The following is a 54,600-nucleotide window of genomic DNA, read 5'->3' as shown; positions in this document are numbered from 1 at the left end:
GGTTCGCTTCGGCGGGGGCCAGTTCGATCAGGTCGCCGTCGCGGCAGAAGGCGAACAGGGTCTCCAGGTCGTGGTAGCCGTCCGGGCGACGAGCTCGGACGTGGAGGGCGAGATTGAGCTTGGCGGGGGCTGGTTCGCGGATCACGGGCGCGCCATAGCGAGCGCGTCCCCTTCGAGGGAGGGGCAGTTAAGGCAGACCCGTCACAGCCTTCTCGCTCAGCCGCGCCTTGTCCTTCGCATCCGCCACCACCGCCGCGGCCCGCCACGCGTAGCGCGCCTCGTAGCGCCGGCCGAGCGCCCAATAGGCGTCACCCAAATGCTCGGCGATCTCGGCGTTGCCCGGCTCGCCTTCGGCCGCGCGTTCCAGCAGCGGCAGCGCGCGGCGCGTGTCGCCCGTGAGATGATATGCCCAGCCGAGCGAATCGGTGATGGACGTGTTTTCCGGCGCGAGCTGGTGCGCGCGCTCGAGGAGGCGCGTGGACGCCTCCCTCGCCTCACCGCGCGTGATGCGGGCATAGCCGAGATAGTTCAGCGCGAGCGGCTCGTCGGGGGCGAGTTGGACCGCCCGCGCGAGCGCATCGCGCGCGGCCGGCCAGTCGCCCGCCAGCTCCAGAGCACCGCCGAGCTGCATCCAAGCGTCCCACTCGCCCCTGCCCTCGCCCTCCGCGATGCGGCGGTAGAAGGGAACCGCCTCCGCCGGGCGGTCGGACGCGGAGAGGAGGTCGCCGTAGAGCTGCCAGTCGTTGCGGCCGCTATCTCCGCGCTCGGCGAGCCGGCGCGCGTCGGCGAGCGCTTCCGCGCGGCGGTTCGCGCCCGTGAGGACGGTGATGCGGGCGGAAGCGGCGGCGGAGCCGAACGGGCTGTCATTCCCGATCTCGCCCAGCACGGCGAGCGCGCGGTCGGTCGCGCCCGCCTTGGCGAGCGCGTTGGCCAGGAGCAGGCGGGCGCGGTCGTTGCTGGGGTCCGCGACGAGCGCGGCGCGGGTGAGCGTGATGCTGAGCAGGTTGGGCTCGTCGCCGCCCACCAAGTCGGACGCGACGCGCGCGAACAGGCGCGACACGCCGAAGCCGGGCGACGGCTTCACCGGCGCGCGCGCGAGCGCGTCGGCGATGCCGGACTGGTCGGCGGGAAACAGCCGGCGCGCGAGCTCCGGCTTGCCTGCGCCGCCCAGTAGCTGCGCCGCGGCGATGCGGACGTCCATCGCCGCGCTCGCGCCGCCGAGCGACTGAAGCTGTTGAAGCCCTTCGTCCGCCCGACCCGCCGCGATGAGCAGGAGCACGCGCGCTTCGGTGGCCAAGCGGCGCGCGACGGGATCGGTCGCGCTCTCGAGAACCGGCATCGGATCCTGCCCACGCGATTGCGCTACCCAGGCGCGAACCACGGGCGCGAGGATGACGAGCCGGCCGGCGCCGAGCTTCGCCGCAGCGGCTTCGACCGCGGCCGTGTCGCCCGCGCGCGCGGCTCGGGCCGCGGTGAGAAGCGTTGCATCCTCCGGGGCGACGCCGGCCTTGTCGAGGATGGCGAGCGCGCGGGCGGCGAGCTGAAGATCGCCGGCGGCGAGCGCCTCGCGATAGGCGCGGATCGCGACGGCAGGGTCGGACGCTTGCGTGAGTGCGCGGGCGTAGTCGGCGGCGGCGCGGTCGACCTCGCCGCGACTGTCGGCGACGCGGGCGCGGAGATAGGCAGCGAGTCCGCTGGTGTCTGCGAGGGCCGGCGTGGGGACGAGCGCCAGACCAAGCGTGAGCGCACCGCGGCGAAGCCGCGTCGTCGACCGTCGGCGAGCCGACGCCGGCCGCGCTGGCGCGCTACATATTCGGGTAATTAGGCCCACCCCCGCCCTCCGGCACGACCCAGTTGATGTTCTGCGTCGGGTCCTTGATGTCGCACGTTTTACAGTGGACGCAGTTCTGCGCGTTGATGACGTACTTCGGGTCGCCCTCCTCTTCGCCGACGACCTCGTACACCCCTGCCGGGCAGTAGAGCCGCGACGGCTCGTCGTAGAGCGGCAGGTTGTACTCGATCGGGCGCGACGGATCCTTGAGCTGGAGGTGGACGGGCTGGTCCTCCTCGTGGTTGGTGTTCGACAGGAACACCGAGGACAGCCGGTCGAAGGTGAGCACGCCGTCGGGCTTGGGGTACACCTTCGGCTTGACCTGGTCCTTGCGCCACAAGGTCGTGTGGTCGGGCTTGAGCTTCATGGTGAACGGCATGCGGACGCCGAAATGCTCGAACCACATATTGACGCCTGACAGGCCGGACCCGGCGAAGTCGCCGAACTTCTTGACCAGCGGCGCGACGTTGCGGGCGACGGACAGCTCCTTGTACAGCCAGGACGCGCGGAACGCCTGCGGGTAGGCGTAAAGCGTGTCGCCCTCGCGGCCCGCCCGGATCGCCTCGAACGCCGCCTCGGCGGCCATCATCGCCGACTTCTGCGCGCCGTGAACGCCCTTAATGCGCGGCACGTTAAGGAAGCCCGCCGAGCAGCCGATCAGCGCGCCGCCGGGGAAGACGAGCTCGGGGATGGCCTGAAGCCCGCCCTCGTTGATGACGCGCGCGCCGTACGCCACGCGCTTGCCGCCCTCCAGCAGCTCGGCGACCGCCGGGTGCGTCTTCCAGGTCTGCATCTCGTGGAAGGGCGAGACGTACGGGTTGGAGTAGTTGAGCCAGGTGACGAAGCCGATCGACACCTGCCCGTTCGCCTGGTGGTAGATCCAGCCGCCGCCGTTGGTGTGCTCGTCGAGCGGGAAGCCCTGGGTGTGGATGACGCGGCCGGGCACATGCTTCTCGGGCGCGATGTCCCACAGCTCCTTGACGCCCAGGCCGTAGGTCTGGGGCTGGCTGTCGCGATCGAGATCGAACTGCCGGATGACCTGCTTGGTCAGGTGCCCGCGCGCGCCCTCGGAGAAGAAGGTGTACTTGGCGTGGAGCTCAAGGCCGGGCTGGTAGTCGGGCTTGCGCGTGCCGTCGCGTGCGACACCCATGTCGCCGGTCGCCACGCCCTTCACGCGCCCGTCCTCGTGATAGAGGATCTCGGCGGCGGCGAAGCCGGGGAAGATCTCGACGCCCAGCTCCTCGGCCTTGCCCGCCAGCCAGCGGCAGAGGTTGGCGAGCGAGGTCGTGTAGGTGCCCTTGTTGTGGAGGAACGGAGGCGTCCACAGGTGCGGCAAGTTGACCTTACCCTTCTTGGTCAGCACCCAATGGTAGTTCTCGGTCACCGGCGTTTGCGCGAGCGGGCAGTCGGTGTCGCGCCAGTCCGGGAACAGCTCGTCCATCCCCTGCGGATCGATCACCGCGCCCGACAGGATGTGCGCGCCGACCTCCGAACCCTTCTCGAGCACGCAGACGGACAGCTCCTGGCCGTTCTCGTTGCTGAGCTGCTTCAGCCGGATCGCGGCGGTCAGGCCGGCGGGACCGGCACCGACGATCACGACGTCATAGGGCATCGACTCGCGTTCGCTCATTCCACTCTCCTGGCCACGGCCCCGTAACGATCGGGCGCGGGCGCGTTTCGTTCCGTCTTGTTTCGGCGATGGGGCAGGTTGACGTGAACGTCAACCTTCGCTCAAGCCCGCATATAGTGAGCGAGGTCGCCCAATACGACCGGCAAGTGCTGGAATCCGCGCTGGAATGGTGGCGCGACGCGGGCGTCGACCTGCTCGTCGAGGATACTCCCCGCGACTGGTTCGCGAAGCCCGCCGCGTCTCCTCCCGCGCCCACCGCCGAGCCTGAGAGCACCGACCTGCCGCCGGGCGAGTGGGACGCGTTCCTGGCCTGGCGCGGGGGCGAGCACGCGCCTGAAGCGCGCTGGATCGGGCCCGCGGTACTGGCGAGCGGGCCGGCACCCGCGGCCGTCATGGTGCTGTCCGACGTGCCCGACCGTGAGGATTGCGCGGCGGGCAAGCTGCTGTCGGGCGAAGCGGGGCGGCTGTTCGACCGCATGCTCGCCGCGATCGGCCTGTCGCGCGAGTCGGTGCACCTGGCGTCGGTCTGCGCCAAGCGCCCCACGGGCGGGCGGGTCGGCCGCGACGACCAGGCGCGGCTGGGCGAGCTGGCGCGCCACCACGCCGGGCTCGTCGCGCCCAAGCGGCTGCTGCTGATGGGCGATACGGCGAGCCGTGCGGTGCTCGGGATGAGCGTGCTGGAGGCCAGGGGACGATTGCACCCCATCGACCATAAGGGTGGCCGGTCGGAGGCGGTCGCGAGCTTCCACCCGCGGTTCCTGTTGGAGAACCCGGGCCGGAAGCGCGAGGCCTGGGCGGACCTGCAGTTGCTGATCCGGGGAACGGGGAAATGAAGAACAAGCTCCTCTTCACGTGCGCCCTCGCGCTCATGGCCGAGCCGGCGCTGGCGAACGAGGCCGCCGAGCCCCCCGCCGCGGCGGCCGCGCCGCGCACGCAGATCCCGGCGCAACTCGACGCCGAGCAGCGCGACGGGTACCGCGCGGCGTTCGCGGCGATCCGCGACGGGCGCTGGCTCGACGCGCAGCTCGCGCTCGACGCGCTGAAGCCGGGACCGCTCCACGCAGTGGCGCGCGCGGAGCTGTTCACCGCCAAGAACTCGCCCCGCGCCGAGTTGGAGCCTCTGGTCGCGCTGCTGAACGAGGCGCCGGAGCTGCCCCAGGCGGAGGCGCTGGCGCGGCTCGCGCGGACGCGGGGCGCCGAGGAACTGCCGCCGCTGCCGACCGCGCAACGGCTGATCTGGAACGACGGCGCGCCGCGTCGGGTGCGCGCCAAGGCGGTCAAGAGCGACCAGATCGCGGCCGACCTGGCCGACAGGATGCAGCCGCTCGTCAAGGCGGACTTGGGCGTAGAGGCGCAGGCGCTGCTGGAGGCGACGCCCGGCCTGTCGCCCGAAGCACTGACCGAATGGCAGGCGCGCGTCGCCTGGATCTACTTCCTGCGCCACGACGACGTGAACGCGCGCGCCATGGCCGCCAAGGCCGAGAACGGCTGGGGCGAGTGGGCGGTGCAGGCGCGCTGGACGAGCGCGCTGTCGGCGTGGCGCACGGGCGATTGCGCCGCGGCGGCGCAGGGTTTCGAGAACGTCGCGGCGCGCGCCGGCGACGTCGATCTGCGGGCGGCCGGCCTCTACTGGGCCGCGCGCGCGGACATGGCGTGCCGCCGGCCCGACCGCGTCGAAGCACGCTTGAAGAACGCCGCGCAGTTCTCCGAAAGCTTCTACGGCCAGCTCGCCCGCCAGACGCTGGGCATGAAGGCGGCGGTCGCGCCAAAGACGGGGCTCGTCGCAGGCGACTGGGCGGCGCTCGACAGGCGGCCCAACGTCCGCGTCGCGGCCGCGCTGGTCGAGATCGGCGAGGCCGGGCTGGCCGACGACGTGCTGCGTCACCAGGCGCGGATCGGCTCGACGACGGAGTTCCCCGGCCTGCTCCGCCTGGCCGAGACGCTGGACCTTCCCGACACGACGCTCTGGCTCGCGCACAACTGCCCGGCCGGGTTCCGCCCCGCCGCCGAGATGCGCTATCCCGTACCGACCTGGAAGCCGGACAGCGGCTGGCGCGTCGACAAGGCGCTCGTGTTCGCGCACACGCTGGAGGAGTCGCGCTTCCGGCCGACGGTGGTCAGTCCCGCGGGCGCCTACGGCCTCATGCAGATCATGCCGGCGGCCGCGATCGACTTCGCGCGCGAGCGCGGGCTGCCGGGCATGGACCGGAGCGTGCTGTCCAAGCCGTCGACCAACATGGACATCGGCCAGCGCCACCTGGAGCGGCTGCGCGACATGACGCAGACCACGGGCGGGCTGCTGCCCAAGGTGATCGCCGCCTACAATGCCGGCGCGACGCCCGTGGGCGAGTGGAACCATCTGATCCGCGACGGCGGAGACCCGCTGCTCTACATCGAGTCGATCCCGTATTGGGAGACGCGCGGTTACGTCACGACCGTGCTGCGCAATTATTGGATGTACGAGGGCGTGGCGGGCAAGGCCGGTTCCACCAGCCGCAAGGCGCTGGCGCAGGGCATGTGGCCGCGCTTCCCCGGCATGACGGGTGCGACGGCGGTGCGGATCAACGCGCAGCCGACCGCCACTGCGACGGCCGGCGTCGGCCCGACGAATGCCAGTCGATGAGACGCGGCCGTTCAGGCCCGTCCGCATCGCCGTCCTGACCGTGTCGGATACGCGAGGCCCCGCCGACGACCGCTCGGGCGATACGCTCGTCGAGCGACTGACGGCGGCGGGGCACGAACTCGCCGACCGCGCGATCGAACGCGACGACGCCGACGCGATCGTCGCGAAGCTGGACGGCTGGATCGACGACCCGACGGTCGATTGCGTCATCACGACGGGCGGTACGGGCGTGACCGGGCGCGACGTGACGCCCGAGGCGATCAGCCAAGTCGCCGACAAGATGATCCCCGGCTTCGGCGAGCTGTTCCGCTGGCTGAGCTACCGGACGATCGGCACCTCCACCATCCAATCACGCGCCTGCGCCTGTGTGGCGCGGGGCACCTACATCTTCGCGCTACCGGGCTCGACCGGGGCGGTTAGGGACGCGTGGGACGGCATCCTTCAAGACCAGCTCGACAGCAGGCACCGGCCCTGCAACTTCGTCGAGCTCATGCCGCGATTGATGGAGCGGTAGTCGAGCCGGAGCCGCCTGCGATCGGGGCCGACACTCGCTTGACCGCATTTAACTATCGCTAACAACCCAAGTGAACGCGAGACGTCATCGCTGCGGTTATGTGATCCGCGTCGCGACCGGATGATGCAACCCTCGTTCATCCGGTCTTTGACAACCCGGCCCGTTCTCCCAAGCGGCTCGGGACGCACGGCGGCGGCCGTCCTTCCTGCACCGGACCGCCGCCGTGCTCTTTTCTGGCCGGGGAACGTTCCGGAAACGGAACCGGGGCTCGGTCGTGACGGTTGAGAGGTCCCGAGGGGCATTCGCCATTTCGGGCCGATGACGACGCCGCGCGCCGGGTTAGCGGTGACGCGTGCGCGCTATGGAGAGAGCACGAGTTTCGATGAACAAGAACGACGTCGCGTACTTTTATCGGCGGGCGGAAGCGGAACTGGAGATGGCGCAGACGGCCCAGCACCCGGCCGCGGTGAAGGCGCACTACCTACTCGCGGCGCATTATCTCGACAGCCTGCACGAGGCGGGGGAGCGCCGGCCGGAGGAGCTGGCGGCCTAGGCCGCGGGCTGCATCGCCGCGAGCTCGTGGCCGGCCGGGTCGCGGAAGTGGAAGCGGCGACCGCCCGGGAACGAGAAGATCGGCAGCGTGATCGTGCCGCCCGCCGCCTCGACGCGGGCCAGCGCGGCGTCGAGGTCGTCCACCTGGATGACCGGCAGCAGCGCGGCGGTCGTTTCGGCCGGATCGCCTTGGAGTCCAATATCCGTGTCGCCGGTCATGGTCGCCGAGTAGCTCGGGCCGAAGTCGGTGAACGTCCAAGCGAACGCGTCCGCATAGAAGCTGCGCGCTTTCGGTAGATCCTGCACTGGCAGTTCAAGGTAGTTCAGGCGTGCCATATCGTCCTCCTCACTCGTTCTTGCTATGTTCTGGCTCGCCCGCTAGCCTGCCGTCAATGGCTAAGACTCGGGCCGTGCGCGGGGCCACGCTGAATGCGGAGAGCCGCCGCTGCAACCTTCCGCACACGCAAGCGGACGGGGATTGGCTCGACGCGCGCGAGGCGCTGGACGGCGCTCCACCCCCTCTCCGGACGATGGTGACCGTCGAGCATCCCAAGACGATCATCAGCCGCAACCGGTCGCCCGACGTGCCGTTCGACCGATCGGTCAACCCGTATCGCGGGTGCGAGCACGGCTGCATCTACTGCTTCGCGCGGCCGAGCCACGCGTTCCATGATCTCTCGCCGGGGCTGGATTTCGAGAGCCGGCTGTTCGCTAAGCCCGCCGCCGCCGCTCTGCTGCGCGCCGAGCTCGCCAAGCCCGGTTATCAGGTCGCGCCGATCGCGCTGGGGACGAACACCGACCCGTACCAGCCGATCGAGCGCGAGTGGCGGATCACGCGATCGGTCGTCGAGGTTCTGGCGGAGTGCCGCCACCCGCTGACGATCACGACCAAGTCAGACCGCGTGGTGCGCGACCTCGACCTGCTCGGGCCGATGGCGCGCGACGGCTTGGCGGCGGTCGCCGTGTCGGTGACGTCGCTCGATCCCAAGGTGGCGATGACCGTCGAGCCGCGTGCTCCGCACCCCGAGCGGCGGCTGCTCGCGGTACGCAAGCTCGCCGAGGCAGGCTTGCCGGTGTACGTGTCGATCTCGCCGGTGATCCCGGCGATCACCGACGGCGAGATGGAGGCGCTAGTCGCGCGCGCGGCGGAGGCGGGCGCGACCGCGGTGGGCTACATCCCCGTGCGGTTGCCTTGGGAGGTCGCGCCGCTGTTCCGCGCCTGGCTGGACGAGCACTTCCCCGAGCGGGCCGGCAAGGTGATGTCGATGGTCCAGTCGATCCGGGGCGGGCGCGACAACGATCCGAACTTCTTCACGCGCATGCAGGGTTCGGGGCCCTGGGCTGATCTGTTCCGGGCACGGTTCCGGCTGGCGGCGCGCAAGCACGGGCTGGACGGGGCGCGGATCGGGTTGCGCTCCGACCTGTTCCGGCCGCCGCGGGGCTCGCAAGGCGAGCTGTTCGACTGAGGCAACCGGGGTGGGCGTCCGGCCGTTGTCTGGGCTGAAAGGAACGACGCATGACCGACAAGCGAGACCTGCCCGACCCCGCCGCCCAGCCCCTCAGCCCCAACGACGCCGACCGCGAGGGCGCGGGTTCGGGCGCGGCGACCGGCGCCGAGCCGAGCGAAGACGCGGGCGCCGGCTACGGCAACCACGCCGCGCCGGACCTGGAGGGCGAGCCGGGGGATATGAGCAAGGACGGGCGCTGACGCTCAGCGCTATCCGCCTTACCGTCATGCCGGACTTGATCCGGCATCCATGCGCGTCGGCTTGTCCGAGAGCACCATTACGAACGAGCGTGCCGCGCGTGGACCCCGGGTCAAGCCCGGGGTGACGAGTTGAGGAACCGAGGACGAGCGGCCCTAAGCCGCCGCCAACCGATAGTCTTTGTACCGCTCCCTGAGCGCCGTCTTTAGCAGCTTGCCCGTCGCGGTATGCGGCAACTCGTCCACGAACACGATCTCGTCCGGCAGCCACCACTTGGCGACGTGCTGCGCCAGATGCGCCGTAATCTCGTGCGCGGTGACCTCCGCGCCGGGCTTACGCACGACCAGCAGCAGCGGGCGTTCTTCCCAGCGGGGGTGATACACCCCGATCGCGGCAGCCTCCGCCACGCCGGGACAGCCGACCGCGGCGTTCTCCAGCTCGACGGAGCTGATCCACTCGCCGCCCGACTTGATCACGTCCTTGGCGCGGTCGGTGATCTGCATGGTGCCGTCCGGGTGGAGCACGGCGACGTCGCCCGTGTCGAACCAGTTGTCCGCGTCCACCGCGTCCGCGTCCGCCTTGAAGTAGCGGCTGACCACCCAGGGGCCCCGGATCTGAAGGCGGCCGCTGGACTGCCCGTCGCGCGGTTGCACCCGGTCCTCGTCGTCGACGACCCGCAGTTCGACGCCGAACGGCACGCGGCCTTGACGCGTGACCTCGTCGACCTGCTCCTCGAACGTCATCTCGTCCCAGTTCACCGGCGGCGCACCCATGGTGCCGATCGGCGACGTTTCCGTCATGCCCCAGGCATGGTTGACGCGCATGCCCATCCGCATGATCCGCTCGATCATCGCGCGCGGGGCCGCGGAGCCGCCGATGGTGACGAGCTTCAGGTGCTCCGGCTGGTCGCCGGTCGCGTCCATGTACTGGAACATGCCGAGCCAGACGGTGGGCACGCCCGCCGAATGCGTCACGCGCTCGCGGTTCATCAGCTCGCAGATCACCTTGGGCTCGTTCACCGCCGACATGACGACCTTACAGCCCGCGAGCGGCGCGGCGAAGGGCAGGCCCCAGGCGGCGGCGTGGAACATGGGCACGATCGGCATCACGACCGAGCGGCAGCTGAGGTCGAAGACCGAGGGCTGCACCTCCGCCATGGCGTGGATCAGGCTGGAGCGGTGCGTGTAGAGTACGCCCTTCGGATTGCCCGTCGTGCCGCTGGTATAGCAGAGCATGCACGGGTCGCGCTCCGGCCCTTCGACCCAGGCGTAGTTCCCGTCCTCGGCGTCGATCAGCGCGCGTAAGGAGTCCTCACCCTCGCCGTCCATGACGACGTAGCGCTCGATCGTCGTCCAGCGGTCGCGCAGGCGGTCGACGATGGGCTGGAACATGCGGTCGTAGAAGAGGACGCGATCCTCGGCGTGGTTGGCGATATATTCAAGCTGGTCGTCGAACAGGCGCGGGTTGATCGTGTGGATCACGCCGCCCATGCCGATGACGCCGTACCAGGCGACGAGGTGGTGCGCGTGGTTCATCGCCAGCGTCGCGACGCGGTCGCCGGGCTTGACGCCGAGCCGCTCGAGCGCCTGCGCTAACTTGCGCGCATCCCTGGCGACACCGGCCCAGTCCGTCCGCGTCTCCGAGCCGTCGGCCCAGCGCGACACGATCTCGCGCGTCCCGTGCTCGCGCTCGGCATGGTCGATGAGCCGCGGTACCCGCAGCTCGAAATCCTGCATTCCACCTAGCAGCAACTGGCCTCTCCCGGCTTAGCCGACGAGCGCCAGCCGCGTTTCGCTGTTCCGGAGCTCGACCGAGGCGACACCGTGCAACGTCTCGATGCGGCCCGCAAGCTCCGCGTCGAGCAGGAAGTCGCGGCCGAGCAGCAGCCGCGCCTCCGCACCGTCGGGGTAGCGCACCGTGACGCGCACTTCGCCGCGGGCGTTGCGGTTATGCCGGAGCAGCTCGGCGAGCCCGACGAAGGCGGCGGGATGGGTGACCACCGCCTCCATGCAGAAGCGCGCGGAGGTGGCGAGTGTGTCGAACGGCTGGACGCGCTTCACCGAAACGCGGGGAGACTCCTCGCCGGGGCGGCGGTCGAGCTCGACGGTTAGGAGCGCGCAACCGCCCTCCTTGGCGGCGGCCTCTAGGTCCTTCGAGACCTGCTCGTCGAAGCAGGTAGCCATGAACTGGCCCGTGCTGTCGGAGAGCTGCGCCATAAGGTAGCGCTTGCCGCGGGCGGAGGTGCGGTAGCGCGCCTCCTCGACGAGCACGGCCATGGTCGCCCCGGCGCGAGTGCCGTCGTCGGGAACATGAAGTTCAGATAGGGCGGCGTAGCTGCGCGCGCCGTGCATCTTCGCCAGGTGCGCGTGACGGTCAACGGGGTGGGCGGAGAAGTAGAAGCCGAACGCCTCCTTCTCCTGCTCCATACGCTCTGCAAGCGACCAGCGGGCGTCGGCGGGCAGCCTGATCGCCTCGCTGGCACCGCCGCCGTCGCCGAACAGGCCGCCCTGCCCGCTCGTCTTCGCGTGGTGCGTCGAGGCCGCCACGGCGAGGATCGTGTCGGCACAGGCGTGGACGGCGGCGCGGTTCGGCTCCAGGCCGTCAAAGGCCCCCGCGGCGGCAAGCGTTTCCAGCTGGCGCTTGTTGAGGAGGCGCGGGTCGACGCGGGTGGCTAGGTCGTCGATGTTGGCGAAGGTGCCGCGTAAACTACGCTCCTCGACCAGCTTCTCCATGGCGCCTTCGCCGACGGATTTGAGGGCGGCCAGAGCGTAACGTACTGCGACGCCGTCGTTTTCCGACGTGGGCTGGACGTCGAACTCGGCCCCGGAAAGGTTGATGTCGGGGCCGCAGATAGTGACTCCGAGGCGGCGGGCGTCCTCGACGAAAATACTCAGCTTGTCCGTGAGCGCCATGTCGTAACACATTGACGCGGCGTAGAATTCGTGCGGGTGATGCGCTTTGAGCCACGCAGTCTGGTAGGCGAGCAGCGCGTAGGCGGCGGCGTGACTTTTGTTGAAACCATAGCCCGCGAACTTGTCGATCAAGTCGAACAGCGCGTTCGCCTTGGCGGCGGGGATCTTGTTGGTCTTGGCGCAGCCCTCGACGAAGGTGGCGCGCTGGGCGTCCATCTCCGCCTTGATCTTCTTGCCCATGGCGCGGCGGAGCAGGTCGGCGCCGCCCAGCGAGTAGCCCGCCAGCACCTGCGCGGCCTGCATCACCTGTTCTTGGTAGACGAAGATGCCGTAGGTTTCGGCCAGGATCGGTTCGAGCAGCGGATGCGGGTACTCGATCGGCTCCGTGCCCAGCTTACGGCGGCCGAAGCTCGGGATGTTGTCCATCGGACCCGGACGGTAGAGCGAGACGAGCGCGATGATGTCGCCGAAGTTGGTCGGGCGGACGGCGGAGAGCGTGCGGCGCATCCCTTCCGATTCAAGCTGGAATACGCCCACTGTCTCGCCGCGCTGGAGGAGTTTATAGACCTCTGGATCGTCCCAGGTCAGCGCTTCGAGATCGACGCTGATCCCTCGCTTCTCAAGCAGTTGCAGCGCTTTCTTGAGGACCGACAGCGTCTTCAGGCCGAGGAAGTCGAACTTCACCAGACCCGCGCCCTCGACATACTTCATGTCGAACTGCGTCACGGGCATGTCGGAGCGCGGGTCGCGGTAGAGCGGGACGAGCTGGTTCAGCGGGCGGTCGCCGATCACCACGCCGGCGGCGTGCGTCGAGCTGTGGCGCGGCAGGCCTTCCAGCTTGCGCGCGAGGTCGAGCAGGTGGCGGACCTGATTGTCGTTGGCGTACTCGCGCGCGAGCTCGGGCACGCCGTTCAGCGCGCGGTCGAGCGTCCAAGGGTCGGTCGGGTGGTTGGGGACGAGCTTCGCGAGCCGGTCGACCTGGCCGTAGCTCATCTGGAGCACGCGGCCAGTATCCTTGAGCACGGCGCGCGCCTTGAGCTTACCGAAGGTGATGATCTGCGCGACCTGCTCGCGGCCGTACTTCTCCTGGACGTAGCGGATCACCTCGCCGCGCCGCGTTTCGCAGAAATCGATGTCGAAATCGGGCATCGATACGCGCTCGGGGTTGAGGAAGCGCTCGAAGAGCAGGCCGAGCGCGAGCGGGTCGAGGTCGGTGATGGTGAGCGCCCAGGCGACGACCGAGCCCGCGCCCGAGCCGCGGCCGGGGCCGACGGGAATATCGTGGTCCTTGGCCCATTTGATGAAGTCGGCGACGATCAGGAAATAGCCGGGGAAGCCCATCTGGATGATGACGTCGAGTTCGAACTCGAGCCGGGCTCGGTAGGGGGTGCGCCAGCCATCTCCCTCTCCCCTCCGGGGAGAGAGTGGCCGAGCCGAAGGCGAGGTTGGGAGAGGGGAAGTATCGGAGTCCGAAGCGCCTGAACTGCCCCTCTCCCCGACCCTCTCCCCGGAGGGGAGAGGGAGTTTGCCGAGTTGTTCGATCCGGTCGAGCCGCGCTTCCAGCCCTGCCCGCGCGTCGCGGCGGAGCATTTCGGACTCGCCGTCGCGGTCGCCCGCCAGGCTCGGCAGGATCGGCTTGCGGCTGGGTGCCATCACCGCGCAGCGCTGGGCGACGACGAGCGTGTTGGCGATCGCTTCGGGCAAATCGGCGAACAGCTCGGCCATCTCGGCCGCGGGCTTCATCCAGGCGTGGCGGCAGGTGCGGCGGCGGTCGTCGGCCTCGACATAGCTCGACTGCGCGATGCAGAGCATGGCGTCGTGCGCGTCGCTGAAGTCGCTGGTGGCGAAGCAGCTGGGGTTGGTGGCGACGAGCGGCAGGTTCCGCTCATAGGCGAGCGCGATCAACGCCTCCTCCGCCGCCAGCTCGACGGGATCGTCGCGGCGGGAAAGCTCGATGTAGAGCCGGTCGGGGAACAGCGCCTCCAGCCGGTCGCAGTAGAGGCGCGCGCGGTCGGGCTGCCCTTCGGCGAACAGCCGCGCGAGGCCGCCCTCCCCGTCGGCAGTCAGCGCGATCAGGCCGTCGGTGCGGCCCTCCAGCGCGTCGACCTCGACATGCGCCTCCCGCTCGATCGGGCGGTCGAGGTGCGCCATCGACACGAGCGCGCAGAGGTTGTCGTAGCCCTGCGCATCCTGCGCGTAGAGCGCGAGCCAGTCGAGCGGGCGCTCGACACCGTCGGGCATGTCGGGGCGGCATACGCCCAGCATCGCGCCGACGATCGGCTGCACCCCGCCCTTCTTCGCGGCCTCCGAGAAGGCCATGGCGGCGTAAAGGCCGTTCCGGTCGGTGAGCGCGACCGCGGGGAATTTCAGCTCGCGCGCGCGGGTGACGATCGCCTTCGGATCGATCGCGCCGTCCAGCATCGTGTAGGACGAGAAGATGCGGAGCGGCACGAATCCGGAATGCATGGAGGGATCATGCCCGGCGGCGTCCGATTCTGGCAATCGTGGGGCTGTGGATAAGTGTAGGCTATTCGGATGTGATCCTTATTCCTCCCCCGCCCACGGCGGGGGAGGGGGACCGCGCCCGTAAGGCGTGGTGGTGGGGGTACATCACGATGCCGCATCCCGTAGCTCCCCCTCCACCAGCTTCGCTGGTCCCCCTCCCCCGCTGTGAGCGGGGGAGGAACTAGGGGCGGATCGCTCCGTTGCCGTCGTATGTAAATGGGAGTGTCGTGCGATGACGGATGTGCGCAGCGAGGACGTGACCGCGGGCGGGACGCCCAGGGCGGGCGCGGGTTGGGCGTGGATCCTGGCCTATGGCGTGATCTCGACGGTGCTGGGGCTTTTCGCCTTCTTCACGCCCTTCTCGGCGACGTTCGCGGCGGTGCTGACGGTGGGCGTGATGCTGGTGGTGACGGGCGTGTTCTCGCTGGTCGCGGGCGTTTTCACCAAGGGGCACCATCACCGGCTCTACTCGATCGTGCTCGGCGTGCTGTCGATCGTCGCGGGGCTGCTGACGATCTTCCGGCCCGTATCGGGCGCGGTCTCGCTGACGCTGCTGATCGCAGCGTGGCTGGTCGTGCGCGGCGTGATGGAGATCGTCTGGGGGGTGCGCCACCGACACCACCGCGCGGCGATGATCCTGCTGGGCGTGCTCAACATCATCATCGCCGTGTTTATCCTGGCGACGTTCCCGCTCTCGGCGGCGACGTTGCCGGGCTATGTGCTGGGGCTGACGCTGCTGTTCGGGGGCGTGACGGCTATCGCGTCGGCGCTGGCGCACAAGAAGGGCGCGCCGGCGTTTTCACTTTCCTGATCCTCCCCGCTTCGTAGGGAGGATCAGAGGAGCGCTTCTATATTCTTGCGGATGTCGTCGGGCCGGGTCTGCGGCGCGTAGCGCTTCACCGCCCTGCCCTCGCGGTCGACGAGGAACTTGGTGAAGTTCCACTTGATCGCTTTGCTGCCGAGCAGGCCGGGCGCCTCGGCCTTCAGGCGTTCGAACAGCGGGTCGGCCTTGGGGCCGTTGACGTCGACCTTGGCGAAGACGGGGAAGGTCACGTCGTACACCATCGCGCAGAAGTTGGCGATCTCGGCGGCGTCGCCCGGTTCCTGCCCGCCGAACTGGTTGCAAGGGAAGGCCAGCACCTCGAAGCCGCGCGGGCCGTAGTCGCGGTGAAGCTGCTCGAGCCCGTCATATTGCGGCGTGAAGCCGCATTTCGACGCGGTGTTGACGATCAGCAGCACCTTGCCGCGCCAGGTGTCGAGCGTCGCCATGCCGCCGTCCGCGGCCTTGACGTCCAGGTCGGTGATGCGGGTCATAGCTGCTCCAGCCTCCCCTCGTGCAAGCGGACGACGCGGTCCATGCGGGCCGCCAGCCGCTCATTGTGCGTGGCGACGAGCGCGGCCGAGCCCTCTTCACGCACGAGGCGGAGGAACTCGGCGAGCACCACGTCGGCGGTGTGCTCGTCCAGGTTGCCGGTCGGCTCGTCGGCGAGCACCAGCGTCGGCCGGTTGGCGAGCGCGCGGGCGACGGCGACGCGCTGCTGCTCACCGCCCGACAGCTGGCTTGGCCGATGCGTGAGGCGGTGTCCGAGACCGAGCGCGGTGAGCAAGGACGCGGCGCGCGCCTCCGCGTCCGCGCGCGACGTGCCGTGGACGAGCTGAGGCAGCACGACGTTCTCCGTCGCGTTGAAGTCGGGGAGCAGGTGGTGGAACTGGTAAACGAAGCCGAGCCGGTCGCGGCGCACCACCGTGCGCTGGGCGGCGTCGAGCTTCGCGACCTCATCGCCGGCGATGCGGATGGAGCCCTGGAAGCCGCCCTCGAGCAGGCCGACGGCCTGGAGGAGCGTCGACTTGCCGGAGCCGGACGGACCGAGAAGGGCGACGATCTCGCCGGGCGCGACGGCCAGGTCGACGCCGCGCAAGACCTCGATCGTGGTGTCGCCCTGGGTGAAGCTGCGGGCGAGCGCGGTGGTTTGGAGGACAGGCGTCATTTCTACATCTCCTCCCCCGCTCACAGCGGGGGAGAGGGACCGCCGGCCCTCTTGGGCCGGTGGTGGTGGGGGTACATCGCGATGCCGCATCCCGTTGTTCCCCCTCCACCAGCTGCGCTGGTCCCCCTCCCCCGCCGTGGGCGGGGGAGGAGATTGGATCTCGTCACTCATACCGCAGCACCTGCACCGGATCCGTGCTCGCCGCCTTGTAGGCCGGATAAAGCGTCGCGAGGAAGCTGAACACCAGCGCCATCAGCACGATCGCCGCAACCTCGACGGGGTCGGTCTTGGACGGCAGCTCGGTCAGATAGCGGATCGACGGGTCCCACAGGTTCTGGCCCGTCACGAGCTGGACGAAGTTCACCACCGCCTGGCGGTAGAAAAGAAAGATGAACCCGAGCACGAGTCCCGCGACGATGCCGAGCGCGCCGATGGTGGTGCCCACGGTCACGAAGATGCGCACCAGGCCCGAGCGCGTCGCGCCCATGGTGCGCAGGATGGCGATGTCGCGCGTCTTGGCGCGCACCAGCATGATGAGCGACGAGAGAATGTTGAACACCGCGACGAGGATGATGATCGACAGCACCACGAACATCGCCACGCGCTCGACCGCCAGCGCCTCGAACAGCTGCGCGTTCAACGTGCGCCAGTCGGCCACCACGGCGCGGCCGCTCACCGCACGGGCGAGCGGGGCGAGGATCTCGCCCACGCGGTCGGCGTCGACCGTCTGCACTTCGATCATGCCGACCGAGTCGCCCGTCAGCAGGAGCGTCTGCGCGTCCTCCATGGGCATGACGACGTACGCCTTGTCGAAGTCGTAGACGCCGATCTCGAAGATCGCGCCCACCGGGTAGCTGACGATGCGGGGCACGGTGCCGAACGGCGTGCTTTGCCCCTGCGGGTTGAACAGCGAGATCTCGGAGCCGACCTGCGCGCCGAGCGACTCGGCGAGGCGCGAGCCGATGGCGACGCGGCCGCCGCCCGGCGTGACGCCCGCGAGCGTGCCGGACACGATGCTGTTCCCGACCGTGCGGCGGATGTCCTCGACGCGCTGTCCGCGGACCAGCACGGCCGCGGCGCGGCCGTTATACGTCGCGGCGAGCGGCTGCTCGATCAGCGGCACGGCGCTGGTGACGCCGGGCGTGGCGCGCGCCTGGGCGACGACGTCGCGCCAGTCGGGCAACTGACCGCTGTAGCTCTGGATGATCGCATGGCCGTTCAGCCCGGTGATCTTGTCGAACAGCTCCTGCCGGAAGCCGTTCATCACGCTCATGACGATCACCAGCGCGGCAACGCCGAGCATGACGGCGACGAGGCTGATGGAGGCGACGAGGAAGATGAACCCCTCCCCCTTGCCCGGCAGCAGGTAGCGCCGGGCGATCATGCGTTCATAGGGCGCGAGGATCATGTCGCGCCCTCAACTAGTGGCCGCGCGCCGGACTGGCAACGCCGCGCGGGCCGCCACATGGGTTGTTGCGGGAAAAGCACAGAGCCGGGGCAATCGTCCCGCGGAGCCGAGGTCGCGAGTGACAAGAGGGCGGGTTTGGGCATAGGCATGGCCTCACTGAAACAGGCCATGGCCGTGGTTCGGGGAAAAGCCCTGCCGCAGCGTCCGCGTAAAAGGATGCGTGGCGAGGGCATCGGGGGCTGACGAGCGATCGTCACGCAGGCGCCCGGGCCGGAGACGGCCCGGGCGTTTGCTTTTGGAGCGCCGGGCGCCCCAAAAGCAAACGCCCGGCCGGCGGGTCGGCGGAGCGCCGAACCCGGCCGACGGCTTCGCCGGTGGCGTGCATTCTCCTTCTCCCGTCATGCCGGACTTGATCCGGCATCCATGTGCGTCCGTTTGTTCGAAAGCGCGCTCGTAAACAGGGCGGACGCGCATGGATCCCGGCTCAAGGCCAGGGCGACAGTTGGACGAAAGAGGCCGATCCGGCCCCTTGAACCTCGGCGCGGCGTCACCACATAGATCACACGTGACGCCTCTGGAGGGTCGCGTACGGCGGGGCCGCGGGTGCGGGCCGCCGAAACATCGTCAACTCGCTTCTTTGGAGGTTTTGAGATGCGTCTTGATCTGACCCCGTATCGCCGTTCGACCATCGGGTTCGACCGGCTGTTCGACCTGCTCGAGACGAGCGCGCGCAACGCTCAGTCCGACAACTACCCGCCTTTCAACCTGGAGCGCGTCGCCGACGACCGTTACCGGATCACCCTCGCGGTCGCGGGCTTCACGCGCGACGAGATCGAGATCACCGCGCAGCAGAACCTGCTGCTGGTGACCGGCCGCAAGGATGACAAGGCGAACGCCAACTTCCTTCATGTCGGGATTGCCAACCGCAGCTTCGAGCGCCGCTTCGAGCTCGCCGACTTCGTCGTCGTCGAGGACGCGCGGCTGCAGGACGGCCTGCTCGTGATCGAGCTGGTCCGGCAGGTGCCCGAGGCGATGAAGCCGAAGACGATCGCGATCAAGACGGGCGCGCCGCTCGCCGCGGTCGAGAACCAGACCGACGAGGCGAAGGCCGCCTAACCGGCTCGGCGCTCCTTCCGACTCCCTGGGAGCGCCGCGAGGGCGTCCGGGCCTGTTCGAGGCCCGGGCGCTTTTCTTTTGATCAGACCAGCCGGCTCTGCCGCAGCGCGGCTTCGATGAAGCTCTTGAACAGCGGGTGGGGGTCGAAGGGTTTGCTCTTCAGCTCCGGGTGGAACTGGACGCCGACGAACCAGGGGTGGTCGGGGCGCTCGACGATCTCAGGGAGCGTGCCGTCGGGCGACATGCCGCTGAAAACGAGGCCGCCATTCTCCAGCGCGTCGCGGTAGTGGGTGTTGACCTCGTAGCGGTGGCGGTGGCGCTCGCTGATCGCGGTCGCGCCGTAGATGGAGGCGACGACGCTGTTGCCGGCGAGCTTCGCCTCGTATGCGCCGAGCCGCATCGTGCCGCCCAGATCGCCCTGCTCCTCGCGCTTCTCCAGGCCGTCGCGGCCCATCCACTCGGTGATGAGGCCCACGACCGGCTCGGGCGTCGGGCCGAACTCGGTGGAGCTGGCTTCCGCGATGCCGGCCAAGTCGCGCGCGCCCTCGATGCAGGCCATCTGCATGCCGAAGCAGATTCCGAAATAGGGCACGCCCCGTTCACGGGCGAAGCGGACGGAGGCGATCTTGCCCTCCGCGCCGCGCTCGCCGAACGCGCCGGGGACGAGGATGGCGTGGCAGGGCTCGAGGTGCGGCGCGATCTCCGCGTGGTCGCGCTCGAACAACTCGGCGTCGATCCAGCGTATGTTGACCTTGACGCGGTTGGCGATGCCGCCGTGGACGAGCGCCTCGTTCAGCGACTTGTACGCGTCCTGCAGGCCAACATATTTGCCGACCACGCCGATCGTCACCTCACCCTCCGGATTGGTGAGCCGGTCGACGATGTCGGTCCAGCGGCTGAGGTCGGGCGACCCTTCCGGCTCGACGCCGAAAGCGCGCAGCACCTCGGCGTCCAGCCCTTCGGCGTGGTATTGGAGCGGGACCGCGTAGATGCTCTTGGCGTCGAGCGCGGGGATGACGGCGCTGTCGGGCACGTTGCAGAACAGCGCGATCTTGGCGCGTTCCGACGGCGGCAGCGGCTGCTCGCAGCGGCACACCAGCACGTCCGGCTGAACGCCCAGCGCGGCGAGCTCGCGGACGGAGTGCTGCGTCGGCTTGGTCTTGAGCTCGCCGGCGGCCGAGATGAAGGGGACCAGCGTCACGTGCACGCTGATCGACTGGCCGCGGCCGAGTTCGTTCCGGAGCTGGCGGATCGCTTCGATGAAGGGCAGCGACTCGATATCGCCCACCGTGCCGCCGATCTCGCAGAGCACGAAGTCGAGATCGTCAGTGTCGGCGCGCGCGAACGCCTTGATGGCGTCGGTGACGTGCGGGATCACCTGCACCGTCGCGCCCAGATAGTCGCCGCGCCGCTCGCGCTGGATAATCTGCTGGTAGATGCGGCCCGAGGTCACGTTGTCCGACTGGCGCGCGGAGACGCCGGTGAAGCGCTCGTAATGACCGAGGTCGAGATCGGTCTCCGCGCCGTCGTCGGTGACGTAGACCTCGCCGTGTTGGTACGGGCTCATCGTGCCCGGGTCGACGTTGAGATAGGGGTCGAACTTGCGGATGCGCACGCGGTAGCCGCGCGCCTGCAGGAGAGCCGCCAGGGAAGCCGCCATAAGGCCCTTGCCCAGCGACGAGACCACGCCGCCGGTGATGAAGATATACCGCGCCATGGGAAGAACCGCCTAGCGTTGGATGTGCATTAAGGACAAGCGCCCGCGGCTCGCGCGGCGGACGCTTGCGACGAACGGAAGGGAGCCGCCGCTTAGGGCAGTTGCGTCTGGCTGTTGTCCGCCGGGAGCGCCGCGGCGTTGCCCGCCGCCGTCGCGAAGGGGGCGTCGTCGGCCTGGATCGGCTCCGTCGGGCGGATCGGCGCGGCGGCCGGCGTACCGGGCCGGCGGGCCAGCGAGGTGTCGACCGTTTCGGTCTGACGAGTCGCGGCGAGCACCGCCAGCACGATCGACATGGTGACGAACACGGTCGCGAGCACCGCCGTCGCGCGCGTTAGAAAGTCCGCCGCGCCCCGCGCCGACATCAGCCCCGAGGGCGATCCGCCCATGCCGAGCCCGCCGCCCTCCGACCGCTGCATGAGGATCACGGTCACGAGCGCGGCCGCGATGATGGCGTGGACGACGAGCAGAAAGGCGAACATGGGCGCGAAAACGATCCGATCGGAGAAGATGCGGGGCACATAGGCGAGCCCGTCCGAGCGATCAACCGGCGCGCCCAACCGCGGAAAACCGTTAACGAATGGGGAAACCCGTGGCGACTCACAGCGTTATGGACGCGTAAGGATCTCCGGGGCAAAGCTCTGGTTCAGCAAGTGGAACCCAGCCTGTGGCCACAGCCGCTCACCCCACGTCTTCGTCTTCGACCACCACGCCCTCGGCGCTGTCCACCTGGATGTCGACGCTGGTCGACTATGTACGCTCGGGCGAGCCGGACCTGACCAACCGGCAGATGGCGCTGCTGTTGCTCGTCTACCTCAATCCGGGGCCGCATACCGTGCGCGGATTGGCGCGGGCGTTGAACGTGTCTAAGCCGGTCGTGACGCGCGCCTTGAACAGATTGGGCGCGCTCGGCTATCTCCGCCGCCAACGCGACGACAGCGACAAGCGCAACATCTTCGTCGCGCGCACTTCGGAAGGGGCGGAGTTTCTTGAAGAGTTCGGGCAGTTCATCGGCGACGGAGACGGCGCCAGCGCCCACCGGCCCGCGATCGGCGGCCAAGCCGCACGAGACGACCACGCCACCGACGCGCATATCGAACGGCGCCGCGAGCGGGCCGACGCGTAAGCGCTTCGCGCTGACCGGGCGGTCGGTCAAGCTCCACCCGCGCACGCATGCGGTCCGCAGCGATCTGGCGGACGTGCGCCTGGCCGACCAAGTCTTCGCACCGCACTACGCCGCCCCCCTGCCCCGCCGCGTCTCCCGGCCCGTGCCGCTGCTGGCCGGCCGCGACGGCGAGCCGGTCGCGGAGCTCGCGCCGGGCGAGCTGTTCGAGGTGCTGGAGATCGCGGGCGACAGGGCCTGGGGCGTCGCTGCGGATCGCGGGCTGGTGGGCTACGTGGACGCAGGCGCGTTGACGGCGTGATTTGCCCGCCCTTTACTCTCCTCTACCGTCATGCCGGACTTGATCCGGCATCCACGCGCGTCCGCTTGGTCAGGAACGCCTTCAAGAGTCGAGGTGCCGCGCATGGACCCCGGCTCAAGGCCGGGGTGACGGAGAAAAAGTCGAACGGTCAGCTCGATGCTCATGCCTAGCATTTTCATCGACGGCGCGGCCGGCACCACCGGCCTGGAGATCCGCGACCGTTTGGCCGGCCGCACGGATCTGACGGTCGTCACCCTGCCCGAGGACCGCCGCAAGGACCCGGCCGCGCGCGCGGAGGCGCTGAACGACGCAGACCTCGTCATTCTCTGCCTGCCCGACGAGGCGGCGCGCGAGTCGCTGGACTTGATCCGCAACGAGCGCACCCGCGTCGTCGACGCGTCGAGCGCGCACCGCGTCGCGGAGGGCTGGACCTACGGCTTTCCCGAGCTGGAGCCGGACGGCGCCGAGCGGATCGCGGCGGCGAGCCGGGTGAGCAATCCCGGCTGCTACCCGACCGGCTTCCTCGCGCTCGTCCGTCCGCTGGTGCGCGCCGGGCTGATCCCGGCCGACCACCCGCTCACCGTCAACGCCGTTTCCGGCTATTCCGGCGGCGGCAAGTCGATGATCGCCGAGTTCGAGGGGGCGGACGCGCCCGCCTGGCGCGGCTACGCCTATTCGCTCGCGCACAAGCATGTGCCGGAGATGACGGTGCACGCCGGGCTGAGCACCCCGCCGCTCTTCGCGCCCTCGGTCGCGAACACCTATCGCGGCATGGTGGTCGAGGTTCCGCTCGCCCTCCACGCGCTGCCGCTCCGGCCGAGCCTGAACGCGGTGCGATCGGTGCTGGCCGAAGCCTATGACGGCTGCCCGCTCGTCGCCGTCGCGCCCGCCGCCGACCTGATCGCGATCGAGGCGGACGCCGGCACCGACCGCCTGACCTTGCGCGTTTGCGGAAACGACGGCACGGGGCAGGCGCGGCTGGTCGCGACCCTGGACAATCTCGGCAAGGGCGCGGGCGGCGCGGCGGTGCAGAACCTGAACATCATGGCGGGGCTCGACCCGCTGGCGGGTCTGATCGTCTGACCTACAGGGAGCGACCGCATGCAGCGTAACCCCGTCGGCAAGTTGCTCTTGTTCGGCGCCACCGGCGACCTCGCCCGGCGCATGCTGCTGCCGTCGCTCTACGGTCTCCACGCGGACGGGCTGCTGCCGGACGGGCTGACGATCACCGCCACTGCCCGGTCCGAGCTGGACGACGCTGGCTATCGCGAGATGGCGCAGGCCGCATTGGGCGAGTTCCTGCCGGACGACCGCAAGGATGACGCGCAGATCGCGTCCTTCCTCGACCGCTTCGGCTATCAGTCGCTGGACGCCAGCCGGATCGACGGCTACCGCGCGCTCGCCGACAAGGTGGGCGACGTGTCGGGCGGGCTCGCCATTTACCTCTCCACCGCGCCCAGCCTGTTCGAGCCGACGATCGAGGGGCTGACCTCGGTCGGGCTGGCCGGCGAGACGGTGCGGATCGGGCTTGAGAAGCCGCTGGGCTATGACTTGGCGTCGAGCCGCGAGATCAACGACGCTGTCGCCAAGGGCTTTCCCGAGGAGCGCACGTTCCGCATCGACCATTATCTCGGCAAGGAGACGGTGCAGAACATCCTGGCGCTGCGCTTCGGCAACAGCTTCTTCGAGCCGGTCTGGAACGCGCGGGGCATCGACAACGTCCAGATCACGATCGCCGAAGCGGTCGGGCTGGAGGACCGCGCCAGCTATTACGAGGGCGCGGGCGCGCTCAGGGACATGGTGCAGAACCATATCCTGCAGCTGCTGGCCCTGATCGCGATGGAGCCGCCCGCGCGCTTCGACAAGGACGCGGTGCGCGACGAGAAGGCCAAGGTCTTCCGCTCGCTCCGGCCGGTCACGCCCGAGGAGGCGCCGCACGTCACCGTCACCGGCCAGTACGGACCGGGCGCCACCAACGGCAAGATCGTAAAGGGCTATGTCGAGGAGCTGGGCCAGCAGTCCGCGACCGAGACGTTCGTCGCCATCAAGGCGCATGTCGACAATTGGCGCTGGGAGGGCGTGCCCTTCTACCTCCGCACCGGCAAGCGCATGGCGACCCGCCGGTCGGAGATCGCGATCCAGTTCAAGCCGGTGCCGCACTCGATGTTTTCGGGCCGCGGCGGCATGCTTCAGCCCAACACGCTGGTGATCCGGTTACAGCCCGAGGAGTATATCCAGCTCCAGGTGATGGCGAAGGAACCGGGTCTCGACCGCGAGGGCATCCGGCTGCGCGAGGTGCCGCTCAACCTGTCGCTCGACGCGGAGTTCGCGGGGACGCGGCGGCGGATCGCGTATGAGCGGCTGCTGCTCGACCTGATCGAGGGTGACCAGACCTTGTTCGTGCGCCGCGACGAGGTGGAGGCGCAGTGGAGCTGGATCGACTCGATCCGCGCCGGCTGGGCGGCGAACGGGACCAAGCCGAAGAGCTATGCGGCGGGCACTTGGGGACCGTCGGGCGCGATCGCGCTGACGGAGCGCGACGGGGTCACCTGGCAGGACGATTGAATACGTAAGCGGGGTTGATCGTTAGGACAGCCCGCGATCAGAATATTCCGTCACCCCGGCCTTGAGCCGGGGTCCATGCGCGTACGGTGGACCCGGTTCCGCCTTCGCGCCCAGGACGAGACGGACGCGCATGGATGCCGGATCAAGTCCGGCATGACGAAAGAGAGTAGCAGATGAGCGACGAAATCGAGTGGTGGGATTATGACGACGCCAAGGAGATGGCCGAGGCCGTCGCCGGCGACGTGCAGTTCATCATCGAGAGCGCGATCGACGCGCGCGGCGCGGCGGTGGTCGCGCTGTCGGGCGGCAAGACGCCGATCCCGATCTACGACAAGCTGGCTCGCGCCAAACTCGACTGGAAGCGCGTGACGATCGTGCCCGTCGACGAGCGGATCGTGCCGCTCGGCGACCCGCTGTCCAACGTGACGATGATCGGCAAGGCGTTCATCCCCAAGGGCGCGCGCGTCATCCCGATCGTCAGCCAGAGCACTGCGGACCACAAGGCCGCCGGCCGCGCGGCGGACGCGATTATGCAGGACCTGCACTGGCCGCTCGACCTCTGCCTGCTCGGCGTCGGCGCGGACGGGCACACGGCGTCGATTTTCCCCGGCCCCGACTACGACGAGGCGCTGAACGGCCCGCGCGAGCGCCGCGCGCTCGGCGTCATGCCCGACCCGCTCCCGGTCGAAGCGCCGGTGCCGCGCGTGACGCTCAGCCGCCAAGGCATCGTCACCGCCCGCGCGCTGATGATCGCGGTGACCGGGGCCGAGAAGCGCAGGGTGATCGAACAGGCGATCGCGCAGGGTCCGTCCAGCCCCTACCCGATTGGCCGGGTCCTTGCGGATGCCGAGCTGCCGGTCGACATACATTGGGCGCCGTGATCCTGGATCCGTCCCTTCCCTCTCCCGTCACCCCGGGCTTGACCCGGGGTCCACGCGCGGCACTTTCATCCGCAAAGGCGTTCTCGAACGAACGGACGCGCATAGATGCCGGATCAAGTCCGGCATGACGGTTAGGTTCTAGTTATGACCCAGCTCCACCCCACCCTCTCCGCCGTCACCGACCGCGTCATCGAGCGGTCCCGCCCGACGCGCCGCCGCTACCTCGACCTGATCGACCGCGAGCGCGAGCGCGGCCTGCGCCGGCCGCAGCTCGGCTGCGCCAACCTCGCGCACGCCTATGCCGGGACCGACGAAGACCGCGACGTGATGCGTCGCGGCGACGCGGTGAACATCGGCATCGTCACTGCCTACAACGACATGCTCTCCGCGCACGCGACCTACTACCGCTACCCGGAGCAGATGAAGGTCTGGGCGCGCGAGGTCGGCTCGACGGCGCAGGTCGCGGGTGGCGTGCCCGCCATGTGCGACGGCGTGACGCAGGGCTATCCCGGCATGGAGCTGTCGCTATTCAGCCGCGATACGATCGCGCTGTCGACCGCGGTGGCGCTGTCCCACGGGACATTCGAGGCGGCGGCGCTTCTCGGCATCTGCGACAAGATCGTGCCCGGCCTGCTGATGGGCGCGCTCCGCTTCGGGCATCTGCCGACCATACTGATCCCCGGCGGGCCGATGGCGTCGGGGCTCGCCAACAAGGACAAGGCCGCCGTCCGCGAGCGCTACGCCGAGGGCAAGGCGACGCGCGAGGAGCTGCTCGACGCGGAGATCGCCGCCTATCACGGCAAGGGTACCTGCACCTTCTACGGCACCGCCAACACCAACCAGATGATGATGGAGGTGATGGGCCTTCACATGCCGGGCGCGGCGTTCGTCAATCCGGGCACCAAGCTCCGCCAGGAGCTGACGCGCGCCGCCGTGCACCGGCTGGCGCAGATCGGCGCGCGCGGCAACGACTATCGCCCGCTCGGCTGGTGCGTCGACGAGCGCTCGATCGTCAACGCGGCCGTCGGCCTGCTCGCGACGGGCGGCTCGACCAACCACCTGCTGCACCTGCCCGCCATCGCCCGCGCGGCGGGCGTGGTGATCGACTGGGAGGACATGGACCGGCTGTCGGCCGCGGTGCCGCTGCTCGCGCGCGTCTACCCGAACGGCTCTGCGGACGTGAACGCGTTCGAGGCGGCGGGCGGCGTGATGTTCGTCACGCGCGAGCTCTTGAAGGCGGGCCTGCTCCACCGCGACATCATGACGGTGATGGGCGACGGCCTGGAGGCTTACACCGAGCGCCCGACGCTCGACGAGGCGGGCGCGCTGACCTGGGCGCCGGTCGGCGACAGCAAGGACGAGACGATCCTGCGTCCGATCGACCGCCCCTTCTCGCCCGACGGCGGCATGCGCATCCTCCAGGGCAATCTCGGCCGCGCCTGCATCAAGGTCTCCGCCGTCGAGCGCGAGCGCTGGGTCGTCGAGGCGCCGTGCCGCGTCTTTCACGACCAGTCGGACGTACTCGACGCGTTCAAGGCGGGGGAACTGGAGCGCGACGTCGTCGTCGTGGTCCGCTTCCAGGGTCCGCGCGCGAACGGGATGCCGGAGCTGCACAAGCTGACGCCGCCCTTGGGCGTGCTCCAGAATCGCGGGTACAAGGTGGCGCTCGTCACCGACGGGCGCATGTCGGGCGCGTCGGGTAAGGTGCCCTGCGCGATTCACGCCTCGCCGGAAGCGTTGGGCGGCGGCCCGCTCGCGTTCGTGCGCGACGGCGATGTGGTGCGGGTAGACGCGGTGAACGGCACGCTCGACGCGCTGGTGCCTTCCGACGAGTGGTCGAAGCGCTTGGCCGCGGTCGCGCCCGATCCGGCGGATGGCATGGGCCGCGAGCTGTTCGGCCTGTTCCGCGCGCACTCGGACGAGGCGGAGCGCGGCGCGTCGGCGGTGCTGGCCGGGGCGGAGCTCTGATGGAGATCGTCGCGGTCGATCTAGGGGGCACTAACGCCCGCTTCGCCATCGCCGAGGTGGACGGCGGGCGCGTCGTCCGCCTCGACGAGCCGGTCAAGCTCGCCACCGCCGAATACGCCAGCCTGCAGACGGCGTGGCAGGCATTCGGCGAGCGGATCGGGCGTCCCTTGCCCCCCGCCGCCGGCATCGCGGTCGCCTCGCCCATCACCGGCGACGTGATCCGCATGACGAACAGCCCCTGGATCATCCGCCCTTCGCTCATCCCCGAACGGCTGGGCGCCGAGCAATGGGTGCTGATCAACGACTTCGGCGCGGTCGGCCACGCCGTCGCGCAGCTACCGCAGGACCAGTTCGTCCACCTCTGCGGCCCCGAGATCGAGCTGCCGACTGAGGGCATCACCACCATCTGCGGCCCCGGCACCGGCCTCGGCGTCGCGTCGGTGTTCAAGAAGGACGGCCGCTACGACGTGATCGAGACCGAAGGCGGACACATCGATTACGCCCCCCTCGACGCGATCGAAGACGCCTTCGTCCGCCGCCTCCGGTCGCAGCACACGCGCGTGTCGACCGAGCGCATCTGCGCGGGGCCGGGCATCGTCGCGATCTACGAGACGTTGGCCGAGCTTGAGGGCCGCTCGATCCCGCACAAGGACGACCGAACCATCTGGGCGGAGGCGCTGGACGGTACGGACGCGCTCGCGCTCGCGGCGCTCGACCGCTTCTGCCTAGCGCTGGGCGCGGTCGCGGGCGACCTGGCGCTGGCGCAGGGCGCGAAGGGGGTCGTCATCGCCGGGGGCCTGGGACTCCGGCTCAAGGATAAGCTGCTCCGCTCCGGCTTCGACCAGCGCTTCGTCGCCAAAGGACGGTTCCAGGGGCTCATGGCGACGATCCCCGTGAAGCTGATCACCCATCCCCAACCGGGCCTGTTCGGCGCCGCCGCGGCCTTCGCGCAGAGGTACTCATGAGCGACATCGGCGAGATTATGCGCACTAGCCCGGTCATCCCGGTGCTCGTGGTGCATGATGCGGGGCAAGCGCGTCCGCTCGCCGAGGCGCTGGTGGCCGGCGGCTTGCGCGTGCTGGAGGTGACGATGCGCACCCCCGCCGCGCTCGACGCCATCCGCGAGATGAAGCGGGTGCCCGGCGCGATCGTCGGGGCAGGCACGGTCATCAACGCCGATCAGTTCGGCCAGGTAATGGACGCCGGCGCAGAGTTCATCGTCTCGCCCGGCCTCACCGAGCGCCTCGCCGAGCCGATCATCGCGAGCGGCGTGCCCTACCTGCCCGGCATCGCGAACGCGGGCGACATCATGCGCGGGCTCGAGTTGGGGCTGACGCACTTCAAGTTCTTCCCCGCGGAGACGAGCGGCGGCCTTAAGGCGCTGAAGGCGCTGGCGGGGCCGTTCGGGCAATGCCGGTTCTGCCCGACCGGCGGGATCACCGAGGCGAGCGCGCCGGAATGGCTGGCGTTCGAGCCGGTGCTGTGCGTGGGTGGGAGCTGGGTGGCCGAAGGGTCGTCGGCCGAGGTGGAGGCGAAAGCGCGGGCGGCGAGCGGATTGGCGCGCTAAGCCCCTCCCCTTTCAGGGGAGGGGTCCGAGCCCGCAGGGCGAAGGAGGGTGGGGCAGGTCAGGGCGGCACGGCCGAGAACGGCCCCACCCCGCTCGGCGCTGGCGCCTCGCACCCCTCCCCTGAAGGGGAGGGGCTAGGAAACTCACATCTCCCCCCGCGCGCGTCGGATCGCATACCACTTGCGCACGTTCGCGTTGTGCTCCGCCAGCGTGTTCGCGAAGACGTGCCCGCCCGTGCCGTCCGCGACGAAGTAGAGCGCCTTCGACTCGGCCGGGTTCAGCACCGCGTCGATCGACTCGCGGCCGGGATTGGCGATCGGCCCGACCGGCAGGCCGGGGCTGGCGTAGGTATTGTAGCCGTTCTTCGCGTTCAGCTCGGAACGCAGGATGCGGCGGCCGAGCGGGCGGCCCCTCGTGATCGGGTAAATTACCGTCGGGTCTGCGTCGAGCTTCATGCCGATACGCAGGCGGTTCGAGTAGACGGCGGCGACCATGCGGCGCTCGGACGGCTTGCCCGTCTCCTTCTCGACGATGGAGGCGAGCGTCACCAGCTCCTGCGGCGTCTTCACGACGCTGTTCGGCTGACGCTTGGGCCAGGCCTGGGCGAGGTAGTCGCGCATCGCCTTTTGCATGCGTGCGACCACTTCGCTGCGCTGATCGCCGCGTTCGAAGCTGTAGCTGTCGGGCAGAACCGAACCCTCGGCGGGCACGGGCGCCTGCCCCTCCAGCCCGTCCGCGCGCATCAGCGCGTCGTGGACGAGGACCGACGGATAACCCTCCGGCACGACCACCATGCGCTGGAGCACCTTGCCGCCCTGGAGCAGGCCGAGCAGGTCGGACTGGCTGATCCGGGCCGGGATCTGGAACTCGCCCGCCTTGATCGGCTCGCCGGACCCGAACAGCCGCGCGCGCAGGCGGAAGCGCGACGCGGAGCCGATCACGCCCGCCTCCTCCAGCCGGTCCGCGGCCGACGCGAGGCTCGCGCCTTGCGGGATCTGGACGGTGATGTCGCGCTCGAGCGGGCCTTCGGCGCTCCAGCCGCGGAGGGTGGAGAAGAGGGCGATCAGGAGGAGGACGGCTCCGACGATCGCGACGAGGCGAAAACGCTTCATCTCACCTCAACCCGTCATGCCGGACTTGTTCCGGCATCCATCGTCGTGCGTACGATCCGCTCGGTATGTGCGGACCACGATGAACCCCGGAACAAGTCCGGGGTGACGAAGTGGAGAACGCACCGGGTCAAACCGCCTTCATCACCAGCGACGCGTTCGTGCCCCCGAAGCCGAAGCTGTTGTTCAGCACCGCCTTCACCTTCCGCTCCTTGGCGACGTGCGGGACGAGGTCCACGCCCGCGCAATTCTCGCTCGGGTTGTCGAGGTTGAGCGTCGGCGGCACGATGCCGTCGCGCATCGCCAGGATGCAGAAGATCGATTCCACCGCGCCCGCGCCGCCCAAGAGGTGGCCGATCGCCGACTTGGTCGAGCTCATCGAGAGCGTGCCGACCGCGTTGCCGAACAGCTTGCGCACCGCGCCCAGCTCCAGCTCGTCGCCCAGCGGCGTCGAGGTGCCGTGCGCGTTGATGTAGTCGATGTCGGTCAGGTCGAGGCCCGACTTGCGCATCGCCATCTCCATCGAGCGGAACGCGCCCGCGCCCTCCGGATGCGGCGCGGTTACGTGGTAGGCGTCGCCCGACAGGCCGTAGCCGACCACCTCGGCGTAGATCTTCGCGCCGCGGGCCTTGGCGTGCTCATACTCCTCCAACACGACGACGCCCGCACCCTCGCCCATGACGAAGCCGTCGCGGTCCCGGTCGTAGGGCCGCGACGCCTTTTCGGGCTGGTCGTTGAAGTTGGTCGACAGCGCGCGCGCCTGCGCGAAGCCGGCGATGCCGAGCGGGCAGATCGCGCTCTCCGCGCCGCCGGCCAGCATCACGTCCGCGTCGTCGAGCGCGATCATGCGCGCCGCGTCGCCGATCGCGTGCGCGCCCGTCGAGCAGGCGGTCACCACCGCGTGGTTAGGCCCCATCAACCCGTATTTGATCGACACTTGGCCGGAGACGAGGTTGATCAGCCGTCCATGGACGAAGTGCGGGCTGACGCGGCCCGGCCCCTTCTCGTGCCGCACGATCGACTCCGACTCGATGCCCGGCAGCCCGCCGATGCCCGACCCGATCGAGCAGCCCGCGCGGATGCGCTCGGACTCGGGCATGTCGGTCAGCCCCGCATCCTCCAGCGCCTGGCCGGCGGCGTCGATGCCGTAGACGATGAACGGGTCGACCTGGCGCTGGACCTTGTGGTCGACGCGCTTGCCCGGATCGAAGCCGTATTCATGGTCCTTCCCCTTCACCTCGCAGGCGATGCGGCATTTCTGGTCGGACGGGTCGAAATGCGTAATCGGCCCCGCACCCGACTTGGAGCCGATGATGTTGCGCCACGCCGTCTCGACGTCCGCGCCTAACGGGGTGACGAGGCCCAATCCGGTGACGACGACGCGGCGCATGTTCTTCTTCCTCGCTGTTCAAACGAAAACGGCTCCCGGCCGGTGATCCGGGCGGGAGCCGCGTAACGGCCTTTGAGCGGAGGCTCAGCCCTGATGCTCGTCGATATAGTTGATCGCGTCCTTGACGGTCGTGATCTTCTCCGCCGCATCGTCGGGGATCTCGACGCCGAACTCCTCCTCGAACGCCATGACCAGCTCGACGATGTCGAGGCTGTCCGCGCCCAGATCGTCGATGAAGCTCGCGTCCTCGGTGACCTTGTCGGCCTCGACGCCGAGGTGCTCGACGACGATCTTCTTCACGCGGTCGGCGGTCTCGCTCATAATCTTCCCTTTTGAACCTGTGGGGTGGTGTTTCCTGAACGCACGTAGAACGGGGTAGGCCCCCGCGCAAGCGGGAGTGTACTAGATCATCGCCCTAGAGCATCGCCATGCCGCCGTTCACGTGCAACGTCTGACCGGTGACGTACCCCGCTTCGCGGCTGGCGAGATAAACGACGGCGGCGGCGACGTCGCTCCCTTCGCCCAGCGTGCCCGCCGGGATGCGCGTGGAGAGCGCCTGCTTCTGCGCGTCGGGCAGCGCGTCGGTCATGGCCGAACGGATGAAGCCGGGTGCGACGCAGTTGACGGTCACGCCGCGGCTGGCCAGCTCCTGCGCTACCGCCTTGGACATGCCGACCAGCCCCGCCTTGGACGCGGCGTAATTGGCCTGGCCAGGATTACCCGTCGCGCCCACGACGGAGGTGACGGAGACGATCCGGCCGAAACGCTGCTTCATCATCGGCTTGGCCGCCGCGCGGATCAGCCGGAACGCGGCCTCCAGGTTGACGCGGATCACCTGGTCCCACTCCTCGTCCTTCATCCGCATCGTCAGGTTGTCGCGCGTGACGCCGGCGTTGTTGACGAGGATGTCGAGCCTCCCTCCCAGCGCTTCGACCGCCTGCGGCACGAGCCCATCCACCGCGGCCGCGTCCGACAGGTCGCACCGCAGCGCGACATGCTCACCGCCGAGCCCCGCGCGGAAGCCCTCCAGCTTGTCGGCGTTCGACCCCGACACCGCCAACCGCGCGCCCTGCGCCGCCAGCGCCTGCGCGATCGCGGACCCGATCCCGCCGGACGCGCCGGTAACGAGCGCGGTCATGCCTGTAAGATCGAACATTCTCTTCTCCTGGAAAAGCCGGCGCTCAGAGCGTCTTCGCCAGCGCCTCGACGTCATCCATGCCCACCACCGATACGGCGTTCGCATCCGGGGCGATGCGCTTGACCATGGGGCTGAGCACCTTGCCGCCGAACTCGACGAACTCGGTCACGCCCTCCCCCACCATGCGCAGCACCGACTCGCGCCAGCGGACCCGGCCGGTGACTTGCTGCACGAGCAGGTGGCGGATCGCGCCCGGGTCGGAGACCGCGACCGCGTCGACGTTCACGTACACGGGAACGAGCGGCGCGCGCATGTCGCTGTCGCAGAGCGCCCCGTGCATCTCGTCGGCCGCGGGCTGCATGAGGCGGCAGTGGAACGGCGCGGAGACGGGGAGCAGCACCGCGCGTTTCGCGCCGAGGTCTTTGGCGAGCGACACCGCGCGCTCGACCGCCTGGCGGTGGCCGGAGATGACGACCTGCGTCGGGTCGTTGTCGTTGGCGACGGTGCAGACAAGCTCCGGCCCGCCCTCCGCCAGGATCGAGTCGACCGCGGCGCCCGCGATCACGTCCGCCTTCTCGACGTCCGCCCCGAGCAGCGCCGCCATCGCGCCCTCGCCCACGCCGACCGCGCGCTGCATCGCCTGGCCACGGATCTTGAGGAGCTTGGCGGTGGTGTCGAGGTCGAACGTGCCCGCGGCGCAGAGCGCAGAATATTCACCGAGCGAGTGGCCGGCGACGTACTCCGCCTTGTCCACCAGCCGCACGCCGCCCTCGCGTTCCAGCACCCGCAGCGTCGCGACCGCGTTCGCCATGATGGCCGGCTGCGCGTTCTCCGTCAGCGTGAGCTCATCCGCCGGCCCCTCCGTCATGAGGCGGAACAGGTTCTGCCCGAGCGCGTCGTCGACCTCCTGGAAGACCTCGCGCGCGTGCGGGCTCGCCGCGGCCAGGGCCTGCCCCATGCCGACCGCCTGGCTGCCCTGGCCCGGGAAGATGAAAGCGCGCATCGGTCCTCTCCTGTTCGAAGCGGGGCCGGTTAGGGCCGCGCGGCCGATCCGTCCACCCCGCCGGCATGCTTGGCCACGTCGCCGTTCTGCATCACGAAGGCGACGCGCTTGAGCACCGTCACGTCGCTCAGCGGGTCGCCCGCCACCGCGATCACGTCCGCCGCCTTGCCGGGCTCGATCGCGCCGATCTGGTCGGCGAGGCCGAGCAGGTCGGCCGCGCCCGTCGTGGCGGCGGCGAGCGCGGTGCGCGGCGTCATGCCGTGGCTCACCATCAGCTCGAACTCGTCGGCGTTGCGGCCGTGCTTGGAGACGCCCGCGTCGGTGCCGAACGCGATCTTCACGCCGCCCTTGACCGCGCGCTCCAGCGCCTTGCCGGTGATGCCGATGCGCCACTTGATCTTTTCGAGCACGGCGGGCGAGTAGGCGTTCGGGTCGCGGGCGAGCCGCTCCTTGTAGCCGTTCACCGTCGACAGCGTCGGCACGTAGTACGCGCCCGTCTTGCGGAACAGCGCCACCTCCTCGTCGCCGAGCAGCGTCCCGTGCTCGATCGAGTCCGCGCCCGCCCGGAGCGCCAGCGCGATGCCGCTCGCGCCGTGCGCGTGGACGGCGACCTTCTTGCCGTAGAGCTTGGCGGTGTCGACGATCGCCCGGGCCTCGTCGTCGAACATCTGCTGGCCCAGCCCGGCGGCGATGACGCTGTTGACGCCGGCGGTGGTGGCGATCTTGATCACGTCCGCGCCACGACCGACTTGGCGGCGCACCGCGGTCCGGCACGCCTCTACGCCGTCGCAGAGATTGTCGGTGTGCACCATCGCCTCCGCCACGTCGTCGTTCAGCCCGAGGCGTCCGTCCATATGGCCCGAGGTGGTGGAGATGGACGTGCCCGCGTCGACGATCCGCGGCCCCATGACCCAGCCGCGCGCGATCGCGTCGCGCAGCGCCAGCGTCACGCCGTCGCGGTCGCCCAGGTTGCGCACCGTCGTGAAGCCCGCGTCCAGCGTCTTCTTCGCGTTCATCTGCGCCTCGTAGGCGCGCAGCGGCGTGGACTCGGTGAAGCCTGCGAGCAGGCCCTCGTTGCCGGCGCGGTCGCTGTCGAGGTGGACATGGCTGTCGATGAGGCCGGGCAGCACCGTCATGCCAGACAGGTCGATCAGCCGGGCGCCGGCGGGCGGCGGCTGGATCCCGCGCTCGACGCGCTCGATGCGGCCGTTACGGACGGTGATCGTCGCCGGCCCCTCCGCACCGCGGTCGGCTCGGGCGATCAGGCGGCCGGCGTGGATCACGGTGACATGCTCCTGAGCGGCGACAGGCGCGGCCAGCAACGTGGCGGCAAGCAGGAAACTACGCATCGACTCTCCCAATCGTCACCCCGGACTTGTTCCGGGGTCCATCGTCGTCCGCGCTCTCCAGCCGGATCGTCCGCACGACGATGGATGCCGGAACAAGTCCGGCATGACGAGGGGGTAATGACGGGAGGGGATTGCTTTCCCGCGCTCTTTTCACCATAGGCCCCGCACCGGGCGGAAGGCGCGTGCCTCCCGCCCGTTTACTGTTGGACGACAGCCGGAGGGGCGTCGCGCATGGGGCGCACGTCAGCGATCGGCCAAATAGAGGAAAGCACATGGCTCTTTACGAGCACGTGTTCCTTGCGCGCCAGGATCTGGCGCAGGCGCAAGTGGACGCGTTGGCGGAAGCCGCCACCCAGATCGTCACCGCGCGCGAAGGCCGCGTGGTGAAGACGGAGACCTGGGGTCTCCGCAGCTTGGCGTACCGCATCGCCAAGAACCGCAAGGCGCACTACGTCATGCTCGAGATCGACGCGCCCGGTGATGTCGTGGCCGAGCTGGAGCGCCAGGCCCAGATCAACGAGGACATCATCCGCTACATGACCGTCAAGGTCGACGAGCTCGAGCAGGGCCCGACCGTGATGATGCGCAAGCAGGACCGCGACCGCGAGCGCCGCGGTGACCGCGAGGGCGGCCGTCCCGATCGTGACGGCGCCCGGTCCGGCGGCGACCGCCCCCGTCGCGACGCAGTTGAGGAGATCGCGTAATGGCCCGTCCGTTCTTCCGCCGCCGCAAGAGCTGCCCCTTCTCCGCGAAGGACGCGCCGCGGATCGACTACAAGGACGTCCGCCTGCTCCAGGGCTTCGTGTCCGAACGCGGCAAGATCGTGCCCTCCCGCATCACCAGCGTGTCGGCCAAGAAACAGCGCGAGCTCGCCGTCGCGATCAAGCGCGCGCGTCACCTGGGCCTCCTGCCCTACGTCGTTAAGTAAGGAGTCCGACACATGGACGTTATTCTGCTCGAGCGCGTCGAGAAGCTTGGCGGCATCGGCGACGTGGTCAAGGTCAAGGACGGCTTCGCCCGCAACTATCTCTTGCCGCGCAAGAAGGCGCTGCGCGCCAACGAGGCGAACCGTAAGGTCTTCGAGGCCAACCGCGCGCGCATCGAGGCCGAGAACGCGAACCGTCGTTCGGACGCCGAGAAGGAGGCCACCACCTTCAAGGACGCGCAGGTCACGCTGATCCGGCAGGCGTCGAACACCGGCCAGCTCTACGGCTCGGTCGCGGTGCGTGACCTGGTCGACGCGCTGGTCGCCGACGGCCACAAGGTGTCGAAGTCGGCGATCGTGCTCGACCGCCCAATCAAGGCGATCGGCGTGTACGACGTGCGCGTCGCGCTGCACCCGGAGGTGTCGGTGACCGTCAAGGTCAACGTCGCCCGCTCGCCCGAAGAGGCCGAGATGCAGCGCCAGGGCGTCGACGTCATGGTGCAGATGTTCGAGCGCGACGAGACCGGCTTCACCGAGGATTACGATCCCAACGCCGAGCCGGGCGCGACCGCCGAGGCGCAGCCGACGCAGGACGAGCAGCAGCAGGCCTGAGCGCCTCGCCGCCTGAAATGAGAAGGGCCGCCCGGAGCTGATCCGGGCGGCCCTTTTTGTTTGTCTTGTTGCGACCCTCGGGAATGCTCAGGGAACGAGGAGGACTGCGCCCAGCATCGCGGAGAAGGGGACCAGGGCGAAGACGATGGGCATGATCTGTTTCATGGCGCTAACCTGAATATTAGGTCCGTTTCGGCATAGAATGCGCGCGGAGCTGAAAGGTTGCACGGAGATTAACGGGTGTACGAAAACGTTCTGTTTCCGATTGGGACAGCCCCTTTCCCCCCTCTCCCGCTTTCGCGGGACAGGGGCAGGCCCTCAGGGCCAGGGTGACGGCCTAAGCCGCGCGCATCCCGGAGAACAGGCCCTCACCCGACCTTCGCTAACGCTCGGCCACCCTCTCCCGCAAAAGCGGGAGAGGATTGAGAAGGGTCACCGCCGCCCGAACAGCTTCTCGATGTCGCCGTGCGCCAGCTTTACCCAGGTCGGGCGGCCGTGGTTGCACTGGCCGGAACGCGGCGTGGCCTCCATCTCGCGGAGCAGCGCGTTCATCTCGGCGACGGATAGCACGCGGCCGGCGCGGACCGAACCGTGGCAGGCGATCGTCGCCGTGACATGGTCGAGCCGCTCGCGCAGGGATAGCGCCTGGTCGTAAGCCGCAAGCTCGTCGGCGAGGTCCGCCAGCAACCCGTGCGCGTCCGCCTGGCCCAGCGGCGCGGGCGTGGCGCGAACCAGCATCGCGCGCGGGCCGAAGCGCTCCAGCTCCAGCCCGAAGCCGGCGAGCTCGTCGGCGCGCCCCTCCAGCCGATCGCAGCCGGGCTCGTCCAACTCGACCACCTCGGGCAGCAGCAGCGCCTGCGCCGCCACGCGCCCGCCCGTCGCGCCGGCGCGGAGGCGTTCGAGCACGATGCGCTCGTGCGCGGCGTGCTGATCGACGAGCACCAGCCCGTCCTCCGCCTCGGCGACGATGTAGGTCTTCGCCACCTGCCCACGCGCGACGCCCAGCGGGAAGGCGGCGGTCGCGGGCGGGGGCGACCAGGCGGGCTCGGCGCGCGCCTGCGGCGGCGGGGCGAAGAAGCTGGTGCGCTGGTCGTGAAACGCCGGACGGTCGAGCGTGTCGACCCGGCCCAGGCCCTCACCCTGGCCCGGCCACGGCCGGGCCTGTCCCTCTCCCGCGAAAGCGGGAGAGGGCTGAAACATCGCGAGCGCGTCTTCCGGCGCGCGCTGGACGACGCGGTGGCCGGCCTCGTCGAGCGCGCGGCGCAGGCCGGAGACGATCAGCCCGCGCACGAGCACGGGATCGCGGAAGCGCACCTCCGTCTTCGCAGGATGCACGTTCACGTCGACCAGTTCGGGCGGCATGTCGAGGAACAGCGCGACCACCGCGTGCCGGTCGCGCGGCAGCATCTCCGCATACGCGCCACGGATCGCGCCCAGGAGCAGCCGGTCGCGCACGGGCCGGCCGTTGACGAACAGATACTGGTGGTCGGCGACGCCGCGGTTGTACGTGGGCAGGCTGGCGACGCCGCCGAGGCGATAGCCTTCGCGCTCCAGCTCCACGGCGACCGAGTTCTCGGCCAGGGCGCGATCGGTCAGCGCCGCGACGCGCGCGGGCCTGTCCTCGCCACCTTGGGTCGCCAGCACCCGCCGGCCGTCATGCTCGACGGAAAAGGCGATGTCGGGCCTGGCCATGGCCAGCCGGCGCACGACGTCGAGGCAAGCGGCGTACTCCGACCGGTCGGACCGCAGAAACTTGCGCCGCGCGGGCACGCGGCCGAACAGGTCCTCGACGACGACGCGCGTGCCGGGCGGCAGCGCCGCAGGCCCTTCCCGCTCCGTCCGGCCGTTGTCGACGACGCGCGCCCATCCGTCGCTCCCTCGCGGCCGGCTCTCCACCGTCAGCCGCGCGACGCTCGCGATCGAGGGCAGCGCCTCGCCGCGGAAGCCGAGCGTCGAGACCTGCTCGATCGCGTCGTCCGGCAATTTGGAGGTCGCGTGCCGTTCCAGCGCAAGCACCATGTCGGCGGGCGGCATGCCGCACCCGTCGTCCGCCACCTCGATCCGCGCGATGCCGCCCTCGCGCAAACGCACGTCGACCCGCGAAGCTCCCGCGTCGATCGCGTTTTCCACCAGCTCCTTCAACGCGCTGGCCGGTCTTTCTACCACTTCACCGGCGGCGATGCGGTTGACCAGCTGCTCGGGAAGGCGGCGTATTGACATGAGTGGTTTATTAACCGAGTTGGCGGTATCCCGCGACCCGCAAACGCGAACGAACCGCCTCATCGGCTGGATCCGGCGTCCGGCGGGGAGCGCGGATGGGTGCGAGCCGTCGGCAGCCGGGGGGCGGTCGTCGGAGTAAAACGGGACGAGCCGCTTCAATGCCTTTGCCGCGTTTCTTCAAGTTCATGTCGCATGACATGGCCATCGATCTCGGGACCGCCAACACCGTCGTCTATGTGCGCGGCCGGGGGATCGTGCTCAACGAGCCGTCGGTGGTCGCCGTCGAGACGGTCAACGGCGCCAAGCGCGTCAAGGCCGTCGGCGACGACGCCAAGCTGATGATGGGCAAGACGCCCGGCAACATCGAGGCGATCCGCCCGCTCCGCGACGGCGTCATCGCCGACATCGACGTCGCCGAGCAGATGATCAAGCACTTCATCCAGAAGGTGCACGGGCCGCGCAAATTCGCGCGCTGGCCGGAGATCGTGATCTGCGTGCCGTCGGGCTCGACCAAGGTCGAGCGCCGCGCCATCAGGGACGCGGCGTCGAACGCCGGCGCGTCGGCCGTCTGGCTGATCGAGGAGCCCATGGCCGCCGCGATCGGCGCCGACATGCCCGTCACCGAGCCGATCGGCTCCATGGTCGTCGACATCGGCGGCGGCACGACGGAGGTCGCCGTGCTCTCGCTCCGCGGCCTCGCCTACACCACCTCGGTGCGGGTGGGCGGTGACAAGATGGACGAGGCGATCGTCTCCTATGTCCGCCGCAACCACAACCTCCTGATCGGCGACGCAACCGCAGAGCGCATCAAGCAGGAGATCGGCATCGCCCGCCCGCCCGCCGACGGCATCGGCGAGGTCATCTCCATCAAGGGCCGCGACCTCGTGAACGGCGTGCCCAAGGAGATCCAGATCAACCAGGGTATGATTGCCGAGGCGCTGGCCGAGCCGGTCGCGACGATCGTCGAGGGCGTTCGCGTCGCACTGGAGAACACCGCGCCCGAGCTCGCGGCCGACATCGTCGACCAGGGCATCGTCCTCACCGGCGGCGGCGCGCTGCTCCAGGGGTTGGACGAGGTGCTGCGCGACGAGACGGGCCTGCCCGTCACCGTCGCTGAGGACCCGCTCACCTGCGTGGCGCTCGGCACCGGCCGCGCGCTCGAGGATCCGATGTACCGGGGCGTGCTGCAGAGCGGCTGACCGGCCGTAAGGGGGCGGGTTCATGGTCGGGTCCGACCGACGGACAGGGTTCTCGCGTCGGCGTCAGGCCGGCGTGTTCCTGGGCTACGTCCTCGCGGTCGCGGGCGTGGTCGTGGGCGCGGCGCTGCTGATCCTGTCCACCTTCAACCCGCCGCTCTTCTCGGCCTTGCGCATGAGCGTCGCGACCGCGACCACGCCCGTCGCGTCCGGCGTCTCCGGCGTCGGCCAGGCGATCATGTCCGTGCCGCGCGCGATCGGTACCTACTTCTTCGTCCATTCGGAGAACGCGCGGCTGAAGCGCGAGCTCGCCGCGAGCCGCGCGCTGCTGACGCGCGCGCGCACGATCAACTACGATAATCGCCGCCTCCGCGCGCTGCTCCAGGTCCGCGACCGCGCGGAGGCGCCGGTGCTCACCGCGCGGCTCGTCGCGTCCACCGCGTCGAGCACGCGCCGCTTTGCGCTCCTGAACGCCGGCCGCTTCCACGGCGTCAGGCCCGGCATGCCCGTGCGCGGGCCCGACGGGCTGGTCGGCCGCGTGGTCGAGACGGGCCCGAACGCCGCGCGCGTGCTGCTCGTCGTCGATCCCGCCAGCGTCGTGCCCGTGCGCCGCACGCGCGACGGCCTTCCCGCCATCGTCGCGGGCCGGGGCGACGGCGCGGTCGACATCCGCTCCGTCAACACGACCGAAGTCCAGTTCGGGCGCGGCGACCTGTTCGTGACCTCGGGCACGGGCGGCATCTACCCGCCCGGCATCCCCGTCGCGCGCGTCGTCGCCGCCGGGCGCGACACGGTGCTGGGCCGCACGGTGGCCGTGCCCGACACGTTCGACTTCGCGTTGGTGGAGCGGGCGTTCATGCCGTTGCCGCCCCCGCCCCCGCCGCTCGCCATCGCCCCACCCACGCAATGAACGCCACCCAGTGAGCGACCACCTAGACTTCCGCCCCTTCGCCGAGCCGCTGCCGCCCACGCGCGCGCGCGCCTTGCCGTGGATCACCGTGATGATCGGGTCGGTCTTGCAATCGGTGCCGGCGATCGCGACTTTACCCTTGTTCCCGCCGCTCGGTCTCCTCATGCTGCTGACGTGGCGACTGCTCGCCCGCTTCTCGCTCAGACCCTGGGCCGCCGCGCCGCTCGGTCTGTTCGACGATCTGGTGAGCGGACAACCGCTCGGCAGCGCCGTGCTGCTGTGGAGCTCCTGCTTCCTGGTGATCGAAGTGATCGAACAGCGCGTGCGTGACCGGAACTTCTGGCAGGACTGGCTAATCGCGGCGGCGCTCGTGGCGGGCGTGCTCGCGGCCGGACGGCTCTTCGCGTCGCCGCTCACCGCGCCGCTCGCGCCCGTGCTGGCGTTGCAGATCGGCGTGAGCGTGCTCTGCTTCCCGCTCGCCGCGCGCCTCGTGGCCCGCGTCGACCGCCGCCGCACCCGGGGCCAGTTCTGATGCAGTACACGCCCATCGTCTCCGAGGCGACGCAGGCCTACAGCTTCTCGCGCCGCGCCTGGCTGCTCGGCGCGGCGCAGGGAGCGCTCGGCCTCGCGCTCGCCGGCCGCATGGGCTGGCTCGCGGTCGGGCAGCAGGACCATTATCAGCTGCTCGCCGAGAGCAACCGCGTCAACCTCACGCTGATGCCGCCCCGGCGCGGTTGGCTCGTCGACCGCAACGGCCTGCCCATCGCCAACAACCGCACCGATTTCCGCGTCGACATCATCCCGCAACAGCTGAAGAAAGGCCCGGAGCGCGAGCGCGTGCTGGGCCTGCTCCAGGGCCTGCTCCAGATCCCGTCCGAGGAGATGACGCGCATCCGCCTCGACCTTGAGCACGCGGCCGGGTTCCAGCCCGTCAAGGTCGCCGAGAAGCTCGACTGGGAGCGCTTCGCCGCCGTCAGCGTGCGCCTGCCCGAGCTGCCGGGCGTCCAGCCCACGCGCGGCTTCGCGCGCCATTATCCGGCCGGCGCGGCGGTCGCGCACCTGACCGGCTATGTCGGCACCGCCACCGCCGAGCAGTTCAAGGAGAGCAAGGACCAGCTCCTCGTCACCCCCGGCTTCAAGCTGGGCAAGGACGGGCTGGAGAAGACGCTGGAGGACGTGCTCCGCGGCCAGCCCGGCGCCAAGCGCATGGAGGTGACCGCGCGCGGCAAGCTCGTCCAGCCGCTCGCGACACGCCCCGACACGCCCGGCCGCAACGTCCGCCTGACGATCGACGCGGGCCTCCAGGAATATACCGCGCGCCGGCTGGGCACGCAGTCGGGCTCGGCGGTCGTGATCGACTGCCGCACGGGCGACATCCTCGCGATCGTCTCCATGCCGGCCTACGATCCCAACAGCTTCTCCGACGGCATCAGCAAGCTCGAATGGAGCATGTTGTCGGAGGACGACCACATCCCGCTCATGAACAAGGCATTGCAGGGCCTCTACCCGCCCGGCTCCACGTTCAAGCCCGCGACCGCGCTGGCGGGCCTGCGCGGCGGGATCGACCCCGATCGCATCGTCAACTGCCCGGGCGGCTATCAGCTCGGCAACCGCTTCTTCCGCTGCCTGGGCCGACACGGCGGCATGAACCTGCACCGCGCCATCGCGCGGAGCTGCAACACCTATTTCTACACGGTCGGCCGCGAGCTGGGCATGGACGCCGTCGCCGCCGCCGCGCGCGAGCTCGGCCTCGGCGCGGAATATCCGCTCCCCTTCCCCTCGCAACGTTACGGCACGATCCCCGACCCGGCGTGGAAGGAGCGCAAGTACGACCAGAAATGGACGCAGGCGGACACGCTCAACGCGTCCATCGGCCAGGGCTATATCCTCACCAGTCCGCTCCAGCTCGCGGTGCAGGCCGCGCGCATCGCGTCGGGCCGCAAGCTCATGCCGCGCATCCTCGCCGACGCGAAGATCGTCGCGCCGTCGCTCGACGTCTCGCCGGAGCGCATGCAGCTGATCCGCGCCGGCATGGACGAGGTGGTGAACGGCGCCGGCACCGCGGTCCGGAGCCGCCTCCAGGTCGAGGGCGTCCGCATGGGCGGCAAGACCGGCACCGCGCAGGTGCGTCGCATCGCTGGCGGCGCGCGCGGCGGCGTGAACGTGCCCTGGAGATATCGCGACCACGGCCTGTTCATCGGCTTCGCGCCGGTCGACGACCCGCGCTACGCCGTGGCGGTGGTGATCGAGCACGGCATGTCCGGCTCCGGCGCGGCCGCTCCCGTGGCGCGCGACTGCCTCACCTACCTGTTCGACCGCGAGCTCGCGCTGAAAACGCTGGAACCGATGGAGAAGGAATGGGGCGGCGACATCGCCACGCGCATGGCCGCGCAGGAAGCCGCCTACCGCGCCACCCACGCCGTCCAGCCGGCCGCCGTCGCCACCAAGACCGACGCCGAGGTGCCGAGCGAGGCCGACGCCGTCGAAGCCGCGACCGACATCGCCAACCAGGCGCAGATCCTGCTCGCCGACGAGGCCCCGACCGGCGCGGCGGATTAGGTCGCTTCCGCACCAGGATGCCAAAAGCTTCTCCCGTCACCCCGGACTTGTTCCGGGGTCCATCGCTGTCCGGGCGAAACGCTCGCGCGCGTGGGCGTGATCGGTCGCGCACTCCCTCGACCGGGGACGCGCGCACAACGATGGACCCCGGAACAAGTCCGGGGTGACGGATATGTACTGAAGCGCAGGGTTGGCGAAGACCATCCGACGCCAGGGCCGGAAAAGGGTTTGCAAAACCCGCCCGCGATGCTAACGGCCCGGCTCCCGATCGCCCCGCCCCCGCGCGGTTCCGCCGGTCACGGACGCATAGCTCAGTTGGTAGAGCAGCTGACTCTTAATCAGCGGGTCCTTGGTTCGAGCCCAAGTGCGTCCACCACCGATCTTCTCGTCGCGCGCGTTGTCGCCAAGCGACTCCGATCCGGATAACCCCGTGTCTGCTCCGGGTGGGAGGCGGATGTTGCCGAGCAGCACCCGAGCGACCATGAGCGTGCTATGACTGCGACCTGCTGCGACCGGATGGCATACGATTTAGACCAGGCGTGCGATCGCCATGCAGACCGCGCCGCGTGCCCTGACGCTATGATCGCACAAGTGAGAGGCGGATTTGGGCTCTATGTTCGCGATGGCGAAGACGGCTATGCCGGTAGCACGATCGAGATCGCGTACTGTCCGTGGTGCGGTACAAAGCTCCCGCCCATCGCCGACCTCGATCCTTCTTTCCTGCCCGAAGATAGCGCCGGCTGAGGATGGTTGGCTGCCATCGCCGCTGGTACGTTAAGGCGATGGAGAACGCATCAGTCTTCCGACTACTAATTGGACTATCTTCGGTTCTCGCCACGGTTGCTTGCGGCTCTGCACCGTCCAAGAAACCGATGACTGTTGCGGAGGTGATTTCCCAAATAGACCGGCTAAACGGTCAAACGGTCAGCGTTGTCGGCTACCTGTCGAGGTGTGAGCCGAACAGTTGCCCTCTCTACCGCAACAAAGCGGAGGCTGACGAAGTGGACCGCTCCATGTCCGCCATGCGTGCGGCGCTCGATGCCGGTGTGAGTGATGTATCCGGTTTCGACTTCCCCGATCATCCTGCTCTCGGGATCGGCAAGGGCTCGCGATTCTCACTTTTTGACATGCGAGCCTCTTTTTTCACGAACGGCTATGTCGTGATTACCGGCACAGTATCGAATATTTGTTACTCCGACGGAGTTGCGTGCCTTGATCGGCGTTCTGATCTCAAGCCTAGCGCCATTTGGGCGGCAGCCACACCGGGGTAACCGAAAGCTTGGCCGATTAGATGTCTGCGGTCAGGGCGGAACCGGAATGTCCACAACGGATCGAAGGCAGACATGCCGAGAACCGCTGTCCTACAGCCTTCCAGTCGTGCCACGCTCCCCGGCGACTCGGACCTACCCGGGTCGCCGCTCTTTCACATCGTCAGCCGCAAACTGATCCCCAGCTGCAAATCTTTCGGTCCCGCCACTCGGTTCATCGTGTTCTCGCGCCGACACTGCCTTACTTTCGTTACCTTCGCCGTGCCCTACTCCTCCCGCTGAAGGTCCCGTCCATGCCCCTCTACGAACTAACCGGCCAGCGTCCCACGCTCCACCCGACCGCCTGGGTCGCGCCCTCGGCCGACCTGATCGCCGACGTGGTGCTCGGCGAACAGGCCAGCGTCTGGTTCGGCGCGGTGATCCGCGGGGACAACACGACGATCACCGTCGGCGCGCGGTCGAACGTGCAGGAAGGGGCGATGCTGCACTCGGACGCGGGCGTGCCGCTGACGATCGGCGAGGATTGCACGATCGGGCATCACGCGATCCTGCACGGCTGCACGATCGGGAACAGGAGCCTGATCGGCATGGGCGCGGTCGTGCTCAACCGCGCCGTGATCGGCGACGAGTGCATCGTCGGCGCGGGCGCGCTGGTCACCGAGGGCAAGAGCTTCCCGCCCGGATCGCTGATCGTCGGCAGCCCCGCCCGCGCCGTGCGCGAGCTCGATGCGCAGGCCCGCGCCTTCCTCCGCGCGTCGGCGGCGCATTACGTCGAGAAGGCGCGGCTCTGCGCGGAGGGGCTGACGCGTATCGACTAGCGCCGCGGTTGCGACTGGAGCCAGCGCTCCACGCCCGCGCGGAGGCGGTCGGCGGTCTCGCGCCGCGCCGCGATCGTGGCCAGCGTCCGGTCGGCCGCCCCGCGCGATGCAGTGTCGGCGGTGACGAAGGTCTGGATCTTCTCGACGGTCGCCGGGTCGTTCGACCCCTGCCCCAGCCCCACGATGAAGCCGGCGCGCGCGCTACTCTCCACGAACGTCTCCGCCAGCGCCCGGTTCGCGACCGCCCAGTCGAAGGCGAGTTCGGGATGCTGCGAGGCGACCGCGCGAAGCAGCGCCGCGCGCTGGGGCGGGCTGAACGTGTCGGCCCTGAGCAGCTCCAGCGCCCGCTTGGCGTTCGTCTGGTCGCGCGACACGCCGAGCAGCGCCACGAAGCGGCTGCGCGCCACGGGGTTGGTCTCCGCCCGCGCGAGCTCGAGCAGCCGGTCCCAGTCCGCCGCGCTGGCGTTCACCGCGAAGCTGCGCAGGATCGGCTCGCGGATCGCGGGCGGGATGGCCGTCGGGTTGGTGCGCAGCGCCTCCACATAGGCCCGCGCCCGCCGCGCCACCTCCGGGTCGCCGTCGACGCCCAGCCGTCCGACCAGCGTCTCGCGCAGGTTGGTCGCGAGCGGCGACTCGTCCGCCCGCGCCTCGAAGCCGATGCGGCTCAGCACCGGCCCCAGCTTCGCGACCGACAGCGCCCGCAACCGCGGCTCGAGCGGCGTGCCGTCATAGAGGTTGATGAGCGTCCCCATCTCGCCCGCCAGCGTGTCCCATTCCAGCGGGTTGGCTTGCCCGTCAATGCGGTCCGCCACCGCCGTCCAGCGCGACAGCGGCTGGTAGCCGCCCGCCGCCAACGCGAAGTCGTCGGCCAGCGTGCCGAGCCGGTCCTCCAGCGAGAGGCGCCGATAGTCGCGCACGATCGCCGCGTGGCCCGTATCGTCGTAGAGCACGCGCGCGTAGCTGCCCTTGCCGCGGTTGAGCACCAGCGTCCCGCAGCCCGGCACCGCGACCGGCGTCCCCGCCGACCCGCTGACGATCGCGCGTGCGTCCCCGCCTCCCAGCGTCGCCAGCACCAGCGGCACGCGCCACGTCAGCGGCGTCTTGGACGCGGCGTCCAGCCCGAAGCGGCCTTGCGTCAGCGTGGCCGTCGTCCGTCCGCCCTCGCACCGGGCGCGCGTGAGCGTCACCAGCGGCACGCCCGGCTGCGTCGTGAAGCCGCGCGCGATCTCGCGCACCGGCTGGCCCGCCGCCGCCTCCAGCTCCGCCCAGAGCTGCGCGGTCTCGGTGTTACCGTACTTGTACTTGGCCATGTAGCGGCGGATGCCGTCGCGGAACGCCGCCTCGCCCAGCGTCGACTCCAGCATGCCGATGACCGACTGCCCCTTAAGGTAGGTGATGCGGTCGAACGCCTGGGCCATCTCCTCGACCGTCTCGATCCGCTGCACGATGGGGTGCGTCGCCGCGGTCGCGTCGAGCGCCATCGCCCCCTCGCGCGCGCCGACCACCGCCTGCGCCGCCGCCTCCCAGCTCGGATTTAGCGCCCCGCTCGCCTTGCTCTCCATCCAGGAGGCGAAGCCCTCGTTCAGCCAGAGGTCGTCCCACCAGCGCATGGTGACGAGGTTGCCGAACCACTGGTGCGCGATCTCGTGCGCGACGACGGTGTGGATCGTCTGGCGGTCACTTTCCGTCGCCAGCGCCGGGTCGAACAGCAGCAGGTTCTCGGCGTAGTAGATCGCCCCCCAATTCTCCATCGCGAAGGACTGGCTGGTGTTGGCCCCTGCGAACTGGTCGAGCTTGGGCAGCGGATAAGGCTGGCCGAAATAGTCGTTGAAAAAGGCGAGCAGCCGCTGCGAGGCGTTGAGCGCATACTCGCCCTGCCCGCCCACGCCGCGCCGCGTGACGATGCCGAGCTCGACATTCCCCGCCCGCGCCGTCTTCCGCTCCAGGTCGCCTATGCCGAAGAACAGGAGGTAGCTCGACATAACGGGCGTCTCGCCGAAGCGGTAGAGCTGCGTCCCGTCGCGCTGCTTGGTCACCGACGCGACCGGCATGTTCGACACCGCCAGCTGTCCCGCGGGCGCGACGGCGGAGAGCCGGAACTTGGCCTTGAACGCCGGCTCGTCCCACATGGGCGCGAAACGTCGCGCGTCGGGCGCCTGGAACTGCGTCTGCAGCATGCGCGCGGGGCTGCCGTCGGCGTTGACGTAGTCCGCCGCGAACAGCCCCGCGGCCGACTGGTTGATCTTGCCCGACCAGCTGAAGCCCAGCTTGTGCCAGCCTGCGCGCGCGGGCTGCGGCAGCGTGATCGTCAGCGTCTGCGCGGCCGCGTCCAGCTTCGGCGTGACGCGCCGCCCGTCGAACGTCGCCTCCGTCACGTCCAGGTCGGCGGCGTTGAGGACCAATGTCGCGGTGGGCTGCTTCACGTCCACCTCCACCGTTTCGGTCCCGGTGAAGGTCATCGCCTGCGCGTTCGGGCGGATCGTGATGTCGTACGCGACCGGCACGACCGTCCGCGGCAGCTGCCCCTGTCCCAGCGCCGGGGCGGAAACGCCGAGCAGGAGGGCGGCGGCGAGGGTCGGCTTCATGGCGATCTCCGGAGGGTTGGTCGCCCTGCGTGTAACCGAACGCCGCGCCCGCGCAACGAGCCCGTGCTGGACAGGCCGAAAGGTTGCGCTACAAAACCCGTCCCATGACGCTGCCCGCCATATTCGACCGCCTCCGCCTGCCGGTGATCGGCTCGCCGCTGTTCATCATCTCGGGGCCCGACCTCGTCATCGCCCAGTGCAAGGCGGGGATCGTCGGCTCCTTCCCGGCGCTGAATGCCCGGCCGCAGGCGCTGCTCGACGAGTGGCTGCACCGGATCACGGAGGAGCTGGCGCAGCACAACCGCGACCACCCGGACCGCCCTGCAGCCCCCTTCGCGGTCAACCAGATCGTGCATAAGTCGAACGACCGGCTCGAGGCCGACCTCGCCACCTGCGCCAAGTGGCAGGTGCCGATCGTCATCACCTCGCTCGGCGCGCGCGAGGACCTGAACCACGCGGTGCATGGCTGGGGCGGCGTCACGCTCCACGACATCATCGACGACCGGTTCGCGCGCAAGGCGATCGAGAAGGGCGCGGACGGGCTGATCGCGGTGGCGGCGGGCGCAGGCGGGCACGCCGGCCGCTTGTCGCCCTTCGCGCTGGTGCAGGAGATCCGCCAATGGTTCGACGGCCCGCTCGCGCTGTCGGGCTCGATCGCGACGGGCGGCGCGGTGCTGGCGGCGCAGGCGATGGGCGCGGACTTCGCCTATATCGGCTCACCCTTCATCGCCACCACGGAGGCGAACGCCGACCCCGACTATAAGCAGGGCATCGTGAGCGGCCGGGCGTCGGACATCGTCTACTCCGACCTCTTCACCGGCGTCCACGGCAATTATCTTCGCAGCTCGGTCCAGCGCGCGGGGCTCGATCCCGACAACCTGCCCCAGGGCGACCTCAAGACGATGGACTTCGGCGGCGGCAACTCCGCCAAGCCCAAGGCATGGCGCGACATCTGGGGCTCGGGCCAGGGGATCGGCGTGGTGGACGCGGTCGAGGACGTGGCGGTCCGCGTCGAGCGGCTGGAGCGCGAGTACCGCGCCGCGCGCGAGCGGTTGGGGCTACGCGCCTAGCGCCCGCGACAACCGCTCCTGCATCGCGCGTGCCGGGCTGTCGACCGCCTCGCTGAACGCCTGGTCGAGGCGCTGGACGCGGCGGTGCAGGTCGACGCTCGCCTCGATCAGCGCACGGGCGCGCTCCGGCAAGGCGTCCGCCCCATCGCTCTCCGGCGCGTCACCCAGCCGGTGCGCGGGCAGCCGGGCCGTCACCGGCGCGATCTCGCCCGCGTCGACCGCGCGCTGCGTCAGCAGCCAGGCGACCACGTGCATGATCCGGGTCGTCACCTTCAGCGACTCGCAGGAGAACAGCACGCGCGCGAGCGGGTCCAACGCCGCCGTCTCGCGGCGGCCGACCTCGTCGAAATAGCCGCGCGCCTCGTCGGCCAGCAGCATCGCTTCGGAATAGAGCGCGTCGCGCAGGCGGCGCTGGACGGGGTCGCCGGTCATGGACGCTCCCTGCCACGACGGGCAGGAGCCCGCCACCCGCCGGTCCGTGCCATTACCGGACGGGTCAGGCGATGATGTCGGGGATGAGCTGGTCCTCCAGCTGCGCGATCTCGTCCTTCAGGCGCAGCTTGCGCTTCTTCAGCCGCGCCAGCTGCATCTGATCGCTCGAGCCGCCGTCGACGAGCGCCTGGATGGCGGCGTCGAGGTCGCGATGCTCCGACCGCAGTTGCTCCAGGCGCGCCGCGATCACCGCTTCGTCCACTCCGTCCACCCCCGTCATCGGCCCGAGTCGGCCGCACCATCAAGTCACCGCAAGCGCGCGCGACTCCGTCGAATCGCACGATTTGCCACGGCGACATGCACCCGCTTTCGTGGTTTACTCCGTTCCCCCGAACCAACCAAGCCAGGAGGTAACGGCACCATGCAGTCATCGCACCAGACGGCCCTGGAGACCAAGCATGCGGTCCTCGACAAGCGCATCGCGCAAGAGAACCAACGTCCCCTGCCCGACGCGATGCTCATCGCCGAACTCAAGAAGCAGAAATTACGCGTGAAGGAGGAGATCACCCGGCTCTAAGCGGGGATAAGGATCAGAGCGGGCGGACGCCGGGCCGCCCGCTCGCCGCCGACGATTTCACCGCGACCGGTTTGCGCGCGCGCTTTGGGTCGATCTCGACGTCGAACGCGATGCCGGCGCGGTTGTCCGTGTACCAGGCGACGCGCCCGGGCACAGTGCCCAGGTTCCGCAGCTCCACCGCGACGGCGGTGCCGATCGCGAGCGGCGGCGCGCCCTCGGCCATCAACCCGCCCTCCGACAGGTTGCGCACCCGCACCTCGACCGGCGGCCGGCCCTCGAAGCTGAGCCGGGCCGACAGGAACAGGCTATCGCGTCGGCGCGTGCGCTTGCTCGCCGCGTCGTCGTCTTGCCCAAGCCCACCGGTCGGAAAGGATGAAGTCGCGTCGGTCATGGCGCGTGCGTAACGCGCCGGCGTTAGCGAAACCTTACCCGACCGGAAACGGACTCAGTCCTCGCGCGACACCTTCTCCTGCCGCTCGTGGCGCTCCTGCGCCTCGACGGTCATGGTGGCGATCGGGCGGGCTTCGAGCCGACCGAGGCTGATGGGCTCGCCCGTCACCTCGCAATAGCCGTACTCGCCTTCCTCGATGCGCCGCAGCGCCGCGTCGATCTTGCTGATCAGCTTGCGCTGACGGTCGCGGGTGCGAAGTTCGATCGACCAGTCGGTCTCGCTCGACGCCCGGTCGGTCAGATCCGCCTCGCGCAGCGAGTCGATCTGCAGCTGGGAGAGCGTGCCCTGCGACTCGCGCAGGATCGTCTCCTTCCACTGGATCAGCTTGCGCCGAAAATAGGCCTGCTGCTTCAAGCTCATGAACGGCTCGTCGGCATGCGGCCGATAGCCCTCGTCGTGATCGTTGGCAGCTTCCAGGCCCGCCGCTCCGAGCCGATCAACGCGGTTGTATGCGCTCGCCATCACCACTCTCCCCTCCCGACTCGCCGGTCGAACCGACGTCGGGACTGCCCCCATGGCGAACGCGCCTATAATCTTACGTGAATGGGCCCACAAGCGACTGTTTAGTCGCCGAGAATGGGTGCAGCGCAACAATCATGCGTTATCGTCCGACACCGTTGCAAGACGGCAACGCTGGCGGGGTCCGGCCCGCCAATCACGCCGAAAGCGCGCGGTCGCGCCAAACTGTCTCGACTTGGCACGTTAACGGAATGATCGGGGCATGACGGCCGGAAAAGCGCGCGTGGGACAGCGGTTTCGTAGTTAACGTCCTTGCCCTTAACGGGTCGTTTTGCATTTTCGGATCAGGCGGTCCCGGCTTCGACGTCGGGTCGCCCAAACCTTCGACCGGGACGTCCGATCGGGCGCGACCAAAGGGGAAGAGACGAGATGTCGGTTCGGATGGCGATGGCGAAACTCTGCGCTTGCGCGGCGGGAGGTGCGGTGCTGGGCGGCGGGGCCGTCCACGTCGCGGAGCGGCCCAAGAACGCGACCTACGTCAAGAACGTGAAGAAGCGCGTGGTCCACAAGCGCAAGGTCGTGGCGACGCGGCCCAAGGTGCGCAAGGTGGTCACGACCACCACGTCCGCGACCTGCCCGCCCGCCGTGGTGACGGTGGCCAGCCAGGCCGCGCCCGTGCCGCTGCCCATCCAGCAGCCGCTGGTCGCGACGTCCGGCGCGGTGCCGGTGGTCGTCGGCGGCAGCGGCGGCTTCTTCGGCGGCTTCCCGGGCGGCGGGTTCGGCGGCGGCTTCGCCTTCGGGGGCGGCGGCGGAGGCGGCGGCAGCGTCGTGATCTCGTCCACCTCGTCCAGCTCGGGCGGCAGCGTGGTCTCCTCGTCCAGCTCCAGCTCGTCGGGCAACGTGTCCACCTCGACCGGCGGCGACGGAGCGTCCACCAGCTCCAGCTCGTCCGGCGGGACCACGATCAACGTCAATCCCAACATCAACGTGTCGAGCTCGTCGTCCGGCAACGTGTCCTCGTCCGGGAACGTGTCGAGCTCTTCGTCGGGCAACGTGTCGTCCTCCTCCTCGGGGAACGTCTCGTCGTCCTCGTCCGGCAATATCTCGAGCTCGTCGTCTTCGTCGGGCAACGTGTCGAGCAGCACGTCGTCGGGCAACTCGGACATCAAGATCGACATCGACAACAAGAACCAGCAGAACCAGAACCAGAACCAAAATCAAAACCAGAATCAAAACCAGAACCAGAACGGCGCCGGCGGCGACGGGAAGGGGAGCAGCGGCAGCAGCAGCAGCGGCCATTACAGCTCGTCGAGCGACGGCTTCTCGTCCTCGTCGAGCGGATATTCGTCGTCGACCGGCGGGTTCAGCTCGAACGGGTCGTCGAGCACCAGCAGCACGGGCGGCATGGGCGGCTCGTCCTCGAGCTCCAGCTCGTCCAGTTCCTCGTCATCGTCCAGCTCGAGCTCGTCGGGCGGCTCCAGCGGGTCGAGCGGCAACCCGACCCCCGTACCCGCGCCGCCGATGATGCTGCTCTTCGGCGCCGCCGCGGCCGCGCTGGTCGCACGCAAGCGGCTGTCCAAGCCCACGGCCGTCGCCGCCTGAACCCTTCAGCAGGCGGCGTAGGCGGGCCCGCGCTCTCCCTTTGCGCGGGCCCGTTTCGCGTTTCGGCGAGGCGGTGCTTCGCCGATGACGGGTCAGGCGTTCATCAGCGCCTTTTCGATGTCGGGCACGGTGTGGCCCGTCAGGTCCTTGGCCAGTTCGCCCGCGATGCGGCGCTCCACTTCCTTGTGGTAGTGCTTGCGCAGCTGCCCCAGCGTCTTGGGCGGCGCGACCACCACCAGCTTGTCCAGCTTGTGCGCGAGCGCGCGCTTGTTGAGCATCTCGGCGGTCTCGATCGCGAAGCGGTCCTCCTCCTGCTGGTGGAAGTCGACCTCCTCCATCGTGCCGCGTGAGGGCGCGAACGCGCCGCCCTCGCCTCCGCCGTTCGGGCCGCCTCCGCCGCCGCCCCGTGCGACGTTGGGGGCGCCGCCGCCCATCTGAGTGCCCATCGCGCCGCCAGCCGTGTCCGTCTTCTGGTCGATGTCGCGCGGATTGGGCCGCTCCTGCGCCTCCTCCACGATCAGATTGGGGTACTCGCCGTCGCCGTCGTTGCGGAAGAACAGCGACTTGCGCCCGTCGCAGACCAGCACGAAGGCGTTGTGGGGAACCTGCATCTACTTACTCCTCTGGTTGCGGGTCGGCGTGGTGAACGCGGCGGGCGGGGCGACGGTTGCCTCGCCGGGCGGAGCCACGGTTGCCTCGCCGGGCGGAGCCACGGTTGCCTCTCGTAAGCTGCTTGGCCATGAGGGCCGCCATGCACGACATCCGCCTGATCCGGGACGACCCCGCCGCTTTCGACGCCGCGCTCGCGAAACGGGGGCTGGAGCCGCAGTCGCCGCACCTGCTCGGCCTGGACGAGCGCCGCCGCGCCTGCGTGGCTGAGGCGCAGGCCGCGCAGACCGACCGCAACGCGCTCTCCAAGGCGATCGGCCAAGCGAAAGCGGCTAAGGATGAGGATAAGGCGCAGGCGCTGATGGCGCAGGTCGCCGCGCTCAAGGAGGCGCTGCCCCGCCTCGAAGCGGAGGAGGCGCGGATCGGCGACGAGCTCGCGGGCGCGCTCGCCGCCATCCCCAACCTGCCCGCCCCCGACGTGCCGGAGGGTGCGGACGAGAACGACAACGCACTCGTGCACGAGCGCGGGACCAAGCGCGATTTCGCGTTCCAGCCCGCCGAGCACGACGCGATCGGCCCCGCGCTCGGCCTCGACTTCGAGACGGGCGTCGCCATCGCCGGCGCGCGCTTCACGCTGTTGCGCGGGGCCGCCGCGCGGCTGTCGCGCGCGCTGGGCCAGTTCATGCTCGACCGCCTCACCCGCGAGCACGGTTATGAGGAAGTCGCCCCGCCGCTGCTCGTCCGCGACGAGGCCGTGTTCGGCACCGGCCAGCTCCCCAAATTCGCCGACGACCTGTTCCGCACCACCGACGGCCGCTGGCTGATCCCGACCGCCGAGGTGTCGCTCACCAACATCGTCCGCGAGCGCATCCTCTCCGAAGGCGAGCTCCCGCTCCGCTTCGCCGCGCTCACCCCCTGCTTCCGCTCGGAGGCGGGCGCGGCGGGCCGCGACACGCGCGGCTTCATCCGCCAGCACCAGTTCGACAAGGTCGAGATGGTCTCGATCACGACGCCGGACGCCTCCGAAGCCGAGCACGAGCGCATGACGCGGTGCGCGGAGGGCGTGCTCGACGCGCTGGAGCTGCCCTACCGCCGCATGAAGCTCTGCGCCGGCGACATGGGCTTCACCGCCGCGCGCACCTACGACCTTGAGGTCTGGCTTCCCGGCCAGGGCACCTACCGGGAGATCAGCAGCTGCTCGACCTGCACCGACTTCCAGGCCCGCCGCATGAACGCGCGCTACCGGCCCGAGGGCGAGAAGGGCACGCGCTTCGTCCACACGCTCAACGGCTCCGGCCTCGCGGTCGGCCGCACGCTGGTGGCGGTGCTGGAGAACTACCAGCAGGAGGACGGCTCGGTCGCGGTACCGGCCGTGCTGCAGCCTTATCTCGGCGGGCTGAACCGGCTGGAGCCG

At 69.6% G+C, this 54,600-nt stretch carries 54 protein-coding genes, 1 tRNA gene and 1 pseudogene (2 of these 56 running past the window's edge); 30 read left to right on the top strand and 26 right to left on the bottom strand.

Features of this window, described 5'->3' with window-relative positions:
• The 3 genes in view from CKY28_RS02120 to CKY28_RS02110 are tightly spaced (at most 42 nt apart) and all read right to left on the bottom strand, a layout consistent with a single transcriptional unit that may run on beyond the window.
• Nucleotides 1–145: the beginning of a 4-(cytidine 5'-diphospho)-2-C-methyl-D-erythritol kinase gene (locus CKY28_RS02120; RefSeq protein WP_095996671.1), read on the bottom strand. 680 nt of this gene lie to the left of the window's left edge; the window shows 145 of its 825 coding nt (coding positions 1–145); the start codon lies at nt 143–145; the stop codon falls past the left edge of the window.
• Nucleotides 146–187: 42 nt separating this feature from the next.
• Nucleotides 188–1,831 (bottom strand): tetratricopeptide repeat protein, encoded by a 1,644-nt coding sequence (locus CKY28_RS02115; RefSeq protein ID WP_245841504.1) that lies wholly within the window; start codon nt 1,829–1,831, stop codon nt 188–190.
• Entirely contained in the window at nt 1,806–3,461 is a 1,656-nt protein-coding gene (locus CKY28_RS02110) for an electron transfer flavoprotein-ubiquinone oxidoreductase (protein ID WP_095996670.1), read from the bottom strand. The genes CKY28_RS02115 and CKY28_RS02110 overlap by 26 nt, the downstream gene beginning before the upstream one ends.
• A 116-nt stretch (nt 3,462–3,577) precedes the next feature.
• Here CKY28_RS02110 and CKY28_RS02105 point away from each other — a divergent pair, with 116 nt between their 5' ends.
• From CKY28_RS02105 to CKY28_RS18485, 4 genes are all read left to right on the top strand, one after another.
• The gene (locus CKY28_RS02105) at nt 3,578–4,294 is read left to right on the top strand and encodes a uracil-DNA glycosylase (RefSeq protein WP_245841502.1); all 717 of its coding nucleotides are present in this window, start codon (nt 3,578–3,580) and stop codon (nt 4,292–4,294) included.
• Nucleotides 4,291–6,084, top strand: coding sequence for a lytic transglycosylase domain-containing protein (locus tag CKY28_RS02100; RefSeq protein ID WP_095996668.1), 1,794 nt, complete (start codon nt 4,291–4,293; stop codon nt 6,082–6,084). The genes CKY28_RS02105 and CKY28_RS02100 overlap by 4 nt, the downstream gene beginning before the upstream one ends.
• Nucleotides 6,071–6,598 (top strand): molybdenum cofactor biosynthesis protein B, encoded by a 528-nt coding sequence (moaB, locus tag CKY28_RS02095; protein ID WP_095996667.1) that lies wholly within the window; start codon nt 6,071–6,073, stop codon nt 6,596–6,598. The genes CKY28_RS02100 and moaB overlap by 14 nt, the downstream gene beginning before the upstream one ends.
• A gap of 382 nt (nt 6,599–6,980) precedes the next feature.
• Nucleotides 6,981–7,151 (top strand): hypothetical protein, encoded by a 171-nt coding sequence (locus CKY28_RS18485; protein ID WP_176472920.1) that lies wholly within the window; start codon nt 6,981–6,983, stop codon nt 7,149–7,151.
• Here the strand turns inward: CKY28_RS18485 and CKY28_RS02090 are convergent.
• Entirely contained in the window at nt 7,148–7,486 is a 339-nt protein-coding gene (locus CKY28_RS02090; protein WP_095996666.1) for a VOC family protein, read from the bottom strand. The genes CKY28_RS18485 and CKY28_RS02090 overlap by 4 nt on opposite strands.
• Nucleotides 7,487–7,542: 56 nt before the next feature.
• Here CKY28_RS02090 and CKY28_RS02085 point away from each other — a divergent pair, with 56 nt between their 5' ends.
• Both CKY28_RS02085 and CKY28_RS02080 read left to right on the top strand, forming a co-directional pair.
• Nucleotides 7,543–8,616, top strand: coding sequence for a PA0069 family radical SAM protein (locus CKY28_RS02085; protein WP_095996665.1), 1,074 nt, complete (start codon nt 7,543–7,545; stop codon nt 8,614–8,616).
• A gap of 50 nt (nt 8,617–8,666) precedes the next feature.
• Nucleotides 8,667–8,858: a hypothetical protein gene (locus CKY28_RS02080; protein WP_095996664.1), complete on the top strand. Its 192-nt coding sequence runs from the start codon at nt 8,667–8,669 to the stop codon at nt 8,856–8,858.
• Nucleotides 8,859–9,011: 153 nt separating this feature from the next.
• On the opposite strand, the gene CKY28_RS02075 is transcribed toward CKY28_RS02080, so the two are convergent.
• Both CKY28_RS02075 and dnaE read right to left on the bottom strand, forming a co-directional pair.
• On the bottom strand, nt 9,012–10,592 hold the full coding sequence (locus CKY28_RS02075) for a long-chain fatty acid--CoA ligase (protein ID WP_095996663.1): 1,581 nt from the start codon (nt 10,590–10,592) through the stop codon (nt 9,012–9,014).
• Nucleotides 10,593–10,622: 30 nt separating this feature from the next.
• Nucleotides 10,623–14,234, bottom strand: a complete 3,612-nt coding sequence (gene dnaE, locus CKY28_RS02070) for a DNA polymerase III subunit alpha (RefSeq protein ID WP_095996662.1) — start codon at nt 14,232–14,234, stop codon at nt 10,623–10,625.
• Nucleotides 14,235–14,505: 271 nt separating this feature from the next.
• On the opposite strand from dnaE, the gene CKY28_RS02065 reads away from it, so the two are divergent.
• Nucleotides 14,506–15,084, top strand: coding sequence for an HdeD family acid-resistance protein (locus CKY28_RS02065; protein WP_095996661.1), 579 nt, complete (start codon nt 14,506–14,508; stop codon nt 15,082–15,084).
• Nucleotides 15,085–15,107: 23 nt separating this feature from the next.
• Here CKY28_RS02065 and CKY28_RS02060 read toward each other — a convergent pair whose 3' ends face one another.
• The 3 genes from CKY28_RS02060 to CKY28_RS02050 all read right to left on the bottom strand — a co-directional run bounded on the left by CKY28_RS02060 (nt 15,108) and on the right by CKY28_RS02050 (nt 17,669).
• On the bottom strand, nt 15,108–15,587 hold the full coding sequence (locus CKY28_RS02060) for a glutathione peroxidase (protein ID WP_095996660.1): 480 nt from the start codon (nt 15,585–15,587) through the stop codon (nt 15,108–15,110).
• Entirely contained in the window at nt 15,584–16,261 is a 678-nt protein-coding gene (locus CKY28_RS02055; protein ID WP_095996659.1) for an ABC transporter ATP-binding protein, read from the bottom strand. The genes CKY28_RS02060 and CKY28_RS02055 overlap by 4 nt, the downstream gene beginning before the upstream one ends.
• A 163-nt stretch (nt 16,262–16,424) precedes the next feature.
• A complete protein-coding gene (locus CKY28_RS02050; protein WP_095996658.1) occupies nt 16,425–17,669 on the bottom strand; it encodes a lipoprotein-releasing ABC transporter permease subunit in 1,245 nt (414 codons plus the stop codon).
• A 651-nt stretch (nt 17,670–18,320) separates the two neighbouring features.
• Between CKY28_RS02050 and CKY28_RS02045 the strand changes: the two genes are divergently transcribed.
• Nucleotides 18,321–18,785 (top strand): Hsp20 family protein, encoded by a 465-nt coding sequence (locus CKY28_RS02045; protein ID WP_095996657.1) that lies wholly within the window; start codon nt 18,321–18,323, stop codon nt 18,783–18,785.
• Between the two features lie 82 nt (nt 18,786–18,867).
• On the opposite strand, the gene CKY28_RS02040 is transcribed toward CKY28_RS02045, so the two are convergent.
• On the bottom strand, nt 18,868–20,502 hold the full coding sequence (locus CKY28_RS02040; protein WP_095996656.1) for a CTP synthase: 1,635 nt from the start codon (nt 20,500–20,502) through the stop codon (nt 18,868–18,870).
• Nucleotides 20,503–20,594: 92 nt separating this feature from the next.
• A complete protein-coding gene (secG, locus tag CKY28_RS02035) occupies nt 20,595–20,981 on the bottom strand; it encodes a preprotein translocase subunit SecG (protein ID WP_095996895.1) in 387 nt (128 codons plus the stop codon).
• Between the two features lie 251 nt (nt 20,982–21,232).
• Here secG and CKY28_RS02030 point away from each other — a divergent pair.
• The 8 genes and pseudogenes from CKY28_RS02030 to eda all read left to right on the top strand — a co-directional run.
• A pseudogene (locus tag CKY28_RS02030) lies at nt 21,233–21,547 on the top strand (MarR family transcriptional regulator); the annotation flags it as partial.
• A gap of 151 nt (nt 21,548–21,698) precedes the next feature.
• Nucleotides 21,699–21,923: an SH3 domain-containing protein gene (locus CKY28_RS02025; protein WP_245841501.1), complete on the top strand. Its 225-nt coding sequence runs from the start codon at nt 21,699–21,701 to the stop codon at nt 21,921–21,923.
• 162 nt (nt 21,924–22,085) lie between these two features.
• Nucleotides 22,086–23,006, top strand: a complete 921-nt coding sequence (gene argC / locus CKY28_RS02020) for an N-acetyl-gamma-glutamyl-phosphate reductase (protein ID WP_425442477.1) — start codon at nt 22,086–22,088, stop codon at nt 23,004–23,006.
• An 18-nt stretch (nt 23,007–23,024) separates the two neighbouring features.
• Nucleotides 23,025–24,488 carry a glucose-6-phosphate dehydrogenase gene (gene zwf / locus CKY28_RS02015; protein WP_095996654.1) on the top strand — a complete coding sequence of 488 codons (1,464 nt, stop codon included), beginning with the start codon at nt 23,025–23,027 and terminating at the stop codon, nt 24,486–24,488.
• Nucleotides 24,489–24,661: 173 nt separating this feature from the next.
• On the top strand, nt 24,662–25,369 hold the full coding sequence (pgl, locus tag CKY28_RS02010; protein WP_095996653.1) for a 6-phosphogluconolactonase: 708 nt from the start codon (nt 24,662–24,664) through the stop codon (nt 25,367–25,369).
• Between the two features lie 144 nt (nt 25,370–25,513).
• Nucleotides 25,514–27,337 carry a phosphogluconate dehydratase gene (edd, locus tag CKY28_RS02005; protein ID WP_095996652.1) on the top strand — a complete coding sequence of 608 codons (1,824 nt, stop codon included), beginning with the start codon at nt 25,514–25,516 and terminating at the stop codon, nt 27,335–27,337.
• Nucleotides 27,337–28,302 (top strand): glucokinase, encoded by a 966-nt coding sequence (glk, locus tag CKY28_RS02000; protein ID WP_095996651.1) that lies wholly within the window; start codon nt 27,337–27,339, stop codon nt 28,300–28,302. The genes edd and glk overlap by 1 nt, the downstream gene beginning before the upstream one ends.
• Nucleotides 28,299–28,904 (top strand): bifunctional 4-hydroxy-2-oxoglutarate aldolase/2-dehydro-3-deoxy-phosphogluconate aldolase, encoded by a 606-nt coding sequence (eda, locus tag CKY28_RS01995; protein WP_095996650.1) that lies wholly within the window; start codon nt 28,299–28,301, stop codon nt 28,902–28,904. Before glk ends, eda begins: the two co-directional genes overlap by 4 nt.
• Before the next feature lie 143 nt (nt 28,905–29,047).
• On the opposite strand, the gene mltG is transcribed toward eda, so the two are convergent.
• The 6 genes from mltG to CKY28_RS01965 all read right to left on the bottom strand — a co-directional run bounded on the left by mltG (nt 29,048) and on the right by CKY28_RS01965 (nt 34,893).
• Nucleotides 29,048–30,016, bottom strand: coding sequence for an endolytic transglycosylase MltG (mltG, locus tag CKY28_RS01990; protein WP_095996649.1), 969 nt, complete (start codon nt 30,014–30,016; stop codon nt 29,048–29,050).
• Between the two features lie 127 nt (nt 30,017–30,143).
• Nucleotides 30,144–31,403, bottom strand: coding sequence for a beta-ketoacyl-ACP synthase II (gene fabF, locus CKY28_RS01985; protein WP_095996648.1), 1,260 nt, complete (start codon nt 31,401–31,403; stop codon nt 30,144–30,146).
• Between the two features lie 84 nt (nt 31,404–31,487).
• Nucleotides 31,488–31,724 carry an acyl carrier protein gene (locus tag CKY28_RS01980; protein ID WP_095996647.1) on the bottom strand — a complete coding sequence of 79 codons (237 nt, stop codon included), beginning with the start codon at nt 31,722–31,724 and terminating at the stop codon, nt 31,488–31,490.
• Between the two features lie 94 nt (nt 31,725–31,818).
• Nucleotides 31,819–32,559 carry a 3-oxoacyl-[acyl-carrier-protein] reductase gene (gene fabG, locus CKY28_RS01975; protein ID WP_095996646.1) on the bottom strand — a complete coding sequence of 247 codons (741 nt, stop codon included), beginning with the start codon at nt 32,557–32,559 and terminating at the stop codon, nt 31,819–31,821.
• A 25-nt stretch (nt 32,560–32,584) separates the two neighbouring features.
• Nucleotides 32,585–33,544 carry an ACP S-malonyltransferase gene (fabD, locus tag CKY28_RS01970; RefSeq protein ID WP_095996645.1) on the bottom strand — a complete coding sequence of 320 codons (960 nt, stop codon included), beginning with the start codon at nt 33,542–33,544 and terminating at the stop codon, nt 32,585–32,587.
• Between the two features lie 29 nt (nt 33,545–33,573).
• Nucleotides 33,574–34,893: a metal-dependent hydrolase family protein gene (locus tag CKY28_RS01965; protein WP_095996644.1), complete on the bottom strand. Its 1,320-nt coding sequence runs from the start codon at nt 34,891–34,893 to the stop codon at nt 33,574–33,576.
• 272 nt (nt 34,894–35,165) lie between these two features.
• Here CKY28_RS01965 and rpsF point away from each other — a divergent pair, with 272 nt between their 5' ends.
• The 3 genes from rpsF to rplI are packed head-to-tail and all read left to right on the top strand — an operon-like array spanning nt 35,166 to nt 36,430.
• Nucleotides 35,166–35,597 carry a 30S ribosomal protein S6 gene (gene rpsF, locus CKY28_RS01960; RefSeq protein ID WP_095996643.1) on the top strand — a complete coding sequence of 144 codons (432 nt, stop codon included), beginning with the start codon at nt 35,166–35,168 and terminating at the stop codon, nt 35,595–35,597.
• The gene (gene rpsR / locus CKY28_RS01955) at nt 35,597–35,821 is read left to right on the top strand and encodes a 30S ribosomal protein S18 (RefSeq protein WP_095996642.1); all 225 of its coding nucleotides are present in this window, start codon (nt 35,597–35,599) and stop codon (nt 35,819–35,821) included. The genes rpsF and rpsR overlap by 1 nt, the downstream gene beginning before the upstream one ends.
• Nucleotides 35,822–35,833: 12 nt before the next feature.
• Nucleotides 35,834–36,430, top strand: coding sequence for a 50S ribosomal protein L9 (gene rplI / locus CKY28_RS01950; protein WP_095996641.1), 597 nt, complete (start codon nt 35,834–35,836; stop codon nt 36,428–36,430).
• Between the two features lie 432 nt (nt 36,431–36,862).
• Here the strand turns inward: rplI and mutL are convergent, their stop codons facing one another.
• Entirely contained in the window at nt 36,863–38,650 is a 1,788-nt protein-coding gene (gene mutL / locus CKY28_RS01945) for a DNA mismatch repair endonuclease MutL (RefSeq protein ID WP_095996640.1), read from the bottom strand.
• 158 nt (nt 38,651–38,808) lie between these two features.
• On the opposite strand from mutL, the gene CKY28_RS01940 reads away from it, so the two are divergent.
• The 8 genes from CKY28_RS01940 (at nt 38,809) to CKY28_RS01910 (ending at nt 45,401) form a co-directional block, all read left to right on the top strand.
• Nucleotides 38,809–39,849 (top strand): rod shape-determining protein, encoded by a 1,041-nt coding sequence (locus CKY28_RS01940; protein WP_095996639.1) that lies wholly within the window; start codon nt 38,809–38,811, stop codon nt 39,847–39,849.
• A gap of 22 nt (nt 39,850–39,871) precedes the next feature.
• Nucleotides 39,872–40,756 (top strand): rod shape-determining protein MreC, encoded by an 885-nt coding sequence (locus CKY28_RS01935; protein ID WP_095996638.1) that lies wholly within the window; start codon nt 39,872–39,874, stop codon nt 40,754–40,756.
• A 10-nt stretch (nt 40,757–40,766) separates the two neighbouring features.
• Complete coding sequence (gene mreD, locus CKY28_RS01930; protein ID WP_095996637.1) at nt 40,767–41,288, top strand: rod shape-determining protein MreD; 522 nt, start codon at nt 40,767–40,769, stop codon at nt 41,286–41,288.
• Nucleotides 41,288–43,315: a penicillin-binding protein 2 gene (gene mrdA, locus CKY28_RS01925; RefSeq protein ID WP_176472919.1), complete on the top strand. Its 2,028-nt coding sequence runs from the start codon at nt 41,288–41,290 to the stop codon at nt 43,313–43,315. The genes mreD and mrdA overlap by 1 nt, the downstream gene beginning before the upstream one ends.
• A gap of 300 nt (nt 43,316–43,615) precedes the next feature.
• Nucleotides 43,616–43,691, top strand: a tRNA-Lys gene (locus CKY28_RS01920).
• Nucleotides 43,692–43,807: 116 nt separating this feature from the next.
• Nucleotides 43,808–44,059 (top strand): DUF6980 family protein, encoded by a 252-nt coding sequence (locus tag CKY28_RS19320; RefSeq protein WP_095996635.1) that lies wholly within the window; start codon nt 43,808–43,810, stop codon nt 44,057–44,059.
• A gap of 38 nt (nt 44,060–44,097) precedes the next feature.
• Nucleotides 44,098–44,586 carry a hypothetical protein gene (locus tag CKY28_RS18120; protein ID WP_176472918.1) on the top strand — a complete coding sequence of 163 codons (489 nt, stop codon included), beginning with the start codon at nt 44,098–44,100 and terminating at the stop codon, nt 44,584–44,586.
• A gap of 290 nt (nt 44,587–44,876) precedes the next feature.
• Entirely contained in the window at nt 44,877–45,401 is a 525-nt protein-coding gene (locus CKY28_RS01910) for a gamma carbonic anhydrase family protein (protein WP_095996634.1), read from the top strand.
• Here the strand turns inward: CKY28_RS01910 and CKY28_RS01905 are convergent.
• The gene (locus CKY28_RS01905; RefSeq protein WP_095996633.1) at nt 45,398–47,986 is read right to left on the bottom strand and encodes a M1 family metallopeptidase; all 2,589 of its coding nucleotides are present in this window, start codon (nt 47,984–47,986) and stop codon (nt 45,398–45,400) included. The two genes, CKY28_RS01910 and CKY28_RS01905, sit on opposite strands and share 4 nt — an antisense overlap.
• A 104-nt stretch (nt 47,987–48,090) precedes the next feature.
• Here CKY28_RS01905 and CKY28_RS01900 point away from each other — a divergent pair, with 104 nt between their 5' ends.
• Nucleotides 48,091–49,056 (top strand): NAD(P)H-dependent flavin oxidoreductase, encoded by a 966-nt coding sequence (locus tag CKY28_RS01900; protein WP_095996632.1) that lies wholly within the window; start codon nt 48,091–48,093, stop codon nt 49,054–49,056.
• Here CKY28_RS01900 and CKY28_RS01895 read toward each other — a convergent pair.
• Together CKY28_RS01895 and CKY28_RS01890 are read right to left on the bottom strand one after the other, a co-directional pair.
• The gene (locus tag CKY28_RS01895; RefSeq protein ID WP_095996631.1) at nt 49,045–49,488 is read right to left on the bottom strand and encodes a DUF1465 family protein; all 444 of its coding nucleotides are present in this window, start codon (nt 49,486–49,488) and stop codon (nt 49,045–49,047) included. The two genes, CKY28_RS01900 and CKY28_RS01895, sit on opposite strands and share 12 nt — an antisense overlap.
• A gap of 64 nt (nt 49,489–49,552) precedes the next feature.
• Nucleotides 49,553–49,768 carry a YdcH family protein gene (locus CKY28_RS01890; RefSeq protein WP_095996630.1) on the bottom strand — a complete coding sequence of 72 codons (216 nt, stop codon included), beginning with the start codon at nt 49,766–49,768 and terminating at the stop codon, nt 49,553–49,555.
• 141 nt (nt 49,769–49,909) lie between these two features.
• Between CKY28_RS01890 and CKY28_RS01885 the strand changes: the two genes are divergently transcribed.
• Nucleotides 49,910–50,065 (top strand): YdcH family protein, encoded by a 156-nt coding sequence (locus tag CKY28_RS01885; protein WP_095996629.1) that lies wholly within the window; start codon nt 49,910–49,912, stop codon nt 50,063–50,065.
• 13 nt (nt 50,066–50,078) lie between these two features.
• Here CKY28_RS01885 and CKY28_RS01880 read toward each other — a convergent pair whose 3' ends face one another.
• The 5 genes from CKY28_RS01880 to CKY28_RS01860 form a co-directional block, all read right to left on the bottom strand.
• The gene (locus tag CKY28_RS01880; RefSeq protein WP_095996628.1) at nt 50,079–50,456 is read right to left on the bottom strand and encodes a PilZ domain-containing protein; all 378 of its coding nucleotides are present in this window, start codon (nt 50,454–50,456) and stop codon (nt 50,079–50,081) included.
• 54 nt (nt 50,457–50,510) lie between these two features.
• A complete protein-coding gene (gene dksA, locus CKY28_RS01875; RefSeq protein ID WP_095996627.1) occupies nt 50,511–50,978 on the bottom strand; it encodes an RNA polymerase-binding protein DksA in 468 nt (155 codons plus the stop codon).
• Between the two features lie 530 nt (nt 50,979–51,508).
• The gene (locus CKY28_RS18480) at nt 51,509–52,141 is read right to left on the bottom strand and encodes a hypothetical protein (RefSeq protein ID WP_176472917.1); all 633 of its coding nucleotides are present in this window, start codon (nt 52,139–52,141) and stop codon (nt 51,509–51,511) included.
• A gap of 132 nt (nt 52,142–52,273) precedes the next feature.
• The gene (locus CKY28_RS01865; protein ID WP_141243828.1) at nt 52,274–52,543 is read right to left on the bottom strand and encodes a hypothetical protein; all 270 of its coding nucleotides are present in this window, start codon (nt 52,541–52,543) and stop codon (nt 52,274–52,276) included.
• 126 nt (nt 52,544–52,669) lie between these two features.
• On the bottom strand, nt 52,670–53,188 hold the full coding sequence (locus CKY28_RS01860; RefSeq protein ID WP_095996624.1) for a host attachment family protein: 519 nt from the start codon (nt 53,186–53,188) through the stop codon (nt 52,670–52,672).
• Between the two features lie 140 nt (nt 53,189–53,328).
• Between CKY28_RS01860 and serS the strand changes: the two genes are divergently transcribed.
• Nucleotides 53,329–54,600 carry the 5' portion of a serine--tRNA ligase gene (serS, locus tag CKY28_RS01855; protein WP_095996623.1) on the top strand. The gene runs 9 nt beyond the window's last position, so 1,272 of the gene's 1,281 nt are visible here — the first part of the coding sequence; it begins with the start codon at nt 53,329–53,331; its stop codon lies off the right edge, out of view.

This window comes from Sphingomonas lenta (assembly GCF_002288825.1).
GTDB lineage: Bacteria > Pseudomonadota > Alphaproteobacteria > Sphingomonadales > Sphingomonadaceae > Sphingomonas > Sphingomonas lenta.
This window is presented reverse-complemented; position numbering and strand designations above follow the sequence as displayed.

What these genes read in the sequence shown, in the direction of transcription:
- CKY28_RS02110 (WP_095996670.1), bottom strand. Translation starts at nt 3,461, where the DNA reads ATGAGCGAACGCGAGTCGATGCCCTATGACGTCGTGATCGTCGGTGCC.
- CKY28_RS02100 (WP_095996668.1), top strand. Translation starts at nt 4,291, where the DNA reads ATGAAGAACAAGCTCCTCTTCACGTGCGCCCTCGCGCTCATGGCCGAG.
- moaB (WP_095996667.1), top strand. Translation starts at nt 6,071, where the DNA reads ATGCCAGTCGATGAGACGCGGCCGTTCAGGCCCGTCCGCATCGCCGTC.
- CKY28_RS18485 (WP_176472920.1), top strand. Translation starts at nt 6,981, where the DNA reads ATGAACAAGAACGACGTCGCGTACTTTTATCGGCGGGCGGAAGCGGAA.
- CKY28_RS02090 (WP_095996666.1), bottom strand. Translation starts at nt 7,486, where the DNA reads ATGGCACGCCTGAACTACCTTGAACTGCCAGTGCAGGATCTACCGAAA.
- CKY28_RS02085 (WP_095996665.1), top strand. Translation starts at nt 7,543, where the DNA reads ATGGCTAAGACTCGGGCCGTGCGCGGGGCCACGCTGAATGCGGAGAGC.
- CKY28_RS02080 (WP_095996664.1), top strand. Translation starts at nt 8,667, where the DNA reads ATGACCGACAAGCGAGACCTGCCCGACCCCGCCGCCCAGCCCCTCAGC.
- CKY28_RS02075 (WP_095996663.1), bottom strand. Translation starts at nt 10,592, where the DNA reads ATGCAGGATTTCGAGCTGCGGGTACCGCGGCTCATCGACCATGCCGAG.
- dnaE (WP_095996662.1), bottom strand. Translation starts at nt 14,234, where the DNA reads ATGCATTCCGGATTCGTGCCGCTCCGCATCTTCTCGTCCTACACGATG.
- CKY28_RS02065 (WP_095996661.1), top strand. Translation starts at nt 14,506, where the DNA reads ATGACGGATGTGCGCAGCGAGGACGTGACCGCGGGCGGGACGCCCAGG.
- CKY28_RS02060 (WP_095996660.1), bottom strand. Translation starts at nt 15,587, where the DNA reads ATGACCCGCATCACCGACCTGGACGTCAAGGCCGCGGACGGCGGCATG.
- CKY28_RS02055 (WP_095996659.1), bottom strand. Translation starts at nt 16,261, where the DNA reads ATGACGCCTGTCCTCCAAACCACCGCGCTCGCCCGCAGCTTCACCCAG.
- CKY28_RS02050 (WP_095996658.1), bottom strand. Translation starts at nt 17,669, where the DNA reads ATGATCCTCGCGCCCTATGAACGCATGATCGCCCGGCGCTACCTGCTG.
- CKY28_RS02045 (WP_095996657.1), top strand. Translation starts at nt 18,321, where the DNA reads ATGCGTCTTGATCTGACCCCGTATCGCCGTTCGACCATCGGGTTCGAC.
- CKY28_RS02040 (WP_095996656.1), bottom strand. Translation starts at nt 20,502, where the DNA reads ATGGCGCGGTATATCTTCATCACCGGCGGCGTGGTCTCGTCGCTGGGC.
- secG (WP_095996895.1), bottom strand. Translation starts at nt 20,981, where the DNA reads ATGTTCGCCTTTCTGCTCGTCGTCCACGCCATCATCGCGGCCGCGCTC.
- argC (WP_425442477.1), top strand. Translation starts at nt 22,086, where the DNA reads ATGCCTAGCATTTTCATCGACGGCGCGGCCGGCACCACCGGCCTGGAG.
- zwf (WP_095996654.1), top strand. Translation starts at nt 23,025, where the DNA reads ATGCAGCGTAACCCCGTCGGCAAGTTGCTCTTGTTCGGCGCCACCGGC.
- pgl (WP_095996653.1), top strand. Translation starts at nt 24,662, where the DNA reads ATGAGCGACGAAATCGAGTGGTGGGATTATGACGACGCCAAGGAGATG.
- edd (WP_095996652.1), top strand. Translation starts at nt 25,514, where the DNA reads ATGACCCAGCTCCACCCCACCCTCTCCGCCGTCACCGACCGCGTCATC.
- glk (WP_095996651.1), top strand. Translation starts at nt 27,337, where the DNA reads ATGGAGATCGTCGCGGTCGATCTAGGGGGCACTAACGCCCGCTTCGCC.
- eda (WP_095996650.1), top strand. Translation starts at nt 28,299, where the DNA reads ATGAGCGACATCGGCGAGATTATGCGCACTAGCCCGGTCATCCCGGTG.
- mltG (WP_095996649.1), bottom strand. Translation starts at nt 30,016, where the DNA reads ATGAAGCGTTTTCGCCTCGTCGCGATCGTCGGAGCCGTCCTCCTCCTG.
- fabF (WP_095996648.1), bottom strand. Translation starts at nt 31,403, where the DNA reads ATGCGCCGCGTCGTCGTCACCGGATTGGGCCTCGTCACCCCGTTAGGC.
- CKY28_RS01980 (WP_095996647.1), bottom strand. Translation starts at nt 31,724, where the DNA reads ATGAGCGAGACCGCCGACCGCGTGAAGAAGATCGTCGTCGAGCACCTC.
- fabG (WP_095996646.1), bottom strand. Translation starts at nt 32,559, where the DNA reads ATGTTCGATCTTACAGGCATGACCGCGCTCGTTACCGGCGCGTCCGGC.
- fabD (WP_095996645.1), bottom strand. Translation starts at nt 33,544, where the DNA reads ATGCGCGCTTTCATCTTCCCGGGCCAGGGCAGCCAGGCGGTCGGCATG.
- CKY28_RS01965 (WP_095996644.1), bottom strand. Translation starts at nt 34,893, where the DNA reads ATGCGTAGTTTCCTGCTTGCCGCCACGTTGCTGGCCGCGCCTGTCGCC.
- rpsF (WP_095996643.1), top strand. Translation starts at nt 35,166, where the DNA reads ATGGCTCTTTACGAGCACGTGTTCCTTGCGCGCCAGGATCTGGCGCAG.
- rpsR (WP_095996642.1), top strand. Translation starts at nt 35,597, where the DNA reads ATGGCCCGTCCGTTCTTCCGCCGCCGCAAGAGCTGCCCCTTCTCCGCG.
- rplI (WP_095996641.1), top strand. Translation starts at nt 35,834, where the DNA reads ATGGACGTTATTCTGCTCGAGCGCGTCGAGAAGCTTGGCGGCATCGGC.
- mutL (WP_095996640.1), bottom strand. Translation starts at nt 38,650, where the DNA reads ATGTCAATACGCCGCCTTCCCGAGCAGCTGGTCAACCGCATCGCCGCC.
- CKY28_RS01940 (WP_095996639.1), top strand. Translation starts at nt 38,809, where the DNA reads ATGCCTTTGCCGCGTTTCTTCAAGTTCATGTCGCATGACATGGCCATC.
- CKY28_RS01935 (WP_095996638.1), top strand. Translation starts at nt 39,872, where the DNA reads ATGGTCGGGTCCGACCGACGGACAGGGTTCTCGCGTCGGCGTCAGGCC.
- mrdA (WP_176472919.1), top strand. Translation starts at nt 41,288, where the DNA reads ATGCAGTACACGCCCATCGTCTCCGAGGCGACGCAGGCCTACAGCTTC.
- CKY28_RS19320 (WP_095996635.1), top strand. Translation starts at nt 43,808, where the DNA reads ATGACTGCGACCTGCTGCGACCGGATGGCATACGATTTAGACCAGGCG.
- CKY28_RS18120 (WP_176472918.1), top strand. Translation starts at nt 44,098, where the DNA reads ATGGAGAACGCATCAGTCTTCCGACTACTAATTGGACTATCTTCGGTT.
- CKY28_RS01910 (WP_095996634.1), top strand. Translation starts at nt 44,877, where the DNA reads ATGCCCCTCTACGAACTAACCGGCCAGCGTCCCACGCTCCACCCGACC.
- CKY28_RS01905 (WP_095996633.1), bottom strand. Translation starts at nt 47,986, where the DNA reads ATGAAGCCGACCCTCGCCGCCGCCCTCCTGCTCGGCGTTTCCGCCCCG.
- CKY28_RS01900 (WP_095996632.1), top strand. Translation starts at nt 48,091, where the DNA reads ATGACGCTGCCCGCCATATTCGACCGCCTCCGCCTGCCGGTGATCGGC.
- CKY28_RS01895 (WP_095996631.1), bottom strand. Translation starts at nt 49,488, where the DNA reads ATGACCGGCGACCCCGTCCAGCGCCGCCTGCGCGACGCGCTCTATTCC.
- CKY28_RS01890 (WP_095996630.1), bottom strand. Translation starts at nt 49,768, where the DNA reads ATGACGGGGGTGGACGGAGTGGACGAAGCGGTGATCGCGGCGCGCCTG.
- CKY28_RS01885 (WP_095996629.1), top strand. Translation starts at nt 49,910, where the DNA reads ATGCAGTCATCGCACCAGACGGCCCTGGAGACCAAGCATGCGGTCCTC.
- CKY28_RS01880 (WP_095996628.1), bottom strand. Translation starts at nt 50,456, where the DNA reads ATGACCGACGCGACTTCATCCTTTCCGACCGGTGGGCTTGGGCAAGAC.
- dksA (WP_095996627.1), bottom strand. Translation starts at nt 50,978, where the DNA reads ATGGCGAGCGCATACAACCGCGTTGATCGGCTCGGAGCGGCGGGCCTG.
- CKY28_RS18480 (WP_176472917.1), bottom strand. Translation starts at nt 52,141, where the DNA reads ATGTCCGAGTTGCCCGACGACGTGCTGCTCGACACGTTGCCCGACGAA.
- CKY28_RS01860 (WP_095996624.1), bottom strand. Translation starts at nt 53,188, where the DNA reads ATGCAGGTTCCCCACAACGCCTTCGTGCTGGTCTGCGACGGGCGCAAG.